The organism is Rhodococcoides trifolii (assembly GCF_014635345.1).
Classification (GTDB): Bacteria; Actinomycetota; Actinomycetes; order Mycobacteriales; family Mycobacteriaceae; genus Rhodococcoides; species Rhodococcoides trifolii.
Map to the genome: position 1 here is coordinate 1 of NZ_BMCU01000008.1, position 57671 is coordinate 57671.

The window sequence follows — 57671 nt, forward strand, 5'->3', positions numbered from 1 at the left end:
CCAACGACTGCTCACCGAAGCCGGATTCGACCTCGACGCCACCCCGCGCATCACCTTCCGCGCCGTACCCGGTTCCGGCGGGCGGGACCATCTCGTCCCGGACGCCCTCCCCCGACTCCCACTTCACCGAGCCGTCGCCACCGTCGAACTCCCACTGACCCTGAACTGGTCCAACCCCGGCCGGACCTACCAGTTGAAGCACCGACCCGACCGGGCACTGGTCTACGAGATCATCCTGCGCGAGGGCACACCCGCAGACGTCCTCACCTACATCGACGGAGCACTCCTGCTCGACCTCTGGACCGACCTCGTCCTGCCCCGCCGCCTACGGACAGCGTGGGCGCCGACGATCGAGAGATACCTTCCGCTACGAACCCAGAACACGTGAAAACGGGAATCCGGTAATGCTCACGGACTTTCAGACCACGGTCGCTCACCTCTTCTTCACCCTCCCCGCCATCGACGGCTTCCTCCTCGCCGGCGGCGCCGCGCTGCTCGCACAGCAAATGACTACCCGCCCCACCCAGGACCTGGATTTCTTCACCTCCCGCGGCCAGAGCAGTGTCATCGACGCCCGAGACCAATTCGAACACGCCGCACACGCCCAGGGCTGGACCGTCGACCGCATCCACGACACCGACACCTTCTGCCGACTGCTCCTCCACGGGCCCGAAGACCTGCTGATCGATCTGGCGTTGGACTCCCCGCCCGGCATGCCCGCCACCGCCAGCATCGCCGGACCCACCTTCGCCCCCGACGAACTCGCCGGCCGAAAACTCGTCGCACTGTTCGACCGCGCAGAAGCCCGAGACTTCGCCGACGTCCACACGCTGACAACGCATTACGACAAGAACACCCTGCTGAGCCTCGCCGCCGACGTCGACACCGGATTCGACCACGGGACTGCCCTTCGACGGACCCCTTTCTTACTGCGAGACCGGTTGCATACCGGACAGATTCGCAGTCCGTTGGGACGTTCTGCTGATCGAACCCACCCGAGACACTCGCCGCTCGCGGTGAGTACCACCGGTGGCCCTCTAGTGACGATCTCCCGATACCAAGCATGCTTCTGCCGCTAGTCTCACCCCCGTGAACCCAGCGCCTCGCCCGACCGACGTCGTCAACATCGGCACCGCACCCGGCATCGAAGTGGACGTGTTGCCCTACGGGGCCACCATGCAACGCTTGGAAGTCACCGGCGGCGACGGCGTCCGACGTGACATTCTCGTCGGCGTAGCCGGTGAGGACGAATTACGTTCGTCGAGCGCCTATTTCGGTTCCACCGTCGGGCGGTACGCGAACCGGATCGCCGCAGGCAGGTTCGACCTCGACGGACGCGAAATCACGCTGACGGTCAACGACGGCGACAATCACCTGCACGGCGGTACCGATGGGTTCGACTCGCGAGCATGGACGGTTACGGCGCGGTCGTCGGACTCGGTGACAATGGAGATCGTCAGCCCGGACGGGGATCAGGGCTATCCCGGTGAGGTGCATGCGCGAGCAACGTTCTCCGTAGCCGGTGAGACGGTACGGCTGGTGTCGACCGCCACGACGACGGCAGCGACGGTGGTCAACCTGACGAGCCACGCATACTTCGATCTCGACGGTCACGGCGTCGACGATCACGATCTGCAGGTATTCGCATCGTCCTTCACCCCGGTCGACTCCTCCGGAATACCCTCGGGCACAATCGATTCGGTCGACGGGTCTGCCCTCGATCTGCGTGCGGGTCGACGCGTCGGCGACGTGTCACGTGCCGTGCACCCACAGCTGCTCGGGGCCCGCGGACTCGACCACAACTTCGTCGTCGACGGCGACGGACTGCGGCGGGCCGCTCGGCTGAGCTCGATGCGGACTCGTATCACCGTCGAGGTGTGGAGCGACCAACCGGGACTGCAGGTGTACACCGGCAATTTTCTCGACGGAAGCGACGTGTCGCGCCGGGGCACCATGCTGCGTCAAGGCGACGGTATCGCCCTCGAACCCCAACTGTTTCCCGACAGCCCGCATCACCCGGCGTTCCCATCGGCGGTGCTGCGACCCGGCGACACCTACCGCTCGATTATCGAGTGGAGGCTCTCTGCGAACGCAGAGTGAGCGTTAACATTTTTGGGTGAATTCGTGATCTAGGTCTTGACTCGGCTCAATGTTAACGCTCACACTATGTTGCACACGTCACAGAGCAGTGACGGCAGCGAAGGAGAACAACATGGCGTCGAAGAAGATCTGTGCAGCGAGCGCTCTCATCCTGAGCGGCGCACTCGCCCTGAGCGCGTGCGGCGGTGGAGGCGACTCCAGCGGTGGCGGCGGCGGCGGGGAGGACGGCACGGTCATGGGCTTCTCGCAGGTCGGCGCCGAAAGTGGCTGGCGCACAGCAAATTCCAACTCGATTCAGGAAGCGGCGACTGCTGCGGGAATCGATCTCAAGTTCTCCGACGCCCAGCAGAAGCAGGAAAACCAGATCAAGGCGATCCGCACCTACATCCAGCAGAAGGTCGACGCCATCGCGTTCAGTCCGGTCGTCGAGACGGGATGGGAACCGGTGCTCCAGGAAGCCAAGCGCGCGAACATCCCCGTGATCCTCACGGACCGCGCGGTAGACACCACCGACGACTCCCTCTACGCCACGTTCCTCGGATCGGATTTCGTCGAGGAGGGCAAGAAGGCCGGCGACTGGCTGGTGCAGAACAGCGCCACCGCCGACACCACCGGCGACGGCAAGATCAACGTGGTCGAACTGCAAGGAACCACGGGAGCCGCTCCGGCCATCGACCGTGCCGAAGGGTTCCGCGATTCCATTGCGAGTCAGTCGAACATCGCGATCACGGCCTCGCAGACGGGTGACTTCACCCGTGACGGTGGCAAGCAGGTCATGGAGTCCTTCCTGAACTCGAACCGCGGCCAGATCGACGTCGTCTTCGCACAGAACGACGACATGGGGCTCGGCGCGCTTCAGGCCATCGAAGCTGCCGGACTTGTTCCGGGCAAGGACATCAAGGTCATCACCGTCGATGCGGTCAAGGACGGAATGCAGGCCCTCGCCGACGGAAAGATCGACTTCATCGTCGAGTGCAACCCGCTGCTCGGACCGCAACTGATGGACCTGACCGAGAAGGTCTTGAACGGCGAAGACGTCCCCAAGCGCGTCGTCACCGAGGAAACCACCTTCACGCCGGAGCAGGCCAAGTCCGTGCTCGCCGACCGCCAGTACTGAAAGACACCCCATGAGCACCGACGTCGTTCTCGACACCCCCCTCGTCGAGATGCGGGACATCACCATCACGTTCGGCTCGGTCCGAGCCCTCGACGGGGTGTCGCTTCGCCTCTTCCCGGGCGAAGTGCACTCGTTGATGGGCGAGAACGGCGCCGGCAAATCGACACTGATCAAGGCACTGACCGGCGTGTACCCGATCGACAGCGGAACCGTCGTCATCGACGGGACCGAGCACGAGTTCGGAACCCCGAGCGCCGCCCAGGCAGCCGGCATCAGCACGGTGTACCAGGAAGTGAACCTGCTTCCTAACCTCACCGTCGCGGAGAACATGTTGCTCGGCCGGGAGCCGAGGCGCCTACCGGGCAGGCTCCTCGGCGCGATCGGCGGCATCGACAGGCGGGCGATGAACCGGCGGGCGAAGACGACGCTGGATCGGCTCGGACTCGACATCGAGCCGTCGTCGACCGTGGGCGATCACCCGATCGCGGTGCAACAACTCGTGGCGATCGCACGCGCCGTCGACGTCGACGCACGGGTCCTCATTCTCGACGAACCCACGTCGAGTCTGGACAAGGACGAGGTCGAAACCCTCTATGCAGTCATCGAGCGCCTGCGCGCCGACGGCACCTCCATCGTCTTCGTCTCGCACTTCCTCGACCAGATCTACCGCATCTCCGATCGCATGACGATCCTGCGCAACGGACGACTGGTCGAGGAGCGCCTCGTCGCCGACACCCCGCAGCTCACGTTGGTCGAGCTGATGATCGGGCGCGAGATCGACACACTGCGCGAGTTGGACAGCCGCGACCCCGTGGTCGTCTCCCCCGACGCCACACCGGTCGTGGAGGTGCTCGGCATCGGTCGTAAAGGCGCCCTGGAGGCGACGGATCTACGCCTGCATGCGGGCCAGATCGTTGGCGTCGCCGGGCTCCTGGGGTCGGGGCGCACCGAGCTGGCGCGCCTGCTGGGTGGCGCCGATCGGGCGGACTCGGGATCGGTGGAGGTTCACTCGATGCGCAGCCGGATCCGCAATCCGCGACAAGCAGCCGACCGCCGCATCGCCCTGACGAGCGAGGACCGCAAGGCCGACGGCGTCGTCGGCGACCTCACCGTCGCGGACAACATGATGCTCGCTCTGCAGGCGAAGCGCGGATGGCTCAGGCCGATTCCCCGGTCGACCAGGAACAAGCTCGTCCAGGAATACATCACGACCCTCGACATCCGGCCGGCCGACCCGAACACGTTGATGCGCAACCTGTCCGGCGGTAACCAGCAGAAAGTACTCCTTGCACGCTGGCTCGTCACAGAACCGGAACTGCTGATCCTCGACGAGCCGACGCGTGGCATCGACATCGGGGCCAAGGCGCAGATTCAGACCCTCGTCGCCGACCTCGCGGCGCGCGGCATGTCCGTGGTGTTCATCTCCGCCGAGCTCGAGGAGATCCTGCGCCTGAGCGACCGCATCGTCGTCATGCGCGATCACCGCAAGATCGACGAACGGATCAACGACGGAGTATCGGTCGGCGACGTGCTGGCCACCATCGCCGCTGGTGTCCGCACCGAGGAACCGGCCTCGCACACCCCCTCGACACTCGACAGGACCGTCGCATCATGACCCAGACTCTCGAACCGTCGACGTCCCCGCCGACGCCGCTGCTGCGGAAAGCGTTCGCCCACCCGGTGATCTGGCCGCTCGTCGCCCTGATCGCGCTCGTGGTGATCAATGTCGTGGTGACTCCGGACTTCCTCGACATTCGTATCGAGAACGGCGGCCTCTTCGGCAACGCGGTCGACATCGTCCGCAACTCGGCACCGCTGATCCTCGTCGCCCTGGGAATGACGCTCGTCGTCGCGACCCGCGGTATCGACCTGTCGGTCGGCGCCGTGGCCGTGATTGCCGCCGCGGTGGCGTGCACCCGCATCGTGGGGGCGCCCGACGAAGGCGCTACCGCGACGATGATCATGGCCGTCGTCTGGGCACTGGCCGCGTGCGTGCTACTCGGGCTCTGGAACGGACTTCTGGTGTCCGTCTTCGGAATTCAGCCCATCATCGCCACTCTCATCCTCATGGTCGCCGGCCGCGGACTCGCCATGCTGATCACCGACGGGCAGATCACGACGGTGAACAACCCGGCGTTCTCCGAGCTGGCATCGGGCACCGTGCTGGGACTGCCCATCGCGGTGCTGATCGCGCTCGCCGTCGTGGTGGTCACTGCGCTGCTCACCCGGCGCACCGCGCTCGGCATGCTGGTCGAAGCGGTCGGAATCAATCCGGAGGCAGCACGATTGGCGGGTGTGCGGTCGCGAACCATCGTGTGGACCGTGTACGTGTTCGCTGCGATGTGCGCCGGCATCGCCGGACTGATCATCGCCGCCAACACCAACTCGGTGAACGCGAACAGTCTCGGGCAATGGATCGAACTCGACGCCATCCTCGCCGTGGTCATCGGAGGCACCGCACTCACGGGTGGTCGTTTCTCGATCGCGGGAACGGTCGTCGGTGCCCTCCTGATCGGCACCCTCACCCGCACCATCACCAACGTCGGCATTCCGTCCGAAGCCAACTACCTGTTCAAGGCCGTCGTCATCATCGTGGTTTGCCTCCTGCAATCCCCGCGGGCACGCGCCTCGTTGCGCACCCTCGTGCGCCCCCACCCCACCAAGGCGGTTCGATCGTGAGCGATCTCCTCACTGCACCTCAAAGCTCCACCCCGACTGCGCCCGCCCCGGCGCCGTCCACGTGGGATCGGCTGCGCCGCTACTCTCCTCCGTCGCGCTTCCTACCCGTCATCGCCACGGTCGCCTTGTTCGTGGGACTGTTCGGGCTGGGCGAGTTCCGGTACAGCGGTTTCGCCGACCCTCAGGTGTTCCTGTCGCTGCTGATCGACAACTCGTTCCTGATCGTCCTCGCGGTCGGCATGACGTTCGTCATCCTCACCGGCGGCATCGACCTCTCGGTCGGCTCTGTAGTGGCGCTGTCGACGATGATCGCCGCGCGCACACTGCAACTGGGCTGGCCGCCCCTGCTCGTGATGGCCGTCGTCCTGATGTGCGGAACCCTGCTCGGCGCCACGATGGGCGTGCTGATCCACTACCTGCAAATTCAGCCCTTCGTCGCCACGCTCGCCGGCATGTTTCTCGCCCGCGGCCTGTGCTACATGATCGGGGTCGAGTCGATCCCGATCACCGACGACACCTTCTCGTCCGTCGCGTTCGCGGTGGTCGAACTCCCCGGCGGTTACACGATCACCTGGAGCGTCGTTATCGCCCTCGTCGTCGTCGCAATCGCCGCGTACGTACTCGCGTGCACCCGGTTCGGTCGGTCGGTGTACGGCATCGGCGGCAACGAGGCGTCCGCGCTCCTGATGGGACTGAATGTCTCCGCGGTCAAGGTCGGCGTCTACGCGATCAGCGGGTTCTGCGCCGCGCTCGGCGGACTGTTGTTCTCGTTCTATGCCTTGTCCGGATACAGCCTGCACGCGGTGGGCATGGAACTCGATGCCATCGCCGCCGTGGTGATCGGCGGAACGCTTCTCACCGGTGGCCGCGGATACGTGGTCGGGTCGCTGATCGGCGTCCTGATTCTCGGCGCGATACAGACTTTCATCGCGTTCGACGGAACACTGAGTTCATGGTGGACTCGGATCACGATCGGAACCCTGCTCCTGGTGTTCGTGGTGGCGCAGCGCCTGCTGACAGGCGGGAAGGTCGGCGGCCGGTCGATTCGGGTGCGCCGGAGATGACTGCGAGCGAGATCCAGTCTGCGCGCACACCCGTGATGGCGGACGTGGCCCGACTGGCCGGCGTGTCCCACCAGACCGTCTCCCGTGTCATCAACGGGCAGACCAACCTTCGACCGGAGACCCGCGATCGCGTCCAACGCGCCATCGACCAGCTCGGATACCGACCGAACCGGGCGGCACGAGCGCTGGTGACCAAGCGTTCCGCGACGATCGGCATCATCGGGTCCAAGGGCGGGTTCTGGGGACCGAGCACCACCCACCGCACCGTCCAGAGTGCAGCGCGCGAAGCCGGGTTCTCGGTCAGTGCAGTCAGCCTGACGACACTCACGCGGGAGGAACTGGTCGGCGCACTGCACCATCTTCACGACCAGGGGGTCGAAGGGATCGTGCTGATCGCCGCGACGGACGACGCCATCGCCGCCGCACGTTCAGAGGAGTCCGTCGTCCCCGTCGTAGTGGTGGAAGGTGATCCGGCCACCTCGCGGTGGACGATCGGTATCGATCAGGCAGGCGGCGCCCGGCTGGCCACCCGGCACCTGATCGAGGCCGGGCACCAGCGCATCGTGCATCTGTCCGGCCCCTACGGCTGGACCGAGTCGCGGGCACGCGAACAGGGATGGCAGGAGGCGCTGGACGACGCGGGACTGCCCTGGACTCCGGTCCTACGCGGTGACTGGTCGGCACGCAGCGGGTACGAGTGCGGGCTCCGTCTCGCCGAGGACCGTACGGTCACCGCCGCGTTCTGCGCGAACGACCAGATGGCCCTGGGTCTTCTGCGTGCGTTCCACGAGAACGGCAGGCGCGTACCCGAGGACTTCGCCGTGGTGGGCTTCGACGACATTCCCGAGGCGGCATACCTCATCCCGCCGCTCACCACGATCCGGCAGGACTTCACCGAAGTCGGCCGACGCGCGATCGGAATTCTCCGCGCAGCCCTCGACGGCACTGCACCGCCCGAGAGATCGATCGCACCCGAGCTCATCGTCCGATCGAGCTCGACGGTGGCACTACGACAAGGAGATTCACATGCCGACTGATCAGTACACCGTAGGGGTGGACTTCGGCACTCTCTCCGGGCGAGCCGTCGTCGTTCGCGTATCGGACGGAGCCGAGATCGCCTCTGCCGTCCACGAATACACGCACGCCGTGCTCGAAGACACCCTGCCCGGAAGCTCGACTCGGCTACCCGATGCCTGGGCGCTGCAGGTGCCGCAGGACTACCGCGACGTGCTGTGTCGAGCGGTCCCGGAGGCCCTCGCCACAGCGGGCGTAGCGCCGGAGCAGGTCGTCGGTATCGGTACCGACTTCACCGCATGCACGATGGTGCCGACCTACGCCGACGGAACACCGCTGAACGAGGATCCTCGCTTCGCCGACCGGCCACACGCCTACGTCAAATTGTGGAAACATCACGCAGCACAGGGCCAAGCCGATCGCATCAACGACCTCGCCGCCCGGCGGGGCGAGCGATGGCTCCCCCGCTACGGCGGCCTCATCTCCTCGGAGTGGGAGTTCGCGAAGGCCTTGCAGATTCACGAGGAAGATCCCGAGATCTACGACGCGATGGACCGCTGGGTCGAAGCGGCGGATTGGATCGTGTGGCAGCTGTGCGGAACGTACGTTCGCAACGCGTGCACGGCCGGGTACAAGGGCATCCTGCAGGACGGGCAATACCCGTCCGAGGACTTTCTCGGTGAGCTCAACCCCGGTTTCACCTCGTTCGTGACCGACAAACTGGACCAGCCACTGGGCGAACTCGGTTCGCGCGCGGGGTCCCTGACCGCAGAGGCCGCGTCGTGGACCGGTCTACCCGAGGGCATCGCGGTTGCGGTCGGCAACGTCGACGCCCACGTCACGGCACCTGCGGCGGGTGCGGTGGAGCCGGGTCGCATGGTCGCGATCATGGGTACGTCGACCTGCCATGTGATGAGTTCGACCGTTCTGCAGGACGTTCCGGGAATGTGTGGGGTGGTGGACGGCGGTATCGTCGCCGGCTCCTACGGATACGAAGCGGGCCAGAGCGGAGTCGGTGACATCTTCGGATGGTTCACCAGCACAGGGGTTCCGGCGTCCTACAGCGACGCGGCGGCGCAGGCAGGGGAATCGGTCCACGACTATCTCACCCGGCTGGCGAGCGCTCAGGACGTGGGTCAGCACGGAATCGTCGCGCTCGACTGGCACAGCGGAAATCGCTCCGTCCTGGTCGATCACGAGCTCTCCGGACTCGTCATCGGAACCACCCTCGCCACCAAGCCCGAAGACACCTACCGCGCATTGCTCGAGGCCACTGCCTTCGGCACTCGCGTCATCGTGGAGACCTTCCGCGACAGCGGTGTGCCGGTCGAGGAGTTCGTCGTCGCAGGCGGGCTGGCGCGCAACCCGCTCCTGATGCAGATCTACGCGGACGTCTTGCGAATGCCGTTGTCGATCATCGCATCCGAGCAGGGACCCGCGCTCGGATCGGCGATCCATGCGGCCGTCGCGGCCGGGTGCTACTCCGACGTGCCCCTTGCGTCCAAGTCGATGGGCAAAGTCCGCCGGGCAGCGTTCGTGCCCGACGAATCCCGGTCCCGACGTTACGACGCGTTGTTCGAGGTCTATCGCGGGCTGCACGATCACTTCGGTCGGGATCCGCTCACGATGCGCCACCTCCGGGGTCTTCGACGCGACGCGCTGGCTCGACAGGCGGCCGCGCGATGACCGTCGTCGACGAGGTGCGCGAGACCTTGGACCGGATCCGCCGCGACGTGTGTTCCCTGCACGCCGAACTCGTTCGGTACAACCTCGTGGTGTGGACGGCCGGCAACGTGTCCGCTCGCGTTCCCGGCCGGGACCTGATGGTCATCAAACCGAGTGGTGTGTCGTACGACGACCTCACACCCGAGAACATGGTGGTGTGCGACCTGTACGGCCGGGTCATCGAGGGTGCGCACGCTCCGTCGTCCGACACCGAGGCGCAGGCATACGTCTACCGCCATCTCGATCACATCGGCGGTGTGGTGCACACACATTCGCCATATGCGGTGGCATGGGCGGCACGGGGAGTCCCGATCCCGGTGGTCACCACGATGTGCGCCGACGAGTTCGGTGGGGACATCCCCGTCGGACCGTTCGCGACCATCGGTGACGATTCGATCGGCCGCGGCATCGTCGACACGCTCGCCGACAGTCGGTCCCCGGCCGTGCTCATGCAGAACCATGGCGTGTTCACTGTGGGACCCACCGCCCGCGCGGCGGTCAAGGCAGCCGTGATGTGCGAGGACGTCGCACGGTCGGTGCACCTGTCTTACCAACTGGGACAACCGCTCTCCATCCCACTTGCGTCGGTGGACGCACTGTACGACCGCTACCAGAACGTGTACGGCCAGCGCTGATCCGAGCGCATCACATTCGTCATCTACGGAGGTTCTCCCATGTCCGAAGTCTGGTTCCTCACCGGCAGCCAAGGGTTGTACGGTCCTGAGACGCTCGATCAAGTCGCCGTGCAGTCACGCGAAATCGCCGCCAAACTCGATACTGCGCTGGACGTCTCGGTCGTGTGGAAGCCCGTGCTGCTCGACGCCTCGTCGATCCTGCGCTGCATGCGCGAGGCCAACGCCGCCGACGACTGCGTGGGGGTCGTGACCTGGATGCACACGTTCTCACCCGCGAAGATGTGGATCGCGGGACTCGACGCGCTCGACGTTCCCCTGCTCCACCTGCACACGCAGGCCGGAATGTCGTTGCCGTGGTCGACGATCGACATGGAATTCATGAACCTGAACCAGGCCGCCCACGGAGACCGCGAATTCGGACACATCGAGTCGCGCGTCGGTGTGCTGCGCACGACGGTTGCCGGTCACGTGGACAACCCCAGTGTCCTCACCCGCGTCGACCAGTGGGCGCGCGCCGCCCTCGGCCGCGCGGAGCTACGGTCGCTGTCGCTGGCCCGCTTCGGGGACAACATGCGCGACGTGGCCGTGACCGAAGGTGACAAGGTCGAGGCCCAACTGCGATTCGGCGTCTCGGTCAACACCTACGGGGTGAACGATCTCGTCGAGGTCGTCGACGGGGTGGACGAAGCAGCCGTGCTGGCCCTGGTCGACGAGTACACCGAGGCCTACGATATCGATCCGAGCCTGCGCAAAGGTGGCGACCGCCACGCCTCGCTCCTGTACGGCGCCAGGATCGAAGCCGGCTTGCGCCAGTTCCTCACCGACGGTGGATTCAAGGCGTTCACCACCAACTTCGAGGATCTCGGTGGGCTGAGGCAACTTCCGGGACTGGCCGTGCAACGACTGATGGCCGACGGGTACGGATTCGGCGGCGAAGGCGACTGGAAAACCTCGATGTTGTTGCGCGCCACGAAGGTCATGGCCGACGGCCTGGACGGCGGAACGTCGTTCATGGAGGACTACACCTACCACCTGGTGCCCGGTGAGGAGAAGATCCTCGGCGCCCACATGCTCGAAGTGTGCCCCTCGATCACCACATCGCGGCCGACTCTCGAGATCCATCCGCTTTCCATCGGCGGTCGAGAAGACCCCGTACGGCTGCGTTTCACCGCGGATCCGGGCCACGGCATCGTCGTAGGACTTTCGGACGTCGGCGAACGATTCCGGTTGACCGCCAACGTGATCGACGTGGTCGAGCCCGACGAGGCCCTGCCGAAGCTCCCCGTCGCATGTGCAGTGTGGGAACCGCAACCGTCGCTGTCGGTGTCCGCCGAATCATGGCTCACCGCTGGGGCGCCGCATCACACGGTGCTCAGTACAGCCATCGGCCTTCCCGTGCTGGAAGCGTTCTCGGACATGATCGGAGTCGAACTACTCACCATCGACTCCGGGACGACGACACGCGGATTCCAGCAGACACTGCGGTGGAACGCCGCTTACCACCGGCTCGCCGCTGCGCTGTGATCGAGGCTCGGGAACACTCTCGTGCAGGGCGGGCCGACGGTCGTCAGTCCTCGTCGATGTCGGTCACAAGACCATCAAACCATGATCAGCGCAGAGCGAAGATGGTGTAACCGGGGAACGCCCGAGAGGTGTGCGCTCATCGTGCGTGCTGGGAGACGAACTCGGCGATGTCCTTCCGGAGCTGGTCGGGGTATTCGCCGTTGACGGCGTCTCCTCGCTCCCAGCTGGAGACGACTTTCCGGGTGGGGCGCTCGGAACCGTTCGAGAACAGTTGCGGGCTCTTGGCTTTGATTCGCTCGACGTCGTCGAAGACTGCACGCAGGTGAGTGCGCATCGTATGTTCGGCCGTGTCGAAATTGCCCGCCTCGACACCGTCGACCATCGCGGTGTGCTGTTCGATCAGATCCGCTATCGGGTGGGTGTCCCGCAGGCCGAGACGTCGGGCGCGATCGAGATGCGCTCTGGCCGATTCCACCGACGTCCAGGCTACCGAGTGCCCACCGGCTGAGAGCAGGAGTTGATGGAATTGCCCTGCGCATCACGCAGTGCGGGTATGCGGAGCACATTGTCACGAATGGCTGCATGGCCGCTTAGGGGACCGCCTCTACCTACCACCCTCCGCCGGGCGAAGCCATCAGACGGCTCTGTCCAGATCCTCCAAGAAGATGGCAGCTTCCAGTTTCCGCTGACCCATCACGGATCCGATGTCGAAACCAAGGACTTCGGAGACCTTTCGCAGCCTGTTGTCCAACGTGTTGGTGTGAATGTAGAGCGCCTTCGACGCGAGCCGCCCCTCGAACAACCGGATGCGACCAACACACTAGCCGCCGCAATCTTGAAAAAGTCTCTACGAGAACCTCTTAGATCGTCGCTCATACTTCGCCTTTGTGATTGATGTTCCCAACACGGACAAGAACAGCTCATGGAGCGGACGTGCAGTTGTGGTGACGTTGTGCACCGACCCTGCGAGAATGCTGACCTGCATGCCATCGAACGCGTACGCACTGCGTCCTCCGACTGCAACGGCTTCCATGAAGCGACCCAGGTCGGCATAGCGGTGTCTGCGTCCGACTACAAGGACCAGAGCAACTACAGTCCGGCTGGACTGCAGGCGTAACAGCAAGTGAAAACCTCTACGCCCACACGGACGTTACGAGCACCGCACGCTGGCTACCATTGGCAGTAGGCCAAACCGCACGGCCGCGATTGGTATTCCGACCGAGCCACAGACCGCGAGTCAGAGCATCGAAGTCTCGAGCAACAACGCGGTAGGAGCCAGATGCACAGCGCCGGGTCGAACTCCATAGGGAACCACGGATCCGACACGACAGTCCTGGCCATGCCAGGGCATATGCCCGAGATGCCGCACCTTCCGGCACAGACCCATCCCCGCCGGTGACAACGATCCGCACCGCCGCCCAGGATGACATCCGGAATTCCCCGGCGGCTGTGCACGATGTCCGATCGCGTTCCGACACAACACTGATCTCGAGATTTTTCAGCTTCGAGCGAGGCCATGAACGCCCGATCAAGACGAAAGTACCGCGGACCCTGAGAGGCGAAGCAGAACGGCACGATACGTCCTGGGCACTTCGAGATCCGCAAGCTGAATCCTCGCCCGGTTCCCAAGCCCTGCCTGACCGCGACCGCACAGCCGAGCGCCTGATCGATCAAGCTCCCGGTGGAGGGGTGTGCCAAGCGCGGGTCGAGCTCCCCGGAATGTCCGTCTCGCAGTCAGTTCGGCGTTCCCGCATCCTGCTCGTCGCGTCCGATGCGCGCATACACCGTCGGATTATTTTTGCGATACACGACCGCCGTGATCATGCCCAACGCCACGACCCCGTAGATGATCACCAGCATGGCAACCGTTGCCGCCCCGGTGGTTCCGGTCAACAGCGTGAAATTCATGGTTGCGAGGTAGAGGACCACGGCCACGGCGACAGCCGAGATGGCAGTCAGGACCGGTGGGACCAGACTCTCGTCGGGTGCGCGGTTCTTGATCAGGTAATTGACGATGGCCAGCGCGACCATCAGCAGCAGGATCAGGAACGTGTAGGAGTAGAGGCCGGCAAGGCGCCCGTACATCAGTCCCTCGTCCAGTTTGAGAACCACGATCACGAGCAGTCCCACCAGCGAGGCCACCGTCATCGCGACGGACGCCCGGTGCGGTGAAAAGTACGTTCCGTGGACGCGACTGAGCGACCGATGCAGGATGCCGTCGGCGCTGAGGTTGAACAGGTACCGAGTGGTGATGTTGTGCGATGCCAGCATCAACGCGAAGGCGCTGGTGAGCAGCAGCAGTGCAGCGATGTCGTATCCGACGGTTCCGATGTACTCCTTGACACTGGCGGTGGCCGCGCTCGCAGGATCCTCGGTCACGGCGGTCAGGACCGCCTGTGGACCGTACGAATTGACGAACATCCAGGCTGTGGCCCCGTAGAGAAGGGCGAGGAGACCCACCACCCCGTACGTGGCGCGCGGGATCGTCTTGCTCGGATCGCGCACCTCGTCACGGAAGATGACGGTGGCCTCGAACCCACCGTAGAGGCCGAGCGCGAACATGAAACCGATGCCGATCGAGCCCGAGAAGATTGCCTCGCCACCGAATGACTCGACCCCGATTCCCTCCGCTCCACCCCGTCCGAGCACCGCCACGTCGTAGACCACCAGGAACAGCAACTCGAGGGTGAGGAAGAGCGTGAGCACCTTCGCTGAGAGGTCGACTCGGAAGTACCCGAGAACGGAGACGACTGCGGAGAGCACGAGCGACCATACCCACCATGGCAGGTCGGGACCGTGAACGACGTCCGACATGAGGGCGCGGGCGGCGGTGCCGCCCAACGCATATACGCTGAGACACGCGACGTAGTAACACATCATCGCCGTGAATCCGGCGGACAGGCCGACCACCTTCCCGAGCCCGGCACTGATGTAGGCGTAGAAGCCACCCGCAATGGGGATTTTACGTGCAATTGCAATCAGCCCGGTGGCCAGGAAAGCGATGAACATTCCGGCCACCAGAATGGACACCGGGACTCCGATTCCATTGCCCAGCAGAACGGCGACTGGAATGAAACCTATGAAGACCACTACCGGGCCGTTGTAGGCCAACACGGTGCAGACGAGCTCGAAGGCTCCCATATTTCCGCCGAGTTTCGGTGCAGTCGCACCAGGTTCTCCGGTTACCGGTCGTCCGACCGATCCAGTTGACTCCATACCGATTACTCCGATCATCTCTCGTACGTGACAGCGATCACGTCTCGGTTCGAAGTATGTAGCTCGGACAGATGACGGACTATCGGTGAACTCACGAATCCGTCAGCATGGCTTTGGTATTCGACCCGTCGCCAGACAGGATGTGTTACTTCGCGGTCAATTCGTTGGCAACGATCATGCGCAGCATCTCGTTGGCACCTTCACCGATCGGCATGAGGGCAGCGTCGCGCAGATAACGCTCCAGCGGGAACTCCTTGATGTACCCGTATCCGCCGTGAAGCCGAATGGCGTCGTAGGTGACTTCCATCGCCGACTCGGTCGCAAATATCTTCGCCATTCCGGATTCTGCGCTCGCACGGCCGTCGGCATCGGTCTTGAGAGCGGCGTTGAGGTACAGCAGCCGCGACGCCTCCACTTTTGTCGCCATGTCCGCGAGCCTCATCTGGACGGCCTGATGCTCGGACAATTTCTTGCCGAACGTCTCTCGCTGCTTGACGTACTCGACGGAATGCTCGAGCGCCGCTCGCGACATGCCCGTCGATGCCGCCGCCATGTAGATACGGCCGCGATCGAGAGCCGCCATCATCTGGTAGAAGCCCTTGCCTTCCTCGCCGCCGAGGAGATTGGCCGCGGGCACGACGGCATTGTCGAAGTTGACCTCGCACAACTCCAGTCCGCGGTGACCGAGCTTCTTGTAATCGCTGCCGTAGCTCAGCCCCGGGGTGTCCTGCTCTACGAGCAGTTGGCTGATGCCACCGCGGTGCGCAGGTTCGATCGTGGGATCGGTCTTCACCAAGGTGACCAATGGATTCGCGTGACGGGCATGGGTGATGAAGATCTTGCTTCCGTTGACGATGTAGTTGTCACCGTCGCGTCGGGCGGACAACGTGATCTTCTTCAGGTCGCTACCGGTGGAAGGCTCGGTGAGCGCGATCCCGCTCATTCGCCGTCCCGCCGCCATATCGGGGAGGAACCTGTTCTTCTGGTCCTCGGTTCCGAACTCACTGATCAGGTACCCACCCGAGCTGGTGGTGTAGACCAGACTTGCGAGCGCCATCCAGCCGCGCGCCAACTCCTCGAAGATCAGCCCGTAGCTGACGTAATCGAGGTCGGATCCGCCGTACTGCTCGGAGACGGTGATACCGAACAGACCGAGATCTGCGAGTTCGGGAATCAGGTCGTCCGGGTATTCGTCCTTGGCCTCGCGCTCCGAGGCAGTGGGTATCACGCGGGCATTCACGTAGTCGCGGACAAGCTTACGTAGTTGAACGTGATCGTCTGTGAGGCCGGCGGGCACGAAAGCGGATGACATGGTGTTCCTTCGGTGGGTTGGGGAATCGGGACGAGATCGGATCAGGCAGGCGAGTCGCTCCACGCGTCAGCGGCTTCGGAGATGGTGGGAAACCAGACCCCGTCGTGACCGACGACATGGTGCAGGAACCGTTCGAGCATGAGCAGGTTGAATCCGCGACCTATGGTCTGCGGGTGCAGCGTCCACGTCATCATTCCGCCAGGACATCTTTCGTAGGCGAAGTCGAACGCGTCCTTCCACCGTTGGAGCACAGTCTCGTTGGATTGCTGTGTAGCACTGCCTTTGAGCAGCTCGAGCTCGGGAAAGTCGTCCAGTCCCCACGACACCGGAAACTCCAGAAGCGGCGACGGCTCCCCGAAACTGTTTCCTTTCTCGAGATCGATCGTGGTCACCATTCGGGGGTGATAGGGAGTGAAGTCTCGGCCCATCAGCGATGAGTCCCAGTCGAATCCGAACTCCTCGAGTACCGCCAAAGTGTTGTCCGTGACGTCGAGCGCCGGTGACCGATACCCTCGCGGACGACGCCCGATGAGCTCCTCGTGCAGATGCACTTGCAGCTCCATGAGCCGCCGTTCCTCGTCGAGCTCGAGTTTGGGAACGAATTCGTGGTACACACCATGCGCCGCAATTTCGTGTCCTCGGTCCACGACGGCGGCGACTGCGTGCGGAAACGTCTGCATGGTGTGCGTGGGTATACACCAGGTGGTCGTGATTCCGAAGCGCTCGAACGTGTCCAGCAAGCGTGGAGCGCCCACTTCCGCACCGAATTCTCCTCGCGAGAGGTTCGATTGGGAGGTCGACCTGAATGTTCCGATCCACACGCTCTGTGCATCGAAGTCCGGGCTCAGAGATACGGCCAGACGCTTGCCTTCAGGGAGTTGCAAGGGCATGAAAGGACCTTTCGGAATGTCGGAAAGGACAGGGTGTCGACTACGTGGCTATCCAGCCGCCGTCGACGTGGATGACATCACCGCTGATGTAGGCAGCGCCATCGCCGGCGAGGAAGTACACGGTCGCGGCCACCTCGGAAGCGAGGCCGCCTCGCTGCATCGGGATGAGCATCTTCATCAAATCGGGATTCGTGCCGACTCCTACCTTCGTGTCGGGCACCATGTCGCCGAGTATTTCCTCGGACGTGGCACGAATGCCGGTCTCGACAACCCCGGGCGCGACGAGATTGGCATTGATGCCATACCGGCCGAGATCGACTGCGAGACGACGCGTCATGCCCTCGAGGGCAGCCTTGGAGGTGTCGTAGGCCAGCCCGTCGGGCAGCGCACGCGACGCAGCAATGGATCCGATAAGCACGATAGAGCCGGATCCTTGTGAAATCATTTGCTGTGCAACTGGTTTGACGACATTGAAAGTACCGGTGAGGTTGATGTCGATCACCCGATCCCACAGTTCGCGGCTGGTCTGCTCGATGCCCGCCAAACCGTCGAAGACACCCGCGCAGCCGGCGAGCACGTCGATCGATCCCGCGGCGGCGATGGACTCGACCACGCCGGCAACGCCGTAGTAATCGGTGACGTCGACGACATGCGCCTGCGCGCTCCCCTCGGGCAGCGAGGCAACCACCGACTCGAGCCGAGACTCGGAGATATCCAGTAGATGGACGCGATCACCCTGTGCTGCAAAGATTGCGGCCACAGCGGCGCCGATACCGCTGCCCGCTCCGGTGATCAGGACGTTGCGCGGTGCTGTCGTCATGTTTTGCTCTCTCGCTGACGGTGGGACAGGTTCAGAAACACGGGTTGTTGGGCCGGAGCATCGAGAAGGAAGTCGTCATCTCCGCCGCCGATGATGCGACGCTCGCGGATGAACGGAAGTGGGCGGGCGGGATCAAGGCTGTCGATTTCGCGCGCCAACCGGTGTCCGGAGAAAATGGCGTCGGCTATGAAGTGCGGGCGCACGCAATCGCCGACTCGGTACACCGCGGAGACTTCGTTGGCGTGCCAGTCGTCTCGCCGAGCCATCAGTCCGTGGTACATCTCATCGTCCGCTGCTCGGGTACCGACAAGGACGACCGTATCGACTGCGATCACCTCGTCGTCACGGTCCGGTGAGCTGAGCCGCACACTGTCCGGGCCGACCGCGGTCACCGTGGTCTCGACGCGCAGTCCCACCTTCAGGTGGCGAAGATCCCGCAGCGTCGGGGTGATCTCACGGGTGTAGCGCTGGTACTCGCCAATGTGTTCGCCGCGTGCGGCAAGGATGACCTCGTGTCCTCGCTGGGCCAGCATCTCGGCGATGCCGGGACCCATGAAGTAGCCGTCGGAATCGACGACCACGACTCGCTGCCCTATCGCGGCGCCGACACGCACCACCTGCTCGGGGGTCAGCAGACGTTCTCCAAGAACAGCTTCGAGCCCGAAGGCCGTCCGATCATGCGGATTGATTCCGTCGCGAGTGTAATGCGACCCGGTCGCGGTGACGATGATTCCGGCGCCGTAGTCGAGGATGTCCTCCACCGCCATCGGTGTGTTGAGGATGACCTCGACGTTGCCCAACTTGCGCAACTGATGCTCGCGATATTCGATCAAGCGTCGCCACTCGTGTCGCCCGGGAAGCTTGGCTACCCAGTCGATACTTCCGCCGAGGTGATCGGCTGTGTCGATCAGGTGGACATTGCGCATGCCGCGCTTGCCCAACACGGTCGCACACTCCATGCCGGCCGGGCCTGCGCCGATGATGAGTACGTCGTTCTCGTGGTTGGCGGCTTGAGTGAACCGCTCGGGATGCCACCCACGACGGAATTCCTCGCCTGTGGTGGCGTTCTGGGTACACCCGATGGGCATGGTGCCGATATCGCGCGACACGCAGTAGTTACAGCCGATGCATTCTCGGATGTCCTCGATGCTTCCGGAATGGATCTTGTTCGGAAGAAATGGATCCAAAATTCCCGCTCGCTCGGCGCCGATGAAGTCGCACTGGCCGGACTTGACGATGTCGACCATCGTGTCCGGGCTGTTCAGACGGCCGACGTTGACGACGGGTTTCGTCGTGAACGCCTTCAGCCCACCCACCCACGGCTTCTCGAAGTTCTCGGCGGCGGTGCGCGATGACTGCGCGTCCTGCGCCCAGTCGAAACCGCCGATCACGAAATCCCAGTAGTCGACGAGATCATCCATGTGCTCGATGAAACGAGGGGTATCGGCGTCGGCGCGCAGTCCACGGTCGCCGAGACCGAGCGGGGCATCGAGTGTGTCGACGCCGAGACGCAACCCGACAGCCACGTCGGATCCCACTGCTTCGCGGACGGCGGTGAGTACCTCGCGATGGAACCGAGCGCGGTTCTCGAGAGGGCCGCCGTACTCGTCGGTTCGCGTGTTGTAGTACGGGATCAGCAGGTGAGCCAGAATCGACGCAGCGTGTCCGCAGTGCAGAGTGATCAAATCGAAGCCGGCCTTCTTCGCCCTGAGTGCGGCCGCAACGTAGCACGCGCTGGCAGCGCGCCGTGGCCGCCCTCAAGATCGCCGTGAATCCGGCCACCGGTGGCCCGGCGCACGTCTGCCACGACGATCTCGGCGCCGTGGCGGATCTGATCGACAACATCGATGCCACCACCGCATCCAGGTCGGCGGACGTGCAGGCATTGGAAACGTTACGGCTGCAACGACACTGGGTCACCGGACTGCTCGACAGCATCCTGAGCCACAGCAGCGTGCGCGAGGCCGCCCGTCGGCAGAACCTCCACCACTCGACACTGCAACAACGCCTCGACTGGCTTCAGAGCCAACTCGGGTACACCGTCCTCAGTCCCACCGGTTACCCGCGAGCCAGTACGACGCTTCTCCTCTGGCGCATCTCTCGCGCCGCGCAGAACAGGGCGGGCAGGGTCGTGGACCACCTTCCGGGGCGCCGACCGCCAGATGGCGGGTGATGTAGGCCACACTCGACGCGATTGGCGGCTGTGACAGACCACGCTGCGACTGTTGACTGTCGTCATGACTCGAACAGATCCGACACCGACCTCGCTCCCGCTCGCTCCGCCGCTCGATCCCGAACTCGTTCCTCCTCTGGAGATGCTCCTGAGTGCGCTCCCCGCGCTGGGCCCCGACACCCTCGAGGAGGTGCGGTCGATCAGCATGAACGGCCTTCCCGGCGCTGAGGAGGTCGACTGGACTGCGGGTGGACGAGTACGTGTCGAGGAGATCGTGGTTCCGAGCGACGACGGGGACACCGGTCTGCAGATGACGGTCCTAAAGCCTGCCGTCGGGGACGGTCCGTGGCCACTGGTCTACTTCCTGCACGGCGGCGGCATGGTGATCGGTGGGCGGCACATCGGGTTGGAGTCACTCCTGCGTTACGCGGCCGAGGGACACGCCGTCGTCGCCTCCCTCGAGTACCGGGTGGCTCCGGAGCATCCGGATCCCACACCGGTGAACGACTGCTACACCGGATTGTGTTGGGCAGCAAAGAATTCGGATCTCCTTGAAATCGACGCCGACCGCATCCTGGTCAGCGGCATCAGCGCCGGAGGCGGGCTCGCCGCAGGAATCGCCCTGATAGCGCGCGACCGCGGCTTTCCGCACCTCACTCACCAGATCCTGTGCTGCCCGATGCTCGACGACCGTTTTATCACCCACAGCTCACGCATGGTGGCGCGCGAGTCCGCGGTGTGGACGAGCTATTCCAACGAGTTCGGCTGGTCGGCGCTCTTGGGCGACCGTCGAGGAGGTTCGGAAGTATCCGAGTACGCCGCTCCGGCGCGCTCCGAGAACTTGGCGGATCTGCCGCGGACATACATCGACGTCAGCTCGGTCGAGGTCTTCCGAGACGAAGATTTGGAATACGCACAGCGACTCTCCCAAGCCGGCGTCAGTGTCGACTTCCACCTGTGGGGCGGAGGCTTCCACGGATACGAGATGGTGGCCAATGCCGCGCTGACGCAAGCGGCCGGTGCGACTCGGCACGAGTTCTTCCTCCGGGCGTTGGAACGCTGACACCAGACCTGCCGGCTCCGCCTACGCGCGGCAGCTGATCCTTTGCGGCGCAGCGCACGCCACCGCTCGCAGGTTGGCGGCGACGTCGTGCACCCGCACCACGGCGACACCGGCGGCCACGGCGAGAGCCGTCACGGCAGCGGTGGTGACGTCGCGGTCGGCCGGCGGGTCGACGGTCCCGTCGGGCTTGCGGGTGATCTCCCCGAGAAACGATTTCCGTGACGCTCCAACGAGCACGGGAAAGCCGAGCTCGACGATCCGGTGCAGCGAGGCGAGCAGGCGCCAGTCGTGCTCGACTCGTTTCGCGAAACCCAGGCCGGGGTCGAGGATGATCTGCGCGCCGTCGACGCCCGCAGCCACCAGTTCGTCGACGCGCCGCAACAAGTCGGAACACACGTCACCGACGACATCGTCGTAGTGCGCGAGGGTCACCATCTCGGCGCTGTGACCCCGCCAGTGCGTCACGACGTACGTCGCACCGGATCCGGCGACGACAGCGGACATGTCGGGGTCGGCGAGGCCGCCGCTGACATCGTTGATCACGACGGCGCCCGCCTCGAGGGCAGCCGCGGCCGTGCGGGCCCGCATCGTGTCGACACTGACGGCCACCCTGGACGCAACCAGGTCCCGTACGACCGGCAGGACCCGCCGCTGTTCCTCGTCGGCGTCCACCCGCACCGCTCCGGGCCGGGTGGACTCGCCGCCGACATCGACCAGATCAGCGCCGTCGGCAATCATCCGTTGCGCATGCTCGACCGCCCGCCGAGGGTCGACGTGTTTCCCGCCGTCGGAGAACGAGTCCGGTGTCACGTTCACGATCCCCATCAGGCGAGTCCCCGTCATCGCTGCGCGGCCGCGTCCTCGACCTCGGCGGGAGAGCGAGGCGGAGTGCCGTCCTCCATCCACGCCAACCTGCTGCGGAATGCGGCGATCGTCGGTTCGGGGTGGGTGAGGATGTGGAACCGGTTTTCGATGATGCCCGCCAGCACCAAGTCGGCGACGTGTGCGGGTGTGACACCGAACTTCTCGGTTTGCTCGTCGATGTTGGCATGAACCTGCCTGCGCAGATCCTGTGTGTCGGTCGCCGGGACGCCCGTCGGTCGGTTGCGTTCGGACTTGTTCATGTTCGTCTTCACCAGTCCGGGCGAGAGCAGGCTCACTCCCACGTGCGGTGCGGTGGTCGTCCGGAGTTCCACTTCGAGGTTCTCGGTCATCCCGACAACGGCGAACTTGGACGTGACGTACGGATGGAAGGTGGGCAGTCCGGTGGCGAATCCGGCCATGGACGCGCAGTTGACGATGTGCGCCTCCTCCTGTGCGATCAGATGTGGGAGGAAGACACGGCACGCATCGAGGGTTCCCCAGAAGTTGACCCCCATGACCCACTCCCACGTACGGCGAGAGATTTCGCCGAACGGTGCACCGCCCTCGACGCCGGCGATGTTGCAGAGGATGTGGACCGCGCCGTATTCGTCGACAGCGCGCTCGGCCAACGCCTCGATGTCCTCGACTCGGCTGACGTCGGTGCGTACTCCGATCGCCTCACCTCCCGATGCCCGCACCTCGTCGACGGCGGTTGCGAGTGCCACCGCCTCGACGTCCGCCATGACGACTGTGGCGCCCTCGGCCGCCAACCGGTCGACTATCGCTCGTCCGATTCCGCTGGCCGCGCCGCTGACGACGGCCACTTTGCCAATCACTGTCTTCATGGCAGGCAATGTTCGTCCGGGCGAGGCGGCCGTCGCATCGGTGGAGCCACCGGTGGCGCAGGTCACCGACCGCCCCACTGGTTGCCTCATGGATGCGACCTGTGGCGGGCGTCACCGACGCTGGGATCATGACTACTCTCTCCACACCACCGATCGACCTCGGCGACCTCGAGCGCGCCCTGACCCGCATCGCCGAGGTGATCGGCGCCGAAAAGGTCCGTACCGACGCCGCAACCATCGAAGAGTTCCGCGACCCCTACACCGTGCAGGGATCGACCGACTGGGACGCGTCCGCAGTCGTCAGCCCGACGTCCTCCGAGGACGTACAGGCCGTCGTACGCATCGCCAACGAGTGCAAGGTGCCGCTGTGGACCTTCAGCCAGGGTCGCAACAACACCTACGGCGGTCCGGCCCCCCGAGTGAAGGGTTCGGTCGTCGTCAACCTCCGCCAGATGAACCGAGTTCTCGAGATCGACGAGGATCTGGCCTTCGCGGTCGTCGAGCCCGGAGTCCGGTGGTTCGACCTCTTCGAGGCACTCGAATCGGCAGGGGGACGCCTGTGGACGTCGATCCCGGATCTCGGATGGGGCAGCGTCATCGGAAACTGCACCGAATACGGCCGCGGATACACCCAGTACGGCGACCACGCCGAGAACGTCTGCGGCATGGAGATCGTCCTTGCGAACGGAGAATTGGTCCGGACCGGTATGTGGGCGATGCCGAACAGCGAGGCGGCGCACGTCTACCGCCACCCGTTCGGCCCGCAGTTGCAGGGGCTCTTCCATTCGTCGGGCCTGGGCATCATCACCAAGATGGGCTTCTGGCTCCAGCGACGACCGGAGACCTACGCCTCCTGCTGGGTCGAGTTCAGCGGTGACGATGCACTCGAGGCGGTTGCCGACGGGATGCGCGAGCTCATGCTCGGCAGCACGATCACCAACTATCCGACGATCATGCGCGGTGTCCGCCTGGACGAAGACGGAAACCCGTCCTTCGATCCAGACGCATCCCGCTGGTTGGCCAGGTTCGCCCTGTACGGCACGTCGGAAGCTGTCGACGCCCACTGGCTCAGCATCGAGCGCACGCTCGGGCCGATTCCCACGGCGACGCTCAGACGCCGCGACTACGCGGGGACCGACCGCGCGACCCACGCCGGGCACGAGGACCGCGTCATGGCGGGCATCCCCGACATGGACATCCTCGATCTCTTCGAGACCATGTACGGCAAAACCACCGCGCACCTCGACTTCTCACCGGTCGGTCCGCTGCGGGGGAAGGACGTCGTCGAGACGTCACGGCTGATGCGGTCGATGTATCAGGAGACGGGGGAGCAATTCTTCTCCGGCTTGATGCTGTCCCCACGGTCCGTGATCCACATCAGCACGATGTTCTTCGACTCGACGAACGCCGAGCAGACCCAGCGGGTCTACGACAACTACGCGCGCATGGTATCGATCATGAGCGAGCGTGGCTACCCGGTCTACCGCACCAGTCTGCAGCACATGGATCAGGTGGCGTCGACGCTCGACTTCAACGACAACGCGCTCATGCGGCTCAACGAGACGATCAAGGACGCGCTGGACCCGAACGGCATCCTGCAACCCGGCAAGTCCGGCATCTGGGCACGACGCTTCCGGGATATCTGACGGCTTCAGGTCAGGGGACGCCCGACGGCGCGCACCGGCGCGCCGTCGGAACCCCGAATGTTCAACGGGGCCAACATCAATTCGACCCGCTGCCCTGACAAGGAGCCAAGGTTGGTGAGGTGTTCGGCGATCAACACTCCCGCGCCGAGCAGGACCAGGTGGACGGGCCAGGTGAACCCGTCGGCACGCAGCGGCACAGGCAGGTCCGGGGTGCCGGTGTCGACGGCGACCATCGACACTCCCCGATCGACGAGCCACTGCGCCAACTCGACCGACAGCGACGGGTGCCGTGCGTAGAGAGCGGTGCCGGCGTGACGCCACCATCCCGTGTCGAGGACGACGATGTCGCCCCGACGCACCAGAGCGCGGTCCAGCAGGGAATCGATGCCGTACACCTCGTCCTCGCCGGCGTCGACACGACACACGACCCCCTCTCCCGTCAGTCTCGACAGGTCGATTTCGTCGATACTCTCGGCGCCGGGCACGAAGTGACACGGAGCATCGACGTGAGTTCCGGTGTGCACCACCATGTCCATTCGGCTCACCGTCATCGGATCGACGGGCATCTCCGCCACGGTCGCAAAGGTCGGCGGCGGGAACAGTGCGATGCGCGGCGCGCGCGGATCCAGTCGATGAGACAAGTCCGTCCACGCGATCATGCCGGGTCGACCCCGCGCGGATCAGGCACCGACGGACCGTTCGTCGAGAGCGCGCGCTGCCGCCACGGTGTTGGCGAGGAGCATGGCGATCGTCATCGGACCCACACCGCCGGGCACCGGAGTCAGCAGCCCCGCCACCGATTTGACCTCGTCGAATCGCACGTCACCGATCAACCCGTCGGGCGTGCGGTGGATGCCGACGTCGATCACCGTGGCGCCGGGCATCACGGCATCACCACCGATGATCCCCGGCACCCCGGCGGCCACGACGATGACATCGGCCCGTCGACATACCGCAACCAGATCTTTTGTCCGCGAATGACATTGGGTCACCGTCGCATCCCTCTGCAGAAGTAGCTGGGCCATCGGGCGTCCCACCAGTTCCGACCGGCCGACGACCACGGCATCGGCACCCGACAGGGCCACGTCGTACTCGTCGAGCAACCGCATCACTCCACCGGGCGTGCACGGAACCAGGCCGACGCGGCCGCGGGCGAGCAACCCCGCGTTGGCGACGGTCAATCCGTCGACGTCCTTGCTCGCCGGAATGCGGGCGAGTAAGGCCGCGGTGTCGAGGTGCTTCGGTACGGGCAGCTGGAGCAGAATTCCCGACACGGCGGGGTCGGTGGCCAGCTCGTCCAGCACCGACTTCAGTGCGGACTGAGTGATGTCTGCGGGCAGATGGCGGTGCAGGTCCGCCATCCCGGCTTCGACGCACTGGCGGCGTTTGTTGCGTACGTACACCTCCGAGGCCGGGTCGTCGCCCACCAGTACCGTCGCGAGACCGGGCGCCGGGCGCCCCGATGCGACGAGCGTCGACACGTCGGCGGCGACCTCGTCGCGCACGGTTCGGGCGACCGCCTTGCCGTTCATCAGTCGAGCAGTCATGGATCGTCGTCTCCTTCAGAACACCATGGTGGAGTTGCCGTGCCGGACGACACGGTCCTCGCAGTGCCAGCGCACCGCGCGCGAGAGGACGGCCCGTTCGACGTCGGCACCGAGTCGAATCAGGTCCGAGGTCTGGTGACGATGGTCGACCCGCACGACGTCCTGCTCGATGATCGGCCCCTCGTCCAGGTCCTCGGTCACGTAATGCGCAGTCGCTCCGACCAGCTTCACGCCCCGCTCCTTGGCCTTCTGGTAGGGCCCGGCGCCGATGAAGGCGGGAAGGAACGAGTGGTGGATGTTGATCAGCGGCGCGCCGACCGAAGCCAGGAAGGAAGGAGTGATGATCTGCATGTAGCGCGCGAGCACCACCAGATCGACGTTGTCGCGCAGCAGATCGAGCTGACGTTCTTCGGCCTCGGCGCGCGTCTCCCTGGTCGCCGGAATGTGGAAGAACGGCACTCCGAAGGGGCGTACGTCGGCCGCGAGGTCGGCGTGGTTGGAGATGACCATGGCGATGGTCATGTCCAGTTCTCCACGGCGATTGCGCCACAACAGGTCCAGCACGCAGTGGTCGGTCTTCGACACCATGATCGCCACGCGCTTGGGCTTGGCGGCCTCGGTGAGCGTGAACTCCATCCCGAGGTCCGCCGCAACCTCGGAGGCGAAGCCGGCCTCCAGCTCCTCTCGTGCCGCCGACAGCCCGGGGAGTCGGAACTCCGTGCGCTGAAAGAACATTCCTCCGTTCGGCGCTGTCGTGTGCTGCTGCAGGGACTCGATGTTCGCACCGGCGCGGGTGAGAAATCCCCCGACGGTGGCGACGACGCCCGGTTGGTCCTGACAGCGCACGACGAGACGGGCGAGATCGGGGTCGGTGGCCTGCACACTGCCGGCAGTCGCGGGTTGGGTGCGGGCGGTCGTGAGCGATGAACTGGTCACGAGTGCTCTCCTGTTTCGGGAAGTTGGGACGGTGTTCGCGCGTTCGCGGCGATCCAGTCGAGGACCACACCGAGAACCTCGCGGTTGTTGAGTTCGAGAGCGAGTCCGTGACCGTTCCCACGGAGCCCCCTCTCGGCGAGGACGATGTGGTCCACCGTCACCCCTGCCTGGCGAAGAAAATCGGCAACCGGGCCGCACGCGGCGCCCATCGGCGAGGTGTCGCCCTCGACGATCGCGACGGGCACCGAGGTCAACCCCGTGGCTCGCGCTCCGTGAAACAGTGGTGCGGCGGTGATGCCGGCGGGAAGTCGCAGCGGTGTTCCCGGCATGTCCAGGTACGGCGGCCCGGCGGGCTCGAGCGCGACCACCGCGGACACCAGATCGGGCCGCGACTCTGCCACGAGCCACGCCGCGCAGGCACCGAGCGAATGCGCAACCACCGCAGACGGTCCGATCTCCTCCAGCAGGGTTCCGAGGAGTCGAGCTTCGACCCGTTGGGCCGCAACCAGATCCGCGGGCAGTCCCGTCGCGGATGCGGCCAGAATGCGCACCGCGAGGTCGTCGACACCTCCCGGTCCGGGCCACTGGGTGTGTTCGGGCGAGTGGGTGTGTTCGGGCCGCGCACCCGGTGCGAACACCCGAGCCGTCATGGCAAGAGCCGCGGGGGCGGGGGTACGGCCGGGTGACCGCCCGTGGCCGGGCCGGTCGACGACGTGGACCCGAAAGCCCTGTTCCACGAGCAGGTCCGCCCATCCAGCGCGGCCGTCGGGTGTGGTACCCCAATCCGTCCCCTGCCCACCACCACCGTGCACGAGGACGACCGAGGGCCCACGAGTGAAGTCCAGCGCTCGCGTCTCGACGAACATTGCCGCGTCCGTGTGGTCGGGGTCGAGAATCCAGCGCTGCTCGACGGTGGTCACGACACACCTTGTGACAAATACTGGTTGCGCCGCAACCCATTCCGCGATCGACGTGTGGTCGGCGTCGCCGGACAATTCGGCATCGGCCCGTCGCCACATGTCCGTCGCCGAGGCGAGCAACTCGTGCTCGACACCCAGTCCGTCGGCGAGTCCCACCGCGATGCCCATGTCCTTGGCGAGGAGCCCCAGTCCGAATCCGGAGCGGTACTGCTCGGTGAGCACGAACGTCGGTACCTTGTGTTCACTCGACCAGCTACGCCCGGTGGAGTTGTTGATCACCTCGAACGCGACTGCGGGGTCCACCCCGAACGCACGCACGATGCCCAACACCTCGACCGACGCCAGGAGCGTGACACCCACCAGCACGTTGTTGCACGCCTTGATCGCGTGACCGGCACCCAGCTCCCCCACATGGGTCACGGTTCCCAAAGCATCCAGCACAGTCCGAACGCGCTCGAGCACATCGGAAGGACCGCCCGCCATCACGGTCAGACTCGCGTTCTCGGCGCGCGGCACACCACCCGAGACGGGCGCGTCCAGATAGTGCACACCCACCGCGGCGAGTTGCTCACCGAGCCTGCAGGTGCTCGCGGGCTCCGACGAACTCATGTCGATCACCACGGTGCCCGAACGCACGGCCGCGAATGTCGGGTCCGCCAGCACCGATTCGACGATCTCGGAGTTCGGCAGCATCAGGACGACGACATCACCGGTGACGTCGGCGAGGGTGTCGACGCTGCCGGGGGTCGCCGACCGCGCTTCGGGCGACCGGTCGTACGAGCTCACCGAGAACCCCGCTCGCTGCAGTGCCGCGACCATCGGCCGCCCCATGCGCCCGAGCCCGACGAATCCGATCGACAGCGTCATGCGCCGAACTCCTGGTCGTGCGCCTGCCGGTACTCCTCGGCGGTGACCTCACGACCCCAGTCGTGGCCACCCACGGAGATCGCAGTGTGTGTCATGAACGCGCTCGAGGTGGCACCGTGCCAGTGCTGCGTCTCGCCGGGAATGTGGACGACGTCGCCGACTCCGATACGCCCCCCGTTGCCGTGTTCGTCGAACACGAATCCTTCACCGGCGGTGACGATCAGAACCTGCCCGACACCGTGGGTGTGCCAGTTGGTCCGACCGCCGGGGGCGAAGTGGACGTTGTTGACCAACCAACCCTCGGTGGCCGGCAGAACCGGATCACCCCAGACCTCGCCGACGAAGGTGCCGGTGCGGAGTTCGGTGGGCGATCCCTGGCGTCCGCCTCGGGCAATCGTGATCGTGGACATGGTGTTCTCCTGCTGTGGTCGAGGAATCATCGGACGAAGGATGTGTGGTGGCGAGGGAATCCGCTGCGTAACACCGTCATCGCGGACAATCGGCGAACGGCCTCCGTCTCGTCGACGGCCTCGGCGGAGCCTCGTACGAAGCCGACGAGCGCGTCACGGTCGGTCTCGTCGTAGACCCGATGCTTCGATGCCGTCGCCATCGGTGAGGCGCAGTCGTCGAAGATGCGCAGTCGTTCGGCCGCCCACGCGTCCAGAGGGGCGTCGCCCGAACCGCTCACGGCATCGCTCAGTGGGTCCAGCAGCGCAAACACGTCGTACATGCCACTGGTGAGGCCGATCCCGCCCGTCGGATTCGTCGCGTGCGCGGCATCGCCGGCGAGCAGTACCCGACCATCACGCATGCGGTCGGCGGAGCGTTGATGCATCCGGTACGGCGTCGCGGTGACAACCTCGTAGGGCGCGTCGGGAAAGCCCAGTGCGGCAAGGCGTGCCGGAAGTCGATCCATGACGGTCTCGGCGGGAAGCTCGGCCGACTCACCCCACGTCCAACGCCATGTCGATTCGTCGATACGCGCTATGACACAACCGTTCTCGGGGTCGAGCATCATGTTGGCGTTACCGAGTCCGGCCGCGTCGAACGGGTACCGTAGATCGGTGGCGACGAAGCGGTCTTTCCACGTGGTCCCATCGAAGCCGATTCCGAGGCTCGTGCGAACGGCGCTGCGTGCGCCGTCTGCTCCGACGACCCACGACGCGCGCACCTCACCCGGTGAATTCCCACCGACGTCGAGGACGACCTCGTTGCCGTCCTGACGAACCGCGGTCACGGGGGCGCCGAGTCGAAGGGTGGCGTTCGGTAGGCGGGACAGATGGTCGAGAGCAATTCTCACCACGTCGTGTTGGCCGAGGTGAATGTTCCACGGGCGCGACGTCACCGTCTCCAGCGGCGCCAAGGACACCACAGCTTCGTCTCCGGTGGCAAGGACACGGGTTCGAAACGCGGTGTTCCGGATCCCGGCGGCGTCGATGTCGTCCAGAACGCCGAGGGCATCGAGACCCTCCAGGACGTGCCAGTAGTAGACGATCGCGCGAGGCGAGGCGGGAAGTTCGTTCTCGGTTTCGAGCAGGAGAACTCGGTGGCCGCGTTGGGCGAGACCGAGTGCGGCCAACGCACCCACTGGGCCGGCGCCGACGACGGCGATATCATTCGTGCTCACCGTCACAATGCTCACGGTCCGACAATCGACTCGCATCGGGGTGACCACCAGTCGACAGGAGGACATCCGGATGCACACCCTCGTCGGCCGAGCGCCCGAGATCGCTCGCCTCACCGAGTTCGTCGCCGATGTCGCGGCCGGGCGGGGTGGGTCGTTCGGAATGTGGGGGCCGCCGGGGTCTGGCAAATCCGCGCTTCTCGCGCACATCGGCGCGTCGGCCGATCTGCGCGTGCTCGCAGCGTCGGGAGACGAATTCGAATCCGACATCCCCGGCGGGTTGCTGCACCAATTGCTGGGACCCGTGCATCGGCCCGGTGAGCACCCACTCACCACAGATCCGGATGCACTCGCGGCGCTGCTGACTCGTCTCGCCGCCGACACCCCAACTCTCGTGGTTGTCGACGACGTCGACCGGGCCGACTCGCTGTCCCGACATGTCATCACCGAGGTGGCGACGCGTGCCGGGTCGTGGGGCATTCTTCTCGCCGGTCGTCGTACCGTCGGGGCCGTCCCACGAAGCCTGGTGCTGGATCGACTGACCGACGAGGACAGCCGCAGAATCGTGGAAACGGTCGCGACCACCGACGGCGACACCCCCGATCAACTGCGCCGACGGTTGCGCATCGTCGATGCGATCGTGGACCGAGCGGCGGGTAACCCGGGAGTGCTGGTGCTGTCGACCCGCGCGTTGATCACTGCGGATGTGCTCCGTGCGGACAGCACTGTGGACGTGACGCGCCGCGCCGACTCGGCCGTGGCGACACTGTGGCTCACCCGCCGGGAGTTGTCACCGCACGCGCGTGAACTGGGGCTGATGTGGGCTGTCGCGTGCGATTGTCCCGGGCAGATGCCGACGCCGGCGGTACCCGACACCCTCGTCGACTCCGCGTCCCTTGCGGAGTTGATCGAGAGTGGGCTGCTCGTCGATACGGCCTCCGGGGTCTCGCCCGTGCATCCACTTCTCCCTGCAGCTGTCCTCGAACTTGCCCCGTCCGGTGAGCAGCGCCGCGCCCACGCTGCGCTCGCGGATGCGCTCGACACAGGCGCCAGAGATCCGACTCTGCGAGCGGCCTGGCATCGTGCTCGTGCAGAGACGGCTGCCGACGAGATCGCAGCATTCCGGCTTGACGACGCCGTCACTCGGGCAGGGACCGCGGTGACTCCGTCGGATCGCGCCCGGGTGCTCGATGTGGCCGCGGGACTGTCGGTCGGCGCCGATCGGCGGTACGTGCGCTGGGCCAGGAGCGCCGATGCTCGTCTCGCCTCCGGAGATCCCGACGGAACCGAGCGAGCACTGCTTCGCGTCGACGCCGACAATGCGCCGGTCGAGGCATGCGCGCGGGTCCTGCTGACCGAAGGTCTCATGGCTGCGGCCGCCCGCACCCCGCAGGAAGGGTTCGAGCGCCCGATCCGTGCGGCGGAACTGATCCACGGCATGAACGACTCGCTCGAGCTCGAGGCGCTCGCGGCCGCCGCCGAGGTGTCGTGGTGGTCCGGCCGCGTCGACTGGATCGTTCGTGTGGCCGAGCTGGCCGAGGGTATGCCCGGGGAATCTGACCGCCAGCGGATCACCGTCGGTGCGATCCGTGGCTGCGCCGCGTTGTTCGACGGCGACCTCGAGTCGGCGGGGGCGCACCTTCGGATGGCGCTGGATGCGGGCACCAACGCGGTGTCGGCGCGTGATCACCGCATGGCCGGGCAGGCCGCGATGCTTCTCGGCGACGATGTCGCCGCGTTCGGCCACCTCACCGAGTCCGTGGCGCTGCTGCGCGCCGAGGGTGACGTGTTCCGTCTGTCGTTCACACTGCAGGTGCTGGCGTCGGTGCAGATGTGGCGGGGGCGGCCCGCGCACGCGGCGGAGCTCCTTGCGGAGGGTGAGGCCTTCGCCCGGCGGATCGGGGACGGCCGGAGCCAGGCGTTCGCCCTGACCATGTCGGCGCACGGAGACGGTCTGCGCGGATCGGCCGATGCGATGCGAGTGGCCGCGGACGCCGCGCTGCGTCTGGTGACGGGGCGCGATGTCGGATACATCGCCGCCGCCGCGTACTGGGCGATCGGCCGCACCGATTTGGCCACCGGTCGACTCGCCAATGCGCTCGAGATTCTTCAGGAGATCACGGACCCGGACTCGGCCACGACGCACCCTCCGACGGCGCTGTTCGCACTGCCCGATCTGGTCGAGGCGGCCGTACGAAGCGGTCGGCTCGACATCGCGCGCGCCGCTGTTCCTCGGTTCGCTGCGTGGGCGGCGGCCGGATCCCCCTGGGCAGCAACCGTATTGCCACGTCTGTGTGCTCTCACCGCCGAGAACGAGGACGATGCGGAGCGGTGGTTCCGCGAGGGCAGCACGGATCGAGATCGGCCGTTCGAGGTCGCGCGAACCCAGCTCCTGCACGGGGAGAACCTGAGACGCGGGCGGCACCGTGTCCGCGCCCGTGTCGTGCTGCAGGACGCGTTGGCCACGTTCGCACAGCTGCACGTCACCGCGTGGGAACAGCGTGCGGCCACCGAGTTGAGCGCAACTGCGGAGCGGGCGCGACGCGGACCAGAGGCGGCGACCATGCTGACCTCGCAGGAACTGACCGTCGCGCGCCTGGTCGCCGACGGCGCCTCCAACCAGCAGGTCGCGGAGCAGCTGTATCTCAGTCGCAAGACCGTCGAGTCACACCTGCACAAGATCTACACGAAGCTGGGAGTCGGCTCACGAAAACAGTTGCCGGGTGTCCTCGACGGCCGGTGACTGGTGATCACACCGATGCGAATACTCGCAGCGTCTCGCACCCTCGACACATGACGCGATCGCTTACTCGTTCGACATCTCTCGACAGCCGCGCACTCGGGCGGATCACCGAGCGAATGACATCCGATGTGGCCGACGACCTTTACGACGGTGGAGTCGTGCTGGTCGCCCGCGACGGCGAGATCGGCCTGCACGAGGCCGTCGGGTACAGCGACCGTTCCACCGGGCGCCTGGCCGCCACGAACGACGTGTTCTGGATTTTTTCGACCACCAAGCAATTCACCAACGTGCTTGTGCTGAAGGCGTTCGAGCAAGGACTCCTCAGCCCGATCACCAAGGTCGTCGACGTGGTTCCGGAGTTTCGGGGATCCGACCGGTTTCGCGTCGGCGCGAAGGATCGTGTCAGTGTCGCCGACCTGATGACGCACCGTGCGGGGACAAGCCCCACACCGTGGCCGCTGCCCCCGATGGAATGCGCCGACCTCTCGCGCACCATCACCGCGATCGGCGAGATGGATCTGGTGGCCCCGCCGGGGGAACGCGTCAGTTACTCGCCGTGCCTCGCTCACGCGCTCCTGGGCGAGATCGTGGTGCGCACACTGGGCAAGGGCCGTTCGTTCACACAAACCCTGCACGACGAGCTGCTCGACCCCCTCGGCATGACCGACACTCGCATGGGCGCGCCCAAGGACTGGTCGGATCGACTCGTTCCCGTCGTCGCGAAGTTCCCTCCCGGACAGTTCTTTTCGCCGCAGGACATCATCGACACCGCATCCGCCGCGCACGAAGGTGCCGAGCTGCCGTGGGTGGGATGTGTGTCGACCGCCGCGGATCTGTTTCGTTTCGCCGAGATGCTGCGGCGGGGCGGGGAGCTCGGCGGTGAGCGAATTCTGTCGCCCGCGTCCATCGCGATGGCCACGACCGTACAGACTGGCGACCTGATCAACGAGCGCTACAACCGAATCGTCGCCGAAAAGCATTGGCAGCCATGGCGTGCGAGTATCGGGCTGGGATTCATGATGCGCGGCACCGGCCTGCGACAGACGTTCTTCGGCACGATGTCCTCGCCTGGAACGTTCGGCGGATACGGTGCTGGGTCATCCCAGTTCTTCGTCGACCCCGAGCGCGAATTGACGTTCGTGTGCCTCACCGCAGGCGTGCTGGGCGAGGCGGAGAATCTGCACCGCTTCCAGACGCTGTCGGACATGACGGTGGCCGCGGCGAACTGACGACAGTCAGTCCGCCAGTGCACCCGCCAGCTGGTCGCGGGAATCGAGCCCGAGCTTCACGTACACCTTGGACAGGTGGTACTCGACCGTGCGCGAGCTCAGGTGCAGCGTGCCCGCGACATCGCGGTTCGAGCGTCCGGCGCTGACCATGCGGGCGATGTCGAGCTCCTGCGGGGTCAAGACGTCCGCGACGGCGATGTCGTGGGTGCGGCCCTCTCCGCTCGCCCGCAGCACCGACCGGGTCCGGTCGATCCACGCGGGGAGTTGCAGGCTCTCGAACACGGCCAGTGCGGCGTGCAGATGCTCTCGCGCCTCGACGCGGCGGCGCTTCCCGCGCAGGTGCTCGCCGTAGGCCAGTCGAGTTCGCGCCGCCTCGAGGGGGCGCTGCGCCAAACCCGGTGCTCGACATGCCTTGTCGAACAACGCGTCCGAGTCCCCCGCCGCCAGCGCCGTCAGACGCGGTTCGACTGCGTTGCCCCACGGGGAGCCCGCCTCGCACCACCGACCGAAGCGCGCGAGAGCCTGCTCCACGAGATCGGGCTTCCCCGATGCGACCGCCGCTTCCACCAGATCAGGTGTCGCGAGCAGGCTCACTTCGGGATGACGACGGTCGCCGAGAACCGTCGGAACGAGTATCTCGATAGCGTCGTCGAATCGGCCCAGGGACACTGCCAACCGGCCCGCCGCCCAGTCGAGCGACGCCGTCGGGTGCTCGGCTCCGCGGCCGGTCACTGCACTCCGGTGCTGCTCGCACGACGCCGTGTCACCGTCGAGCGCGGCGAGGTGGGCGAGGACGGTGTGCTGGAACGCGCCGTCCGTCTCCTCGCCCGCGTGCGCGGCGAGCGACAGCCCTTCGTCGGCGTTGGTTCGCGCAGCTTCCCGGCGTCCCTGACCCGCCAGGACCAGGGCGTGCAACTGCAGCGCGAACGGCAACTCGGTGGCCCGCCCGCGTGCCCGCATGACCCGGATCGCTCGCTCACAGAACAGCCGGGTGCCCACATCGTCACCGATCATCGTCGCGACCTCCGCGGCGAAGAGCAGCTCCCGCGGCTCGACCAGGTTCTCGGCGTCCCGCAGCGAGCGAATCAGGTCGCCCACGGCCGGCCGAAAGTCGTCTTGCATGACGGCCACGCCGGCGGGCGCAGCCATTCGCACCAACGCGGTGAACAGTCCACTGCTGCCCTCGACGGCGCTGTCTCCGAGCGACGCTGCAAGTGTCGACGCCTTCTCGGCCCAGTCGGCGCGCCCGCCCCACCACGCCAGGCCGGTGACGCGAGCGGCGAGATCGACAGCCAGCCGCGGATCCCGTCGGACCGCCGCTCCTGCGCCGTCGACGAGGATGCGTAACGCGTCGGCGGGCAATCCGCGGCTCAATGCGACGGCTCCGCGGATCTGCGCTGCTGTCCCGGCAATCGAGATGTCACGACCGGTGAGTCCGGCGCGGGTGACCAGCCAGTCGGCCTGAGCCGGCCGCCCGATCACCCAGCTGACCAGTCCGGCCGACACCAATCGACGAGCCCGGACGTCGTGGTTCGTGGTCAGTTCGGCGGCGCGAATCCAGCCGATCAGCGCGTCGGGTGACGCCTCGACGTTCCGCAGAATCGATTCCAACTCGTCGCCGACGTCCTCGGCGGATCCGTCTTCTGCACTGCAGCGGTGAAGGGCGCTGAGGAGACGGAAGTCCGCGTTGTCCTGCAGTTCGTCGGCGAGAGCGCGATGCACCGCGCGTCTGAGCACCGCGTCCGCGCAATGAAACGCGGCGCTGCGATGGGGCCGTCTGGACCAGGCGCGGTCCGACTCGTCGACCCGTACCAGCCTGCGGCTCTCGAGCACGTCGACGTCGTCCCTCCCGAGACCGAGACGCATACACGCCAGGGCGAGCACTCCGATCGGGAGTCCGTCGCCCGCCGCAACCACGAGCATTGCCACCCGAGCTGTCTCGGACAGGCCCTCCTCGATGACGCGCCACCGCGCTGTCCATCCGGTGCCGGGCCGCGGCGGCACCGGGAGGCCGGCACGACCGACAACCTCGTCGGATGTCAGGGCCGCTGCCATCTCCCGTGCAGCCAGCGGATTGCCTCCGGACGCAGCAGCGATGTCGTCGACAACGGAGTCGGGTGCCGAGGGCACGAGGGCGCCGCGAACGATCGCTGCACTGTCGCCGGTCGAGAGTGGGTGTAGCCGAAGCACTCTCGCACCGGACGGGAGCGCCTCACCGCGTCGCCACCCGATCAGCACGAGCAACACAGGGAATGGAGTGATCCGCCGGGCGAGGATTCCGAGGAGTCTGCGTGCCGACGGGTCCGCACGGTCCAGATCGTCCACCACCACGACGAGGGGTCCACCGCGGGCCGAGTCCTCGAGCGCATCCAGAGCGGAATTCACGGCTGCGACATCCTCGACGTCGTCGCCCACGAGCGTCGTTCCGAAGAGTCGATCGGACAACTCCCTTGCGTGCTCACCCACCCGCGCTCGTACGAACCGCGTGGGAAGCCCGGACAACGGACCGACAGTTCGGCCGAGAGCGCTCTTGCCGCTACCGAATTCGCCGACGATCACCACCGCGCCGCCGACACCGGCGCGGATGCGGTCGAGCGCCTCGCCCAACTGACCGACCTCCGTCTCGCGGCCGGTCACGCGGGGAAGGTCGGTGGTCACGGCACCAGGGTAGATGACCTGGGTCACAGCAACCGGTGGACTCATGGATGCGACCACGTGGCGCCGACGACGACTCTTCTCGGAAAGACCAAAGAAAGCAGGAACCGAGTGAGCGTCACATTCGACTACACGGGCAAAGCCGTTCTCGTGACCGGCGCCGGAAGCGGCATGGGCCGAGACAGCGCCACGGCCTTTGCGGGGGCTGGTGCTCGCGTCGCCGTCCTGGACATCAATGCCCCCGCCGGGCGCGAGACCGTCGAGCAGATCGAGGCGGCCGGCGGCGAAGCGATCTTCGTCGAGGTCGACGTGGCCGACGACGTCGCCGTGCACCGCGCCGTCGACACGGTCGTCGACCGATTCGGTCGACTCGACGTCGCGCACAACAACGCCGGTGCCGAGGGTCAGCACGGGTACATGCTCGAACAGGATCCGGCCTCGTGGCGACGAACTCTCGACGTCAACCTCTCGTCGGTCTTCTACTGCATGCAGGCCGAGATCCCACACATGCTCGCCTCGGGTGGTGGCTCCATCATCAACACGGCCTCGGCGGCCGGATTGATCGGAGCGTACGGACTCACCCCGTACGTCGCGGCCAAGCACGGCGTCATCGGGCTCACCAAGGCGGCGGCGAACGAGTACTCCGAGCGGGGAATTCGCATCAACGCGTTGTGCCCCGGTCCGATCGAGACACCGTTCATCTCGTCCTTCCCCACCAGTTGGACGGACCGGCTACTGGGCGGTGTACCGATCAGACGGCTCGGCCGGACCGACGAGATCTCGCAGGCCGTGTTGTGGTTGGGATCGGAGGCATCGAGCTACGTCGTCGGGCACAGCCTCAGCGTCGACGGCGGTGTCACCATCGGCGGTGCCGAAACCCGCAACGACGATCTCGAGGGTCGGGTGTTGACGTGACCGCCTCCCCCACAATTGACGAACAACAGATGGAGAACCCTGTGACAATCACCGAACCCGCAAGCGCACAATCCGATTCGATCGACGGGGTCGCTCCCGGCACACCGATTCACCAAGTCCTGTTCACGCCCGACAGCCCGATCTTCGAAGGCGCGAACGTGTTCACCGACATCGGATTCGGGCTGGTACCAGCCGAGTACTCCACCACGCGTGAGGAATTCCTCGCCTCGCGCGACGCAGCGTCCATCGGCTTCGTGCTCAGCAACAGCCCTGTCTACGACGTCTCCGGCCCGGATGCCGCGACTTTCCTCAACTCGGTCTGTGTCAACAAGGACTTCGGCCTCCTCGAGCAGGGCTCGTCCAAGCACGTCGTCATCTGCAACGACGACGGCTACATGATTGCCGACGGCGTCCTGCTGAAGGTGGACGACAATCACTTCCGCACGTACTGGCTCGCCCCCGTGCTGGCGTTCTTCCTGGACAAGTCCGACCTCGACGTTCACGGCACGTGGGTTCAGGACGAGTACTTCTTCCAGATCGACGGGCCGAAGTCGAAGTCGATCATCGAGAAGGTCACGGGCGCCGATCTCAGCGACCTGAAGTTCGCGCAGAACAAGGTGATCACACTCGCGGGCGCCGATGCCACCGTGCACCGGCTCGGGATGTCCGGCGCCCTCGCCTACGAGATCCACGGGCCCTCCACCCACGCCCGCGAGGCCTACCGGCAGCTGCGCTCCGAGGTCGAGGCCGTCGGCGGCAAGCCCCAGGGCTTCTGGAACTACTCCCTGGTCAACCACACCGTCGCCGGCTACCCGAACCAAGTCATTCACTTCATCGACCCGGTGAAGGACAGCTGGCCCGAGCTCACCGAGTACATCGCGCACATCATCCCGTTCGACATCGGTCTGCACGGCAGCGCCTCGGACGATCCGAAGAATGCGTGGGTCACCCCGTTCGACGTCCGCTGGGGTTACCTGGTCAACTTCGACCACGAGTTCCCGGGCAAGGCCGCACTGCAGAAGATCAAGGCGGAGGGCTCGAAGCGGACCACCGTCACCCTCGAGTGGAATGCCGACGACATCGGCGCGGTGTACGCGTCGCAGTTCCGCGGCGCGGACGCCGTCGTCTACGACCCCATGAGCAACGACCCGGTCATCTCGGTCGACGATTATCACAAGGGCCGCATGCGCATCGACTACGTCCTGAAGGACGGCAAGAAGGTGGGTCTCGCGACGGGCCGCACTCCCGCGTTCATCGAGAACACGATGATCTCGCTCGCCTACCTCGACCGTGAACTCGCTGTCGAGGGCACCGAGGTGACGGTCCTGTGGGGCGACGTGGGCCACCCCCAGATCGAGATCCGGGCAGTCGTCGCTCAGTTCCCTTATTACAAAGGCGAGTTCCGCAACGAGAAGCTCGACGTGAGCGCCCTCTGATCACGGTCGTCGACCGGCGCGCACTCCCGGTCGACGACCGACACCATCCATCGATGGCCAGGAAAGCGACACCATGACTCACGACTTCGTGTACGACGCGAACCCCATGCGGGTGCGTTTCGGGTCGGGCGCGCTGGCGTCTCTGCCCGAGGAACTCGACCTGCTCGGGCTGAACCGGGTGCTGATGCTCTGCTCACCCGGCCGCCGGGACACCGCGGATCGCATCGCCGGTCTGCTCGGAAACCGGTGCGTCGGAGTGCGCGCGGACGCGGTGATGCACGTTCCGGCGGACGTCGCCGAACGGGCCGCCGCCGCAGTCGAACAGACACCGGCGCACCGAACACCTGATCGACAGGGCGGCCATCGACCACCCTTTCAGGGGCGTGCGTGTGCCAGGGCGTCGTCGGCTCCCCCGCGCGTGTCGTCACGGTGCTCGGCCGACACTTTCTGGAACAGTGACATGTCCTTGGCGGCGAGGGCGTCGATGATCTGAGCGTGCTGCTCGACAGCGTGCCGTCGTCGCTCCGAGGACCCGTAGTTGCTGACGAAATATGCATCCGACAGAGTCCAGATGCGTTCGACCTCGGTGATCACCAGGTTGTGGGGCGACAAACTCCACACTGACCGATGAAACTCGTGATTGAGGTCGATGAACCCGATGACATCGCCGTCGTCGTCCTTGACTTCCATCTCGGCGTTGAGGCTGCGCAGGTGCTCGAGTGCGGATGCACCCGGCCAGTGAATGCTCGAGTTGAGTTCGGTCTCGAGGAGAGTGTGCAAGGTGTGCAACTGATTGAGCTCGAACGCTGTTCGCTTCGCCACGACGAAACCTTGGTTCGGGCGGTGCACCAGCAGCCCCTGGTTGGCCAGGACGAGAAATGCTTCGCGAATGGGGACGCGGCTGACGCCGAGTCGCTGTGACAGCTCTTCTTGGCGCAGCGCCTCACCAGGGACGAGCTCTCCGAGGAGGATCAGCTTGCGTAGTTGGGCGATGATTGCGGCGGTACCCAGCCGTGTCCGCAACGCCATCCCATCCTCCTCGCCCGAGGTCATCCGTTCCACGGTCCGAACCCGTCCCTGCAGGACGGGCGTGACCTGCAGCCTAATCGCAGATCACGCCCCTCGTCCGACAGGAGGTGCACTCCGCGCAGTTCAGACCTTCAGCCGTGGGAAGACGCGTCGCGCGTTCTCTTCGAACACTCTTCTGCGGTCGGTCTCGTCGAGAAAGTCGAAGCCCTCGATGACCGGCTTCAAATCGTCGAAAGGGCGCCCCGTTTCAGGGTTCTCGGTCGAGCCGCTACCGGGACGTTCCGTTCCGAAGAGCACTCGGTCCGACCCGACAGTCTTGAGCAGCAGCTCGAGTGCAGGTGAATAGTGCAGAACGGTGTCGAAATGGAAATGCTTCAGGTGGTCTTCGAAGCGTGGCGCGTGCGGGTCGCCGCCGAGTCCGGGATGAAGATGTTCAGCCTGCCATCGACCGAGCTGATACGGCACGGAGCCACCGCCATGCGAGATCATCACGTTCAACGTCGGAAAGCGTTCGAACACCTTTCCCCGGATCATCGACAGAATCGCGACCGATTCCTCGGTGATGAAGTGTTCGCTGTAGGTCTCACGGCCGTTGTAACACCCGGCCGAGTGCACCTGCATCGGAACCTTCAGTTCGACGAGCTGCTCGAACAGCGGATACCAGTAGGGGTCGCCGAGGGCCGGCGCTGTGCCGGTGCCTTCGTGGGGATCCGGATTCACGGTCACCCCGACGAATCCGAGCTCCTCGACGGTACGGCGCAGTTCCGGGAATGCACGTTCGACCGGCTCGTCGGGTGTGATGGGCAGACCGGCCACACCAGCGAACCGCTTCGGGTGCATCTCCACGGTGCGCGCTATGACGTCGTTGTTCGCGCGGATCCACGCGTCCACCAGCCGTGCGGGTTTCATCGAATGACCCTGGTGATACGGGCGCGGGGACAGCAGTTGCACGTCGGTGCCGACAGCGTCCATGGTCTCGACGTTGCTGTGCGCACACGCGGCCAGTGAGTCGTCACTGATCTTGGGTTGCCCGATGTGATACCCACCGTCGGCCATCAGGTTCGCACGAAAGGCGTACAAACCGTCGGGTGCCACGATGTGGGCGTGTGAGTCGATGATCATCATGTTCCTCGTGTCTGGGGGTAGTTCGATCGTGTGGGTCACGCGGGGTGTCAGGCGTCGCCGACGTACGCGATGAGTTCGCACTGGATGAGCAGCGGGTCGGCAAGCGGGTACTCGAGGGTGTGCCGTGCCGGGCGGCTGACCTCGTCGGGGAACATCGCCACCCAGTGCGGATCGATGACCGCCCGTGCCGCCCGGTCGCGCACGAAGAACGTGAGCTTGGCGATGTCGTCCGTGGTGCCGCCCGCCTTGTCGAGGATGCGGCCGATGTTGGAGAAGATCAGTGCTACCTGCGCGTCCACGGTCTCGGGTACGGCTCCGCTGTCGGGGTCGAGTCCGTTGATTCCGCTCGAGGTCAACAACGGACCCACCAGCGAGGCCTGCGGGATGGGGGCTCTGCCGTGGTGGAGGCCGGGAATTTCGATCGATCGACGTGTCATCGGTCATCTCTCCGTGGTTGCGAGGTCGGCTGTGGTTGCGAGGTCGGCTGCGGTTGCGAGGTCGGCGAAGGTGGTGCGTAGGTCGCGCTTGAGAATCTTTCCGCTCGGGTTCTTCGGCAAGGAGTCGACGATCACGACGTGTTTGGGAATCTTGAAGCCCGCTAACCGCTTTGAGCAATGCGCGCGCACCGACGCCTCGTCCAGGACGGTTCCCGGCTTGGCCACGACCACCGCACAAACGGCCTCGACCCACTTGGGATGCGCGATCGCGAAGACGGCGACCTCGGCGACACCCGGATGGAGATAGATCGCTTCCTCGACCTCGCGGCTGGCGACGTTCTCCCCGCCGGACTTGATCATGTCCTTCTTACGGTCGACGATGCTCAACCTGCCGTCGGCGTCGAAGTAGCCCAGATCACCTGAGTGAAACCAGCCGCCGCGGAACGCTTCCGAGGTGCGCGCCGGATCACGCCAGTAGCCGAGGGTGGCTTGTGGACTGCGGTGAGCGACCTCCCCGATCTCTCCGACCGGAAGAACGGTGTTGTTCTCGTCCACGACGACAGTCTCGACGTTGAGCACCGGGCGGCCGGCGGAACCAGGATGACTCACCTGATCATCGGGACCGAGGATCGTTGCGACCGGGGCCAATTCGGTCTGTCCGTAGAAGTTCCACAGCCGCACGTCTGGTAAGCGCTCGAGAATCTCTCGCAGCACTTCGGCGGGCATCGCGGATGCGCCGTAGTACCCCTTGCGAAGAGACGACAGGTCCGTTCGATCGAAGTTCGGAGATCGCAGCAGCGAGATCCACACCGTCGGTGGTGCGAAGAACTTGGTGACACCATGGGTCTCGATCGCCGCCAGGATCTTGTCGGGGTCGGGCGCGGGAAGGATGATGCTCGTTGCTCCGAGGTAGATGTCGGGGCCGAGGAAGCAATCGAGTTGCGCGCAGTGATACAGCGGCAAGGTGTGCAGATCGACGTCCTCGCTCGCCATTCCGCCATCGATGATGCAACTGGTGTACTGCGCTATCAGCGCGCGGTTGGACAACAGTGCGCCTTTGGGACGCGACTCGGTACCCGATGTGTACATGATCCGTACCGGATCATCGTCTCCGACAACCACATCGGGAGCGACGTCGCCTACCCTGAGCCAGGACTCGAATGGCTCCCAGCCGGTGTGGTCGTCGGTGGCCCCGATGACTGCCCTCGCCGCCAGAGGCCGATCGTAGACGGCGAGTGCTCGCTCGGCAGCCGGTACGAACGCCGGTTCGGTGACCATGACTGCGATCTCGCTGTTGCCGAGGATGAACGCGATCTCGTCTGCGGTGAGCATGAAATTGATCGGGACGAGGATGACACCCAGCCGCGCTGTGGCGTAGGTGAGCACGACGAACTGCCAATTGTTGCGCGAAAGAATCGCAACTCGATCGCCGCGGCGGACACCACGGGCATGGAGTGCCCCGGCGACCACATCGACCGAGGTGTCGAGTTCGCGGTAGTCGATGACGCGATCGCCGCTGACGAGTGCCGTCTTGGTCGGGACTCGCCTCGCGGTGCGGTGCAGGACGTCTGCCACCGAATGTCGACGGGCGGAGATCACGTCATCGATCACAGGGACCGAGTCGTTCATGCCAGCGCTCCTTCCGTGCGTGTGAGTGTGTGCAGCGCAGCAGCAAGGTCGGATCCCGGTTCGGACGGCAGTGTCATCGCCCGCCATGCAACATGGCGGTCGGGACGAACGAGAATTGCACCGCCGGAATCCACTTCGCGTAGTCGTGTCCAACTTCCCGGCCGTTCGTCCGAGCCGTCTCCGCCGATGGCGACGACCTCGACGGGCAAGTGTCGTGCGGCGACGGCATCGGTCCAGATCTGTGCGGTCCGAGGATCGACGAGCAGGGTGAACCGCCGGCGATCTATCAGATCGAGAGTCGATCCGGCCGACGCGCTCTGGTCGATCCGTGCGTGCGGCAGATGGTGGCCCGGCCGGCTGGTCGGAATGTAGTCCCGTAACGGGTTGCTCGGGACCGGTGGGGCGCTGCCGTCGGGGACGACAGCGCCTTCCGAATAGTGAAAGCCCAGTTCGACATTGAGCTGGCCGTAATCGTCTGCGTTGGAGGCCACCGCATCGGCGACATCGGCGCGGCGCCGCTCCCCTTCGGCATCCGGTGCGAGCCACGCGTCGATGGCGGCCCAGCCCTCGTCGGTCGAGATGCCCGCACTCAATCCCAGTGCTGCTGCGACGCGTCGATGACCGCCGACGTTCTCCAGCGAATGACGGACGTTGAACAGGCCGACCGGGCGGCGCTCTGCGTCGTAGGTGTCCAGCAGTTCGTCGCCGGCGTGCCCGCGCAGTACCTGATACAACTTCCAGACCAGATTGTCGACGTCTTGCACCGCGGTATTGAGTCCGAGCCCACCGGTCGGCGGATGGCGGTGGGCCGCATTGCCCACCAGGAACACGTCGCCGACACGGTACTGCGCGGCAGTCACTCCTTCGAACTCCCAATGGCTGATGGCGTGGACATCGAAGCGCAGATCCGGGATACCCAGCATGTCCCGGACACGAGCGACGAGGGTGTCGGTGTCCTTGGCTGCGGGGTCTCCCCAGGAGAACGCCTGGTGGAATGCCCACTCGCGAGATTCTGTCCCCCACGTGTCGGGCCCCATGGCGCAGATGCTCCCTCGAAAGGAACCCGAACCACTGGGATCGACGAAGTAGTAGAGCAGTACCTGGTCGTCGACGGCCCATGAGGACAGGTCTGCGGTGACGTGCATGCTGACCATGTCCAGAAGCTGTGTCGGCCCTTCCATCGACACGCCGAGCAGTGTCGAGCACACTCGCCCACCGTCGGCGGCGATGACGTAACGAGCTCGCACCGTATGCGTGGAACCCGAAGCTATCTCGACTATGTCGAGCTCGACATAGCCATCGCGTTGCCGGAGGTCACGCACCTCGTGTCCGTAGTGGATCTTGCCCGCGCAGTGCAGGTCTGCGTGTGTCCGGAGCAGCGGGTCGAGGCGCATCTGCGGAACGTTGGCGTATCGATTGGGGCTGGCTGCTGCATACCGCTCGCGGTCCGCGCCCCCTCCCCAGGCGTCGATGTGGCCAATTTCCTTGCCTTGTCCCGGTCGGTCGCCGGCGAGCGAGGTGTACCAGCCGACACGGTGCCATCGGTCCTCGGGCGGTGACAGGGCGTACACGTCGTCCGCCACCCCCATCGCGTCGAAGATCTCCATCGTGCGCTGGTTGAGCAGGTGTGCTCGCGGAAGGTGCGACGTGGTGGCACGTCGCTCGTAGACGGTGACGTCGATTCCCAGTTGCGCGAGTTGGATCGCGGCCGTCAACCCCGCAGGGCCACCGCCCACGATCACGACATCGGCGATGTCGGCGAGAGCCATGCCGGTCAGCCTTTCCGTCGGGTCTGCAGAGTGTGGTATCCGTGCGCGCGGCGCGCGTCGGTCAGCGACTGTCCTGATCGGACGGCGCGTCGAATGACGTCCTCGGTGTCGCGAATTCCGGACGCGAGGTCGATGACCTCGCCGACCCGGCCGAGCGGGATGGAGACGACCCCGTCGGCGTCGCCGACGAGCCAGTCCCCTTGTTCGACCCGTACCCCGCCGACGGACACCGGCACGTTGTAGCCGTCCACCCGTACGCGGTCCTTGCCGGTTCGCATCCACCGCGAACGGCTGAACACCGGGTAGTTCAGCTCTACTGCGCAATCGGAGTCACGGCACACTCCGTCGATGACGGTCCCGGACACACCGCGATGAGATGCGGTCGCGGTGAGGAGATCACCCCACACTGTCGTGTCGAGGCGCCCCGCGTTGTCCAGGACGACAACGGTGCCGGGGTCGAGGTCGTCGATGTAGTCACCGACTGTTCCGCCATCGTCCCCCACCGGGACATAGCGAACGGTGAAGGCCCGACCGACGAGACGAACCGTGCGATCGAGGGGGAGCAGCCCCGCGCACTGTCCGGCGAGGCCGAGTTTGTCCAGTGCGTCGCTGAGGTGACTCGTGTCGAGCGCGGACAGGTCTTCGGTGATCTGCGCATGGTCGGTCATCGGCTTGCCTCTCGATCGAGCATGGTTTCGTAGTCGGCGCTCATGACAGTCGCCATCGATTCGCCCTCTCGGACACGGGCGAGCATGAGGGCCTCCTTGGCGGCGATCCTCTCGGCAATGGCGAGTACCTCGTCGATACGATCGCGCGGAACGAAGACCACTCCGCTGCCGTCGGCAAGTACGTAATCGCCCGGTTCGACTCGGACGCCGGCGATCTCGACCGGCACATCCCACGCTCGTTCGACGATGCGTGTGCGTGCGGTGACGGGTACCGACGTCGCCGCGTACACGGTCAGTCCGAACTGGCGGGCCTCATCGAGGTCCCGTACTGCACCGTCGACGATCACGCCTTCGCTACCGCGAGCGACGGCTCCGGCGGACAGCACGCCGCCCCAACCCGCGACGTGTGAGCGTCCGTGATGCGCGACCACGATGATCGTGTCCGGTCCGGAGGCATCTACTGCGGCGGTGCACAGATGCCTCGGCGCGGCGCCGGCACCCTCTGCTTCGACGAGATCGACAGTCACGGCGCGTCCCGCGATCCGACGCTCACCGGACACCGCATGCAGACCCAGTGCCGCACCCGGTAGTCGTAGCGCGTCGAGCGCGTCCGAGACCGCACAGGTGTCGAGCGCGGCAAGCCGTCCGCACTCGCTCATGTCCAGAGCCCGAACGCGAGACCGATACCGGTGCCGGCGGGACTACGCCAGGCGGGGATGTATTCGCTCCAGCGGTGGTCGAGGTCTTGTGCTGCGCCGGCAGCGGCGATCCAGTTGCGAACCTCGGACGTACCGGAGTTCAGCTGCTCGACAGGCAGAGCGCGCAGAGTAGCTTCGTCGTGGTCGATCATGGCGTCGAGGATGCGACGGTCGAGCTCGTCGTCGACCACGAAGTGGCTCAACCCGCCCGAGGCGACGACGGCGACTCGAAGGTCACCGGGCAGAGAGTCGACCGCACCGGCCAGAGCACGGCCGAGGTCGTAGCACCGGCCGGGTGTCGGCTGATTGGGCGGGAAGTATGTGTTGATCAGTACCGGCACCATCGGAATGGTGACGTTCTTCAGCATCTTGCCCACCACCCACGCGAAGGCGTGGCCGAAGCCACCTTCGGTCTCGGTTTCCGAGCTCGACGCAATGTCGAAATCGCGGGAGATCAACTCCTCGATGACGTGGAGCGCGGCCGTCGGATGTGCAGGGTATATCTCGCCGTCCATGCCGAGGTTGCGCTGTACCTGGCTCAGCAGAGCGTTTCCCATCTCGATCGGCTTGTGCGTCTCGATCTTCTCGCCGTGATACACCGCGATCGCAGGCTGGTTTCGGGCCGTGAACAGTTCCTCCTGATCATCGCCGATGACGATGAGCAGGTCGGGCTCGAGCGCGATCAGGTCCTTGCGAAGGCGGTCCACACAGGCCGATGCTGCGTCGTACTTCGCGTTCCAGGTCTGGAGGGACAGTTCGTCGTCGTATCGGCCGTCAGCCGCGGCGACGAGTTCCTCGAAGGTGCGAACAGCTCCCCGGCGGTCGTACAGGTCGTACTCGCCTGCCGCGTCGTTCTCGGCACGCAGATTCCACATGCGCTCTGGCTCCATGCCGAGCATCGGGCTGTGAGAAGTGCCGACGACGGCCACGATTCGACTCATCGTGCATCGACCTCGTTTTTGACTGTTGTAGCGTGAAACATGAACACGGAAAACCTCTTTCGTGAGTGAGACACACGGCGTCGGTGCACCGACCACCGGCGGGAAGGGGATGTCAGCGGGGCAAGGAGTACAGGTCGAGGGTGGAGGCGCCGGATCGAATCTCGGCGATGATCGCGGCCTCCTTCTCCTCACGCTCCCGCGAGGCTTTCTGCACCTCGGGCCACTGATCTCGGGGGATGACCACGACACCGTCGACATCACCGACGATGACGTCGCCGCGAGCAATTCGGTAGGCGCCCAGTCGAATCGGGCCACCCAGCCTGCCCGGTGCATCGGGATCCTTGATGGTGCCGTTGATGCAGATCGACGAGGAGAAGACGGGAAAGCCGACCTGCGCGAGAGCGCCCACGTCTCGGACACCTCCATCGAGAACCAGTCCGCCCAAGCCGCGGGCGCGCGCGGCTTCGCTGAGGATCTCGCCCCAGTAGCCGTACTCCGCGCCGGCGGTCGTCTGAACCACCAGCACGTCTCCCGGAGACGCTTCGGCGACAGCGCGGTGCAGCCACAGGTTGTCCCCCACCGGACACAGCACCGGGTAGGCGGGGCCGTAGATCTCCGCACCGTCGTAGGCGGGCCGAATCCGGGCCGGAAGCGCGCCGATCCGGCCGGCCGCCTCGTGCGCCGTGGCAGCGGAGAAGCGTTCGGTCGGGGTCGCGCCGGTGGCTGGTGTGCGTTCGGCAGCTGTCACAACCATCGATGTGTCTCTCTTTCGTGGGCGTCGATCACAGACGACCGACCGTGTGATCTGAACCATACGCTGCATTCAAGATTGAATGCAATAGCTCTGAGCTGCAGTTATTTAGATGACAAGGTCGGCACAACTGTCTATTGCATTCAATATTGCATGTGATGTACGTTGCTCGCAGCCGACAAATGTGAGTCACATCACGCGTCGAGTAGCGGCCGCAACGCCGTCGCTGATCCTCGAAAGGACTGCCCATGAGCACCCTCGGACCAGATCGATCACCCTCGTACGTCCGCCGCGTCGCACTGTCCAGCTACCTCGGGACGACGATCGAGTACTACGACTTTCTCCTCTACGGCACCGCCGCTGCCCTCGTGTTCAATCGAGTCTTCTTCTCGAACCTGAGCCCGGTCGTCGGCACTCTCGTCGCTCTCGCGACATTGGCCGCCGGCTACGCAGCCCGGTTCGTCGGCGCCATGGTCTTCGGGCACTTCGGAGATCGCTTCGGCCGAAAGAACGTGATGGTGGTGACCATGGTCACGATGGGAATCACCAGTGGTGTGATCGGCCTGTTACCGACCTACGACCGCATAGGCGCGGCGGCACCGCTGCTGCTCGTCATGTTGCGCCTGGTGCAGGGCTTCGCGGTCGGCGGCGAGTACGGCGGCGCGGTACTGATGGTGTCCGAGCATGCGAGTACTGAAAAGCGAGGCCTTGCAAGCAGTTCTGCCGCAATGGGAGCCCCTACCGGATCGGTCCTCGCCACCGGAGCCATGCTGTGGGTTGCCTCGCTGCCCGAGGATCAGATGCTCAGCTGGGGCTGGCGGGTGCCCTTCTTGTGCAGCTTCGGCCTGCTCGCTCTGGGCATGTACTTCAGGGCCCGCATCTCCGAAAGCCCGGTCTTCGAGGACAACCGCTCGGCCACGAAGGCTCCCGCACAGGGAACCCCGATCCTGGCCTTGACCCGTTCCGAGCCGGCCACGCTGCTGAAGTCGATCCTGTTTCAGATCGGACCGTATTGCGGGATGGGCGTTTTCGCGATCTTCTTTCTCTCGTACACGCCGACGATCGGGCACTCACGCTCCGCTGCTCTGACCGCAGTACTCCTGGGCACCCTGTCGAGCATCGTCATGACGCCGGTCTATGCCGCGCTCTCAGACAAGATAGGACGTCGCCCGGTCATCATCGCCGGGATCTCTGCAACCGCAGTCCTGGCCTTTCCCATCTTCCACCTCGTCAACACGGGTAGCACCGCGACGATGGTCATCACCGTGTCGCTCTATCTCGGATTCGTGATGACGTCGGTCAACGGGGTCGCACCGGTGATGCTCACCGAATTGTTCCCGACCGAGGTCCGGTACACCGCAGTGTCCACCAGTTACCAACTTGCGCAGACCATCGGTTCCGGATTCTCCCCCCTCATCGCTACAACGCTGCTCGCAGCCGCGGGCGGCGGCACGAACACCTGGCCGATAGCGCTGTTCCTGGTGGTGATCTCGGTAGCGAGTGCATGGGCCGCCCTGTCGTTGCCCGAGCACTCCGGCCGTGACCTCGACGCTGTCCGGGCAGCGCGCCCGGCCGCGACATCGAACAGAACAGTCACGGCGGCCGTCGATCACTCACGCGGTTGACCACTGCAGCTGTGGCGACGTGAGTACACAAGCCTTGCACTGGAACCATCCCCTCACCCCTAGGAAACGGACTGTCATGACGCACAATCAGAAGAATCCGACCGTAGTTCTTGTTCACGGCGCGTGGCACGGCGCGTGGGTGTGGGACGACCTCCGAGCCGAGATGACCGACCACACTGTCGACGCTGTCGAACTCCCCTCCTCCGGGCACGACCCTGCGAAACTCGGGTCGTTCGACGACGACGTCGACACCATTCGCTCGATGGTCCGATCGATCACCGAACCGGTGGTCGTGGTCGCCCACTCGTACGGAGGACTTCCGACAACCCAGGCGTTGTGCGGCTTGGACAACGTCATCGGGGTGGTGTACATCGCGGCATGGGTGCTGGACGTAGGGCAGTCCGTGGCGAGCCTCGCCGGGGAGCACGGACTTCCCGACTGGTGGGATGTCCACCCCAGCGAGGGGTACGTGGATGCACTCCGCCCGGAGGAGATCTTCTACCACGACCTCCCTCCGGAGCGAGCCGCGGAATACGGCCGACGACTGACCCACCAAAGTCTCGATTCGGCCGCACACCCTTTGCGGGATGCAATCTGGAAATCAGTTCCCACCAGCTACATTCTCTGCGAGCAGGACCGTTCACTGGATCCTTCGATACAACAGTCGATGAGTGAACACACGGGCAGGACAACCAGATTCGACACCGGGCACAACCCGTTTCTCTCGCGACCCGCTGCGGTGGCCGAACAGATCCGACAGGACACCGCTGCATTCCTGACACAGTCTGTCCTCGCGCCATGACGGCAGTGCTGGTCCACCGAAACGGGCAGCACGGCGTCGCTGCCGGCCGGACGTCACACGAAAGGCGACGCCTGTTCCCGAGTCTCTCATCGCACGATCCAGGTCTTTCGACTTGATCGCTTCACATGTTTTCGAACACCAGGGGGATCCGACATGGACCTGAAACTCCAGAGCAACGTGACCGCGCAGTCGCCCTATGTCGTGAGCGAAAAGAATACGGTCGCAGGGAATGTCGTCGCCCTGACGCTCCGCCACGCTTCCGGACAACGACTGCCGGACTGGACGCCTGGCTCGCATATCGACCTGATATTGCCGAACGGAATGACCCGTCAGTATTCGTTGTGCGGAGATCGGTGGGACCCTTACAGCTATCGCGTGGCAGTTCTGCGAGAGAGCGAGGGACGCGGCGGATCCGCTCTGATCCACGACCACGTGAAAGTGGGAGACCATATCGGCATCGGAGGACCGAGGAACAACTTTCCGATGGTGCCCTCACAGAAATATGCGTTCATCGCCGGAGGCATCGGCATCACGCCACTTCTGCCGATGATCCGGCAAGCGCAGGTACTCGGCGCGGAGTGGCGACTGCTCTACGGTGGGCGCACTCGCCGAGCGATGGCGTACCTGGACGACATCTCTCATATGGGTGGCGATGTCACGATCGTCCCGGAGGATCGCGGTGGCCTGCTTCCTCTGGCCGAGTGGATATCGGAGAAACCCGGTTTCGACACGAAGTTGTACGCATGTGGGCCGGGCCGACTCCTCGATGCAGTGGAAGCACTCTGCACCGGCAGGCCGCTCGGTACGCTCCGCACCGAGCGCTTCGTCCCGAGAGAACGCAGCGCCCCGGTCCGCAATGCGCCCTTCGACGTCGAACTCGCCCGTTCAGGCCGAACCGTGACGGTCCGGCCCGGTAGCAGCATCCTCGACGCCGTCCGCGCGTGCGGGGTGAACGTTCTCTCCTCGTGTCGCGAAGGAACCTGTGGTACGTGCCAGGTGACTGTCCTCGCGGGACGTCCCGACCACCGAGACTCGATTCTCGATGACGACGAACACCGTTCGCAGACTTCGATGTTCGTGTGCGTCTCCAGTTCCTGTTCCGACAAGCTCGTGCTGGACCTCTGAGACAACAGCAGAAAGGGCGTGACCGTATGTCTACATCCTCCCGAGCGCCGGTGAGCGACGCAGACCCGTACGACCTCGAGATCCTGGCCGATCCGTCCACATTCCATCGCCATCTGCGAGAGACCGGCCCGGTCGTCTATCTCGAGCGCTACGGTGTCTATGCGATGGGTCGATTCGACCACGTGAGTGCAGCACTCACGGACTGGCAGTCGTACCAATCGTCAGCCGGCGTCGGCATTGCGAACTTCCGTTTCGAGAAGCCCATCCGACCGCCGAGCCCCCTTCTCGAGGCAGACCCGCCTCGCCACGATGCGCCTCGCCTGGTGCTGTCGAAGATTCTCGGAGCACCAGCCGTCCAGCAACTTCGAGCAAGCTGGTCGATCGCCGCCGAGAGCTTGGTGGACGAACTACTCTCGGACTCCACGGAATTCGACGGAATCGATGCTCTTTCGAACGCGCTGCCACTGAAAATTTTTGCCGACGAGATCGGCATACCAGATACAGGTCGTGAACATCTCCTGCCGCTGGGCGACTTCGTGTTCAACTCCGTTGGACCTCTCGACAGCGCGCTGATGAAAGCCAGTGCACAGAAGGTCCACGAGGCTGGGTCCGTGGAGTGGACGATGGCTCACTGCCGACGCGAGAACCTCACAGACAACGGTTTCGGCGCGCAGGTGTGGTCCGCTGCCGACCGCGGGGACATCACCGAACAGCAGGCGCCGATCCTTGTACGGTCCCTGCTGTCAGCTGGGTTCGACACCACGGCGAGTGGTCTGGCGGCAGTTCTGTACGCCCTCGCATCACATCCTGAGCAATGGATGCGTCTGCGCGACGACCCCACTCGAGCACGCACGGCGTTCGATGAAGCAATCAGATGGGATTCTCCTGTTCAAACCTTCCATCGAACGGCGACGCGCGACATGTCGATCGACGGCACAGATGTGCCGGACGGAGCCAAAGTCTTACTGTCTCTGGGTGCAGCGAACCACGATCCCCGTCGGTGGGATTCGCCCGACAGCTACGATCTGACCCGAGATCCTTCAGGACATGTCGGTTTCGGGATGGGAATCCATCGATGCGTCGGGCAACATGTCGCCCGACTGGAAGCCGAAGTCCTTCTGACAGCCTTGGCCGCGAGGATCTCCACGATCAGCCTTGCGGGCGAAACCGAGCGACATCTCAACAACACGATGCGATCCTGGAGATCCCTGCCGCTGCGCGTGTCACTGAGATAGGGACCAGCTCATCGGCGCCTTCGCCACCGGCGCATTCGCATTGTCCACCAGCACCATCTGGTCGTTCGCCGACACCATGGGCGGATGGCGCCGTTCTTGCGGCGACGACCTTCTCGGCCACGACACCGTCTTCGGTCTGAAGGACTCCCTGGTCAAGGACTTCGTCGAACAACCCGTCGGCACAACGACTCCCGACGGCGAGACCTCGCCGAGGCCACCGCAACGGTGCAGCCGTGCCGGGCGGCGAGGATCCCGATGGCGATGTTCACCGCCTCGCTGTCCTGGTGTCGCCGGACGAGCGTGTCGGCGGCCACGGTGCCCTGCCGAGCATCCGAGCGAGTCGGTCGATCATGGAGTGGGTGACGTGGTCGTCCCCGAGAGTCTGTGCGGTGACCTCGTCCGGCGGTAGAGCTGCGGCGCCCAACGAGGCACGTTTGTCGCCATTCTCGCCAGTGACACAAAATCTGCTGTTGCACAACGGTTTTCAGACACCCGATCAACTATGCCGTGGCGAATGATTGCCAATGGTCACAGCAACGACCACCCACATGGCTCGGCCCGGTGACTGTCGGTTGATCCAGGCTCCGGCAATCGAACGTCGCACGTCCACTGACGTCCGCACACGTCCACGCCCTTGGCAACCGGACGTGAAGCGAGTGGTTCCCGTCCACGGAAGTCCGCGGGCATCCGCAGACTGTCGTGGACTCTTCGGTGTCGAGGTCCACCCACCACCACCGACGTCCACCCGAGTCCATCGAACGAGTTACGAATGAGTTGTGACAACTCGTGACATCGAGCCGCATTTCGGCAGTTCTCGCAGGTGACCGGACGCACCTGGACCGTGGCGGACCTGCACGGACGTACAGGCGGAAGTCGTGAAACGAGAGGTCAGATGGGGCCATTTCGGAGCATTCGTGCTGCTCAGAGGCATATCGAGAGCCCCCTTTCGGGATTGAACCGAAGACCGCTCGCTTACAAGGCTTCGACGGCCCGATCAGGTGAATTCACCTGGACTCACGAAACCCGGTCTGAGCTGCGCGTTCGTCCATCAGCGTCCGCCCCGGTCCACCTCCGTCCGTCCCGACTTGTGACACTCTCGTGACACCGAGAATCCCCTACGTCGAACTCGACTAGTCCGTATTACCCTGGTGGACATCGTATCTCGTTGATCGACAAAGCAGCAGACGCGGGTCCAGCCGCATGACAGTTGCGGCCACGCGTCAATGAGTCGCGACTCGGCTTCACGATCGCGTCACTAGCAAACGCGGCTGAACGAAGGCCCACACCGGCCGAGTGCAATGCGTGGGAACGACCTCACCTCCGAGGACAACCCGCCAAGCTCGACCGGAGGTCTGCCGGAGCCGCAGAGGACGCTCGTCGGAAGCACTCGCGCCAGCTCACTCAACTAGTTTGATCCGCGCAACTCCTGGGTGGTGTGGCGCAGGATCTGCGCCCTAACGGTCCCGAGGAGTCATTCGAGTAGTTACGCGAGGGCGACAAACCAGTCGGTACGGCCAGCTGAAGTTCTCGGAATGGGCACATTCGCTGCCCTTTACGACACCTGCTCCGAAAACAATCACATTCGAGGCAGGCAGTTCGAGCGCATCTGCAAGTGGTACCTCGAGAACGACCCGTACTACCGACACACGGTTCGGGAGGTTTGGCTGTGGGATGACTGGGATCACAGGTGGGGCAGCGACGCCGGCATCGACCTCGTGGTCGAGGACAGTGTCGGGAAGGCCTGGGCGGTGCAGGTTAAGGCGTACAGCCCCGATCACGCCGTCACGAAGCGCGACGTCGACAAGGTCCTCTCCGAGTCGTCGAGGAAGTGGTTCGACTATCGCCTTCTCATCGCTACCACGGACCGGTTACACCACAGCCGGATCGGGCTGGCCGAAGCCATGCGCAAATATGACCTCCGCCGGGTCATCGCTTCCATTCGCGGGTGCTGCGAGCACAGAGATTCGCCGCCGAGATGCCCGACGTTCTCGACTGGATGCCTGCAGAAGAACGACCGTCCGGAACATTGTGACCGGGTTCGCCTCCGGTGATATGTCGTCCGTTGAACGCCACGTGAAGCTTCAGCGTCTCCGCCAACTCGACGACGACGAACGCGGCGTGCTGGCCAACGCCAGATGGCTCGCCGAGGGCGTCGACGTCCCCACCCTCGACGGTGTCGCCTTCATCGACCCACGAGGCTCGGAGGTCGACATCGTTCAGGCGGTCGGGCGGGCAATCCGGTTGGCCGAGAGCAAAACCGTCGGCACCATCGTGATCCCGGTGTTCATCGATACTGCCGCAGAAGGGTGCGGAATCGCGTCAGCTGCACGATCCGATGCGTGCAGGAACCGAGACCGAGTGAGACGGCACACCTTCCCACAGCCGACCGAGCGGCGTATGGTCTTGACTACATACCCCCTGGGGGTATCGACGCGGAGCAGGACACAGCGGGTAGCCGACCGCAGCGATGCGATTGACTACGGCACGTCCGAATCTCCGACCGGTACAGGGCATCGCACAGCAACACCTTTGAAATTGAGGAATTGACATGATCGAGTCATCACCGGCCACCGTCCGGACGGACAGTTCGCACGATCACGACCATCACGACATGGCCGGCGGCCACGGAGGCCACGGCGATCATGCAGGCCAGTTCCGCAGGTTGTTCTGGGTGATGGTCGTCTTGGCGGTTCCGGTGATCGCAGCGTCGGACATGTTCGCGATGATCCTCGGGTATTCACTTCCGCACAGCTCCTGGATCGGGTGGGTGTCCCCCGTGCTGGGCACAGTCATGTTCGTGTGGGGTGGCTCCCCGTTCCTCACCGGTGCCGTCAGCGAGATACGCGGCCGCACACCGGGAATGATGCTGCTGATCGCGTTGGCGATCACCGTCGCGTTCGTCTCGTCTCTCGGTGCGAGTGTCGGTCTACTCGATCATCAGCTCGACTTCTGGTGGGAGCTGGCACTGCTGATCGTGATCATGCTGCTGGGGCACTGGATCGAAATGCGCTCACTCGCGCAGACGACGTCGGCCCTGGACTCGCTGGCCGCGCTGCTCCCCGACACCGCGGAGCGGGTCGACGCCGATGGTGAGGTGACCGTCGTGGATCCGGCGCAACTGCAGGTCGATGACGTGGTGGTCGTGCGCCCCGGCGGCCGGGTCCCGGCCGACGGTGTCGTCGTCTCAGGGGCCGCGAGCATGGATGAGTCGATGATCACCGGCGAGTCCCGCACCGTGCGCCGCAGCGACGGGGACACCGTCGTCGCCGGCACTGTCGCCACCGACTCCGGGATCCGCGTGAGGGTGTCCGCCATCGGCGAGGACACCACCCTCGCCGGCATCCGGCGCCTGGTCAGCGACGCGCAGAACTCGACGTCGCGGGCGCAGCGGATCGCGGACATCGCCGCGGCGTGGCTGTTCTGGTTCGCCCTCGGCGCCGCCGTTCTCACCGCGGCCGCCTGGACCCTCCTCGGCTCCCCCGACGACGCGGTCGTCCGCACGATCACCGTCCTGGTCATCGCCTGCCCCCACGCGCTGGGCCTGGCGATTCCGTTGGTGGTGTCCATCGCGACCGAACGTGCCGCACGCGGCGGCGTCCTGATCAAGGACCGCCTCGCGCTGGAGTCGATGCGCACCGTCGACACCGTGCTGTTCGACAAGACCGGCACTCTCACCCGCGGCGAACCCGCCGTCACCGACGTCGAGGCCGTGGACGGGCGCACCGTCGAGGAGGTTCTGGCGCTGGCGGCAGCTGCGGAAGCGGATTCCGAGCACCCGTTGGCACGCGCGATCGTCGCCGCTGCTGAGGGCCGTCGGCTCGATATCCCGTCTGCGCAGGACTTCCGGTCCTCACCTGCGGTCGGGGTGTCCGCGGTCGTCGACGGCGCCGCCGTACGGGTGGGTGGTCCGGCGATGCTCGAGCAGGAGCGCCGGGCCGAGCTCGGTGTGGCCGATCGGTGGCGGCGGGACGGGGCGATCATCCTGCATGTCGTCGCCGACGGCGCCGTGATCGGAGCGCTGAAACTGGCCGACGAGATCCGCCCCGAGTCCCGCGCCGCGGTGGCCGATCTGCACGCCCAGCGGGTGCAGGTGGTCATGATCACCGGCGACGCCGACGCGGTCGCCGCCTCGGTCGCCGGTGAGCTCGGTATCGACCGCTACTTCGCCGGGGTGCGCCCGGAGGACAAAGCGCAGCGGGTGGCGGACCTGCAGGACGAGGGCAGGAAGGTCGCGATGGTCGGTGACGGTGTCAACGACGCCCCCGCCCTCGCCCGCGC

At 65.2% G+C, this 57671-nt stretch carries 50 protein-coding genes and 3 pseudogenes (1 of these 53 running past the window's edge); 25 read left to right on the forward strand and 28 right to left on the reverse strand.

Translation table 11 applies throughout. The annotated features are described in order from the left end of the window. The 11 genes from IEW02_RS24060 to araA all read left to right on the forward strand — a co-directional run. Positions 1-388 (forward strand): transcriptional regulator (locus IEW02_RS24060; protein ID WP_188547840.1); only part of this gene is annotated, 388 nt, incomplete at its 5' end. Positions 389-404: 16 nt separating this feature from the next. Continuing rightward, on the forward strand, positions 405-1079 hold the full coding sequence (locus tag IEW02_RS24065; protein ID WP_188547842.1) for a nucleotidyl transferase AbiEii/AbiGii toxin family protein: 675 nt from the start codon (positions 405-407) through the stop codon (positions 1077-1079). Positions 1080-1089: 10 nt separating this feature from the next. Further along, entirely contained in the window at positions 1090-2100 is a 1011-nt protein-coding gene (locus IEW02_RS24070; RefSeq protein ID WP_188547844.1) for an aldose epimerase family protein, read from the forward strand. 112 nt (positions 2101-2212) lie between these two features. Next, the gene (locus tag IEW02_RS24075) at positions 2213-3217 is read left to right on the forward strand and encodes an ABC transporter substrate-binding protein (protein WP_188547846.1); all 1005 of its coding nucleotides are present in this window, start codon (positions 2213-2215) and stop codon (positions 3215-3217) included. A gap of 10 nt (positions 3218-3227) precedes the next feature. Next, complete coding sequence (locus IEW02_RS24080; protein ID WP_229746293.1) at positions 3228-4832, forward strand: sugar ABC transporter ATP-binding protein; 1605 nt, start codon at positions 3228-3230, stop codon at positions 4830-4832. Further along, positions 4829-5896: an ABC transporter permease gene (locus IEW02_RS25270; RefSeq protein ID WP_229746294.1), complete on the forward strand. Its 1068-nt coding sequence runs from the start codon at positions 4829-4831 to the stop codon at positions 5894-5896. Before IEW02_RS24080 ends, IEW02_RS25270 begins: the two co-directional genes overlap by 4 nt. Continuing rightward, a complete protein-coding gene (gene yjfF / locus IEW02_RS24085) occupies positions 5893-6960 on the forward strand; it encodes a galactofuranose ABC transporter, permease protein YjfF (protein ID WP_229746295.1) in 1068 nt (355 codons plus the stop codon). The genes IEW02_RS25270 and yjfF overlap by 4 nt, the downstream gene beginning before the upstream one ends. Next, complete coding sequence (locus IEW02_RS24090; protein WP_229746296.1) at positions 6957-7997, forward strand: LacI family DNA-binding transcriptional regulator; 1041 nt, start codon at positions 6957-6959, stop codon at positions 7995-7997. The genes yjfF and IEW02_RS24090 overlap by 4 nt, the downstream gene beginning before the upstream one ends. Next, positions 7987-9660 (forward strand): ribulokinase, encoded by a 1674-nt coding sequence (gene araB, locus IEW02_RS24095; protein ID WP_188547849.1) that lies wholly within the window; start codon positions 7987-7989, stop codon positions 9658-9660. The genes IEW02_RS24090 and araB overlap by 11 nt, the downstream gene beginning before the upstream one ends. After that, positions 9657-10334 (forward strand): L-ribulose-5-phosphate 4-epimerase, encoded by a 678-nt coding sequence (locus IEW02_RS24100; protein WP_188547852.1) that lies wholly within the window; start codon positions 9657-9659, stop codon positions 10332-10334. Before araB ends, IEW02_RS24100 begins: the two co-directional genes overlap by 4 nt. Before the next feature lie 39 nt (positions 10335-10373). Then, entirely contained in the window at positions 10374-11858 is a 1485-nt protein-coding gene (gene araA, locus IEW02_RS24105) for an L-arabinose isomerase (RefSeq protein ID WP_188547854.1), read from the forward strand. A gap of 136 nt (positions 11859-11994) precedes the next feature. Here araA and IEW02_RS24110 read toward each other — a convergent pair. The 8 genes and pseudogenes from IEW02_RS24110 to IEW02_RS25385 form a co-directional block, all read right to left on the reverse strand. Beyond that, positions 11995-12375, reverse strand: a pseudogene (locus IEW02_RS24110) (FCD domain-containing protein); the annotation flags it as partial. Positions 12376-12492: 117 nt separating this feature from the next. After that, complete coding sequence (locus IEW02_RS25500; protein ID WP_188547856.1) at positions 12493-12660, reverse strand: helix-turn-helix domain-containing protein; 168 nt, start codon at positions 12658-12660, stop codon at positions 12493-12495. Positions 12661-13592: 932 nt separating this feature from the next. Beyond that, positions 13593-14999, reverse strand: coding sequence for an APC family permease (locus IEW02_RS24120; protein ID WP_188547858.1), 1407 nt, complete (start codon positions 14997-14999; stop codon positions 13593-13595). Between the two features lie 220 nt (positions 15000-15219). Beyond that, positions 15220-16386 carry an acyl-CoA dehydrogenase family protein gene (locus tag IEW02_RS24125; protein WP_188547860.1) on the reverse strand — a complete coding sequence of 389 codons (1167 nt, stop codon included), beginning with the start codon at positions 16384-16386 and terminating at the stop codon, positions 15220-15222. Positions 16387-16427: 41 nt separating this feature from the next. Then, positions 16428-17276, reverse strand: a complete 849-nt coding sequence (locus tag IEW02_RS24130; RefSeq protein ID WP_188547862.1) for a polysaccharide deacetylase family protein — start codon at positions 17274-17276, stop codon at positions 16428-16430. Positions 17277-17316: 40 nt separating this feature from the next. After that, a complete protein-coding gene (locus IEW02_RS24135; protein WP_188547864.1) occupies positions 17317-18096 on the reverse strand; it encodes an SDR family NAD(P)-dependent oxidoreductase in 780 nt (259 codons plus the stop codon). Beyond that, positions 18093-19184: an FAD-dependent oxidoreductase gene (locus IEW02_RS25380; protein ID WP_268236783.1), complete on the reverse strand. Its 1092-nt coding sequence runs from the start codon at positions 19182-19184 to the stop codon at positions 18093-18095. The genes IEW02_RS24135 and IEW02_RS25380 overlap by 4 nt, the downstream gene beginning before the upstream one ends. A gap of 75 nt (positions 19185-19259) precedes the next feature. Continuing rightward, a pseudogene (locus tag IEW02_RS25385) lies at positions 19260-19811 on the reverse strand (oxidoreductase); the annotation flags it as partial. 32 nt (positions 19812-19843) lie between these two features. Here IEW02_RS25385 and IEW02_RS24145 point away from each other — a divergent pair. Together IEW02_RS24145 and IEW02_RS24150 are read left to right on the forward strand one after the other, a co-directional pair. Then, positions 19844-20269: a hypothetical protein gene (locus IEW02_RS24145; protein WP_188547868.1), complete on the forward strand. Its 426-nt coding sequence runs from the start codon at positions 19844-19846 to the stop codon at positions 20267-20269. A 64-nt stretch (positions 20270-20333) separates the two neighbouring features. Next, the gene (locus IEW02_RS24150) at positions 20334-21332 is read left to right on the forward strand and encodes an alpha/beta hydrolase (protein ID WP_188547870.1); all 999 of its coding nucleotides are present in this window, start codon (positions 20334-20336) and stop codon (positions 21330-21332) included. 21 nt (positions 21333-21353) lie between these two features. On the opposite strand, the gene folP is transcribed toward IEW02_RS24150, so the two are convergent. Then, positions 21354-22175 carry a dihydropteroate synthase gene (gene folP, locus IEW02_RS24155; protein WP_229746298.1) on the reverse strand — a complete coding sequence of 274 codons (822 nt, stop codon included), beginning with the start codon at positions 22173-22175 and terminating at the stop codon, positions 21354-21356. Next, the gene (locus tag IEW02_RS24160) at positions 22172-23041 is read right to left on the reverse strand and encodes an SDR family NAD(P)-dependent oxidoreductase (RefSeq protein WP_188547872.1); all 870 of its coding nucleotides are present in this window, start codon (positions 23039-23041) and stop codon (positions 22172-22174) included. The genes folP and IEW02_RS24160 overlap by 4 nt, the downstream gene beginning before the upstream one ends. 128 nt (positions 23042-23169) lie before the next feature. On the opposite strand from IEW02_RS24160, the gene IEW02_RS24165 reads away from it, so the two are divergent. Continuing rightward, on the forward strand, positions 23170-24687 hold the full coding sequence (locus IEW02_RS24165) for an FAD-binding oxidoreductase (protein ID WP_188547874.1): 1518 nt from the start codon (positions 23170-23172) through the stop codon (positions 24685-24687). A gap of 5 nt (positions 24688-24692) precedes the next feature. Here the strand turns inward: IEW02_RS24165 and IEW02_RS24170 are convergent, their stop codons facing one another. Genes IEW02_RS24170 through IEW02_RS24195 form a run of 6 tightly spaced genes read right to left on the reverse strand, consistent with a single transcriptional unit; the run spans position 24693 to position 30584 of the window. Next, positions 24693-25346 carry a cyclase family protein gene (locus IEW02_RS24170; RefSeq protein WP_188547876.1) on the reverse strand — a complete coding sequence of 218 codons (654 nt, stop codon included), beginning with the start codon at positions 25344-25346 and terminating at the stop codon, positions 24693-24695. Positions 25347-25367: 21 nt separating this feature from the next. Next, on the reverse strand, positions 25368-26234 hold the full coding sequence (locus IEW02_RS24175; RefSeq protein WP_188547878.1) for a bifunctional 5,10-methylenetetrahydrofolate dehydrogenase/5,10-methenyltetrahydrofolate cyclohydrolase: 867 nt from the start codon (positions 26232-26234) through the stop codon (positions 25368-25370). 15 nt (positions 26235-26249) lie between these two features. Beyond that, the gene (purU, locus tag IEW02_RS24180; RefSeq protein ID WP_188547929.1) at positions 26250-27116 is read right to left on the reverse strand and encodes a formyltetrahydrofolate deformylase; all 867 of its coding nucleotides are present in this window, start codon (positions 27114-27116) and stop codon (positions 26250-26252) included. 50 nt (positions 27117-27166) lie between these two features. Beyond that, positions 27167-28957, reverse strand: coding sequence for an alpha/beta fold hydrolase (locus IEW02_RS24185; protein WP_188547880.1), 1791 nt, complete (start codon positions 28955-28957; stop codon positions 27167-27169). Next, the gene (locus IEW02_RS24190) at positions 28954-29367 is read right to left on the reverse strand and encodes a cupin domain-containing protein (protein ID WP_188547882.1); all 414 of its coding nucleotides are present in this window, start codon (positions 29365-29367) and stop codon (positions 28954-28956) included. Before IEW02_RS24190 ends, IEW02_RS24185 begins: the two co-directional genes overlap by 4 nt. A 26-nt stretch (positions 29368-29393) precedes the next feature. After that, on the reverse strand, positions 29394-30584 hold the full coding sequence (locus IEW02_RS24195; protein ID WP_188547884.1) for an FAD-dependent oxidoreductase: 1191 nt from the start codon (positions 30582-30584) through the stop codon (positions 29394-29396). Between the two features lie 70 nt (positions 30585-30654). Here IEW02_RS24195 and IEW02_RS24200 point away from each other — a divergent pair, with 70 nt between their 5' ends. Both IEW02_RS24200 and IEW02_RS24205 read left to right on the forward strand, forming a co-directional pair. Further along, positions 30655-33324, forward strand: coding sequence for a helix-turn-helix transcriptional regulator (locus tag IEW02_RS24200; RefSeq protein WP_188547886.1), 2670 nt, complete (start codon positions 30655-30657; stop codon positions 33322-33324). Positions 33325-33374: 50 nt separating this feature from the next. Continuing rightward, positions 33375-34553 (forward strand): serine hydrolase domain-containing protein, encoded by a 1179-nt coding sequence (locus tag IEW02_RS24205; RefSeq protein WP_188547887.1) that lies wholly within the window; start codon positions 33375-33377, stop codon positions 34551-34553. Positions 34554-34559: 6 nt separating this feature from the next. Here the strand turns inward: IEW02_RS24205 and IEW02_RS24210 are convergent, their stop codons facing one another. Beyond that, positions 34560-37211: a helix-turn-helix transcriptional regulator gene (locus IEW02_RS24210; RefSeq protein WP_188547889.1), complete on the reverse strand. Its 2652-nt coding sequence runs from the start codon at positions 37209-37211 to the stop codon at positions 34560-34562. Positions 37212-37319: 108 nt separating this feature from the next. Here IEW02_RS24210 and IEW02_RS24215 point away from each other — a divergent pair, with 108 nt between their 5' ends. Continuing rightward, on the forward strand, positions 37320-38123 hold the full coding sequence (locus tag IEW02_RS24215) for an SDR family NAD(P)-dependent oxidoreductase (protein ID WP_188547891.1): 804 nt from the start codon (positions 37320-37322) through the stop codon (positions 38121-38123). 41 nt (positions 38124-38164) lie between these two features. After that, positions 38165-39559, forward strand: coding sequence for an aminomethyl transferase family protein (locus IEW02_RS24220; RefSeq protein ID WP_188547893.1), 1395 nt, complete (start codon positions 38165-38167; stop codon positions 39557-39559). 193 nt (positions 39560-39752) lie between these two features. Here the strand turns inward: IEW02_RS24220 and IEW02_RS25540 are convergent, their stop codons facing one another. The 11 genes and pseudogenes from IEW02_RS25540 to IEW02_RS24270 all read right to left on the reverse strand — a co-directional run bounded on the left by IEW02_RS25540 (position 39753) and on the right by IEW02_RS24270 (position 48609). After that, complete coding sequence (locus IEW02_RS25540) at positions 39753-39923, reverse strand: hypothetical protein (RefSeq protein WP_442978708.1); 171 nt, start codon at positions 39921-39923, stop codon at positions 39753-39755. Between the two features lie 11 nt (positions 39924-39934). Beyond that, positions 39935-40612, reverse strand: coding sequence for a GntR family transcriptional regulator (locus IEW02_RS24230; RefSeq protein ID WP_188547898.1), 678 nt, complete (start codon positions 40610-40612; stop codon positions 39935-39937). A 99-nt stretch (positions 40613-40711) separates the two neighbouring features. Further along, on the reverse strand, positions 40712-41713 hold the full coding sequence (locus IEW02_RS24235) for an amidohydrolase family protein (protein ID WP_229746299.1): 1002 nt from the start codon (positions 41711-41713) through the stop codon (positions 40712-40714). 47 nt (positions 41714-41760) lie between these two features. After that, the gene (locus IEW02_RS24240) at positions 41761-42150 is read right to left on the reverse strand and encodes a RidA family protein (protein WP_188547900.1); all 390 of its coding nucleotides are present in this window, start codon (positions 42148-42150) and stop codon (positions 41761-41763) included. A 3-nt stretch (positions 42151-42153) separates the two neighbouring features. Continuing rightward, positions 42154-43779 (reverse strand): fatty acyl-CoA synthetase, encoded by a 1626-nt coding sequence (locus IEW02_RS24245; protein WP_188547902.1) that lies wholly within the window; start codon positions 43777-43779, stop codon positions 42154-42156. Then, positions 43776-44270, reverse strand: coding sequence for an aromatic-ring hydroxylase C-terminal domain-containing protein (locus IEW02_RS25505; RefSeq protein WP_371829997.1), 495 nt, complete (start codon positions 44268-44270; stop codon positions 43776-43778). Before IEW02_RS25505 ends, IEW02_RS24245 begins: the two co-directional genes overlap by 4 nt. Positions 44271-44447: 177 nt before the next feature. Further along, a pseudogene (locus IEW02_RS25510) lies at positions 44448-45548 on the reverse strand (FAD-dependent oxidoreductase); the annotation flags it as partial. A 5-nt stretch (positions 45549-45553) separates the two neighbouring features. Then, the gene (locus IEW02_RS24255) at positions 45554-46216 is read right to left on the reverse strand and encodes an RraA family protein (protein ID WP_188547906.1); all 663 of its coding nucleotides are present in this window, start codon (positions 46214-46216) and stop codon (positions 45554-45556) included. After that, a complete protein-coding gene (locus IEW02_RS24260; protein ID WP_188547908.1) occupies positions 46213-46875 on the reverse strand; it encodes an RraA family protein in 663 nt (220 codons plus the stop codon). Before IEW02_RS24260 ends, IEW02_RS24255 begins: the two co-directional genes overlap by 4 nt. Next, on the reverse strand, positions 46872-47855 hold the full coding sequence (locus IEW02_RS24265) for a DODA-type extradiol aromatic ring-opening family dioxygenase (protein WP_188547910.1): 984 nt from the start codon (positions 47853-47855) through the stop codon (positions 46872-46874). The genes IEW02_RS24260 and IEW02_RS24265 overlap by 4 nt, the downstream gene beginning before the upstream one ends. A gap of 112 nt (positions 47856-47967) precedes the next feature. Further along, entirely contained in the window at positions 47968-48609 is a 642-nt protein-coding gene (locus tag IEW02_RS24270) for a 4-carboxy-4-hydroxy-2-oxoadipate aldolase/oxaloacetate decarboxylase (protein WP_188547912.1), read from the reverse strand. Positions 48610-48854: 245 nt separating this feature from the next. Here IEW02_RS24270 and IEW02_RS24275 point away from each other — a divergent pair, with 245 nt between their 5' ends. From IEW02_RS24275 to IEW02_RS24300, 7 genes are all read left to right on the forward strand, one after another. Next, on the forward strand, positions 48855-50231 hold the full coding sequence (locus tag IEW02_RS24275) for an MFS transporter (RefSeq protein ID WP_188547914.1): 1377 nt from the start codon (positions 48855-48857) through the stop codon (positions 50229-50231). A 76-nt stretch (positions 50232-50307) separates the two neighbouring features. Next, positions 50308-51033 carry an alpha/beta hydrolase gene (locus IEW02_RS24280; protein WP_188547916.1) on the forward strand — a complete coding sequence of 242 codons (726 nt, stop codon included), beginning with the start codon at positions 50308-50310 and terminating at the stop codon, positions 51031-51033. Between the two features lie 153 nt (positions 51034-51186). After that, positions 51187-52158, forward strand: coding sequence for a PDR/VanB family oxidoreductase (locus tag IEW02_RS24285; RefSeq protein ID WP_188547918.1), 972 nt, complete (start codon positions 51187-51189; stop codon positions 52156-52158). Positions 52159-52184: 26 nt separating this feature from the next. Further along, positions 52185-53393 carry a cytochrome P450 gene (locus IEW02_RS24290; protein WP_188547920.1) on the forward strand — a complete coding sequence of 403 codons (1209 nt, stop codon included), beginning with the start codon at positions 52185-52187 and terminating at the stop codon, positions 53391-53393. A gap of 1532 nt (positions 53394-54925) precedes the next feature. Next, positions 54926-55444 (forward strand): restriction endonuclease, encoded by a 519-nt coding sequence (locus IEW02_RS25280; protein WP_042574318.1) that lies wholly within the window; start codon positions 54926-54928, stop codon positions 55442-55444. Positions 55445-55466: 22 nt separating this feature from the next. Further along, on the forward strand, positions 55467-55940 hold the full coding sequence (locus IEW02_RS25285) for a helicase-related protein (protein WP_229746300.1): 474 nt from the start codon (positions 55467-55469) through the stop codon (positions 55938-55940). Position 55941: 1 nt separating this feature from the next. Further along, positions 55942-57671, forward strand: partial view of a heavy metal translocating P-type ATPase gene (locus IEW02_RS24300; RefSeq protein WP_082518146.1) — the 5' portion only. Its footprint extends 331 nt past the window's final position; only the first 1730 of its 2061 coding nucleotides appear in the window; its start codon is at positions 55942-55944; its stop codon lies beyond the right edge, outside the window.

Bases quoted from the DNA above. Each gene is read 5' to 3' on its own strand.
- IEW02_RS24120 (WP_188547858.1), bottom strand. From the start codon at position 14,999: ATGGGAGCCTTCGAGCTCGTCTGCACCGTGTTGGCCTACAACGGCCCG.
- IEW02_RS24240 (WP_188547900.1), bottom strand. From the start codon at position 42,150: ATGACACGTCGATCGATCGAAATTCCCGGCCTCCACCACGGCAGAGCC.
- IEW02_RS24245 (WP_188547902.1), bottom strand. From the start codon at position 43,779: ATGAACGACTCGGTCCCTGTGATCGATGACGTGATCTCCGCCCGTCGA.
- IEW02_RS24265 (WP_188547910.1), bottom strand. From the start codon at position 47,855: ATGAGTCGAATCGTGGCCGTCGTCGGCACTTCTCACAGCCCGATGCTC.
- IEW02_RS25540 (WP_442978708.1), bottom strand. From the start codon at position 39,923: ATGGCCGCCCTGTCGATCAGGTGTTCGGTGCGCCGGTGTCTGTTCGAC.
- IEW02_RS24150 (WP_188547870.1), top strand. From the start codon at position 20,334: ATGACTCGAACAGATCCGACACCGACCTCGCTCCCGCTCGCTCCGCCG.
- IEW02_RS24100 (WP_188547852.1), top strand. From the start codon at position 9,657: ATGACCGTCGTCGACGAGGTGCGCGAGACCTTGGACCGGATCCGCCGC.
- IEW02_RS24230 (WP_188547898.1), bottom strand. From the start codon at position 40,612: ATGACCTCGGGCGAGGAGGATGGGATGGCGTTGCGGACACGGCTGGGT.
- IEW02_RS24065 (WP_188547842.1), top strand. From the start codon at position 405: ATGCTCACGGACTTTCAGACCACGGTCGCTCACCTCTTCTTCACCCTC.
- IEW02_RS24135 (WP_188547864.1), bottom strand. From the start codon at position 18,096: ATGACGACAGCACCGCGCAACGTCCTGATCACCGGAGCGGGCAGCGGT.
- IEW02_RS24080 (WP_229746293.1), top strand. From the start codon at position 3,228: ATGAGCACCGACGTCGTTCTCGACACCCCCCTCGTCGAGATGCGGGAC.
- IEW02_RS24090 (WP_229746296.1), top strand. From the start codon at position 6,957: ATGACTGCGAGCGAGATCCAGTCTGCGCGCACACCCGTGATGGCGGAC.
- IEW02_RS24160 (WP_188547872.1), bottom strand. From the start codon at position 23,041: ATGAAGACAGTGATTGGCAAAGTGGCCGTCGTCAGCGGCGCGGCCAGC.
- IEW02_RS24280 (WP_188547916.1), top strand. From the start codon at position 50,308: ATGACGCACAATCAGAAGAATCCGACCGTAGTTCTTGTTCACGGCGCG.
- IEW02_RS25380 (WP_268236783.1), bottom strand. From the start codon at position 19,184: ATGCCCATCGGGTGTACCCAGAACGCCACCACAGGCGAGGAATTCCGT.
- IEW02_RS24175 (WP_188547878.1), bottom strand. From the start codon at position 26,234: ATGACTGCTCGACTGATGAACGGCAAGGCGGTCGCCCGAACCGTGCGC.
- folP (WP_229746298.1), bottom strand. From the start codon at position 22,175: ATGACGGGGACTCGCCTGATGGGGATCGTGAACGTGACACCGGACTCG.
- araA (WP_188547854.1), top strand. From the start codon at position 10,374: ATGTCCGAAGTCTGGTTCCTCACCGGCAGCCAAGGGTTGTACGGTCCT.
- IEW02_RS24125 (WP_188547860.1), bottom strand. From the start codon at position 16,386: ATGTCATCCGCTTTCGTGCCCGCCGGCCTCACAGACGATCACGTTCAA.
- IEW02_RS24275 (WP_188547914.1), top strand. From the start codon at position 48,855: ATGAGCACCCTCGGACCAGATCGATCACCCTCGTACGTCCGCCGCGTC.
- IEW02_RS24255 (WP_188547906.1), bottom strand. From the start codon at position 46,216: ATGACCGACCATGCGCAGATCACCGAAGACCTGTCCGCGCTCGACACG.
- IEW02_RS25280 (WP_042574318.1), top strand. From the start codon at position 54,926: ATGGGCACATTCGCTGCCCTTTACGACACCTGCTCCGAAAACAATCAC.
- araB (WP_188547849.1), top strand. From the start codon at position 7,987: ATGCCGACTGATCAGTACACCGTAGGGGTGGACTTCGGCACTCTCTCC.
- IEW02_RS24235 (WP_229746299.1), bottom strand. From the start codon at position 41,713: ATGATGATCATCGACTCACACGCCCACATCGTGGCACCCGACGGTTTG.
- IEW02_RS24260 (WP_188547908.1), bottom strand. From the start codon at position 46,875: ATGAGCGAGTGCGGACGGCTTGCCGCGCTCGACACCTGTGCGGTCTCG.
- IEW02_RS24285 (WP_188547918.1), top strand. From the start codon at position 51,187: ATGGACCTGAAACTCCAGAGCAACGTGACCGCGCAGTCGCCCTATGTC.
- IEW02_RS24200 (WP_188547886.1), top strand. From the start codon at position 30,655: ATGCACACCCTCGTCGGCCGAGCGCCCGAGATCGCTCGCCTCACCGAG.
- IEW02_RS24270 (WP_188547912.1), bottom strand. From the start codon at position 48,609: ATGGTTGTGACAGCTGCCGAACGCACACCAGCCACCGGCGCGACCCCG.
- IEW02_RS24190 (WP_188547882.1), bottom strand. From the start codon at position 29,367: ATGTCCACGATCACGATTGCCCGAGGCGGACGCCAGGGATCGCCCACC.
- IEW02_RS24075 (WP_188547846.1), top strand. From the start codon at position 2,213: ATGGCGTCGAAGAAGATCTGTGCAGCGAGCGCTCTCATCCTGAGCGGC.
- IEW02_RS25270 (WP_229746294.1), top strand. From the start codon at position 4,829: ATGACCCAGACTCTCGAACCGTCGACGTCCCCGCCGACGCCGCTGCTG.
- IEW02_RS24205 (WP_188547887.1), top strand. From the start codon at position 33,375: ATGACGCGATCGCTTACTCGTTCGACATCTCTCGACAGCCGCGCACTC.
- IEW02_RS24165 (WP_188547874.1), top strand. From the start codon at position 23,170: ATGACTACTCTCTCCACACCACCGATCGACCTCGGCGACCTCGAGCGC.
- IEW02_RS24170 (WP_188547876.1), bottom strand. From the start codon at position 25,346: ATGATCGCGTGGACGGACTTGTCTCATCGACTGGATCCGCGCGCGCCG.
- IEW02_RS24185 (WP_188547880.1), bottom strand. From the start codon at position 28,957: ATGACGCTGTCGATCGGATTCGTCGGGCTCGGGCGCATGGGGCGGCCG.
- IEW02_RS24130 (WP_188547862.1), bottom strand. From the start codon at position 17,276: ATGCCCTTGCAACTCCCTGAAGGCAAGCGTCTGGCCGTATCTCTGAGC.
- IEW02_RS24290 (WP_188547920.1), top strand. From the start codon at position 52,185: ATGTCTACATCCTCCCGAGCGCCGGTGAGCGACGCAGACCCGTACGAC.